Origin of the sequence: Pseudomonas sp. QE6 (assembly GCF_041379005.1) — a bacterium.
In the GTDB taxonomy this organism is placed as follows: domain Bacteria; phylum Pseudomonadota; class Gammaproteobacteria; order Pseudomonadales; family Pseudomonadaceae; genus Pseudomonas.
The window spans coordinates 2043599-2101018 of sequence record NZ_CP166873.1 but is presented as its reverse complement, the minus strand read 5'-3'; the positions used below and the strand labels follow the sequence as shown (position 1 = coordinate 2101018).

At 63.4% G+C, this 57420-nt stretch carries 52 protein-coding genes and 3 tRNA genes (2 of these 55 only partly in view); 23 read left to right on the top strand and 32 right to left on the bottom strand.

All coding sequences use genetic code 11. The annotated features are described in order from the left end of the window. The 3 genes from ACAW63_RS09675 to ACAW63_RS09665 all read right to left on the bottom strand — a co-directional run. A protein-coding gene (locus ACAW63_RS09675; protein ID WP_371233301.1) for a hypothetical protein crosses the window boundary here: on the bottom strand, positions 1-502 show its 5' portion. It extends 1235 nt beyond the left edge of the window; 502 of the gene's 1737 nt are visible here — the first part of the coding sequence; the start codon lies at positions 500-502; its stop codon lies off the left edge, out of view. Further along, positions 495-2351, bottom strand: coding sequence for a hypothetical protein (locus tag ACAW63_RS09670; RefSeq protein ID WP_371233299.1), 1857 nt, complete (start codon positions 2349-2351; stop codon positions 495-497). The genes ACAW63_RS09675 and ACAW63_RS09670 overlap by 8 nt, the downstream gene beginning before the upstream one ends. Before the next feature lie 63 nt (positions 2352-2414). After that, a complete protein-coding gene (locus ACAW63_RS09665) occupies positions 2415-2855 on the bottom strand; it encodes a pilin (RefSeq protein ID WP_371233297.1) in 441 nt (146 codons plus the stop codon). Between the two features lie 226 nt (positions 2856-3081). Here ACAW63_RS09665 and pilB point away from each other — a divergent pair, with 226 nt between their 5' ends. The 5 genes from pilB to yacG all read left to right on the top strand — a co-directional run bounded on the left by pilB (position 3082) and on the right by yacG (position 7758). Continuing rightward, positions 3082-4785 carry a type IV-A pilus assembly ATPase PilB gene (gene pilB / locus ACAW63_RS09660; protein WP_371233296.1) on the top strand — a complete coding sequence of 568 codons (1704 nt, stop codon included), beginning with the start codon at positions 3082-3084 and terminating at the stop codon, positions 4783-4785. Between the two features lie 3 nt (positions 4786-4788). Beyond that, entirely contained in the window at positions 4789-6006 is a 1218-nt protein-coding gene (locus tag ACAW63_RS09655; protein ID WP_371233295.1) for a type II secretion system F family protein, read from the top strand. A 5-nt stretch (positions 6007-6011) separates the two neighbouring features. Further along, a complete protein-coding gene (locus ACAW63_RS09650; RefSeq protein ID WP_371233294.1) occupies positions 6012-6884 on the top strand; it encodes an A24 family peptidase in 873 nt (290 codons plus the stop codon). A 65-nt stretch (positions 6885-6949) separates the two neighbouring features. Further along, complete coding sequence (coaE, locus tag ACAW63_RS09645; RefSeq protein WP_371233293.1) at positions 6950-7558, top strand: dephospho-CoA kinase; 609 nt, start codon at positions 6950-6952, stop codon at positions 7556-7558. Further along, positions 7555-7758 (top strand): DNA gyrase inhibitor YacG, encoded by a 204-nt coding sequence (gene yacG / locus ACAW63_RS09640; RefSeq protein WP_015475735.1) that lies wholly within the window; start codon positions 7555-7557, stop codon positions 7756-7758. Before coaE ends, yacG begins: the two co-directional genes overlap by 4 nt. A gap of 193 nt (positions 7759-7951) precedes the next feature. On the opposite strand, the gene ACAW63_RS09635 is transcribed toward yacG, so the two are convergent. The 4 genes from ACAW63_RS09635 to ACAW63_RS09620 all read right to left on the bottom strand — a co-directional run bounded on the left by ACAW63_RS09635 (position 7952) and on the right by ACAW63_RS09620 (position 9846). Beyond that, the gene (locus ACAW63_RS09635; protein WP_371233292.1) at positions 7952-8167 is read right to left on the bottom strand and encodes a hypothetical protein; all 216 of its coding nucleotides are present in this window, start codon (positions 8165-8167) and stop codon (positions 7952-7954) included. Positions 8168-8273: 106 nt separating this feature from the next. Further along, positions 8274-8963: an energy-coupling factor ABC transporter permease gene (locus tag ACAW63_RS09630; RefSeq protein WP_371233291.1), complete on the bottom strand. Its 690-nt coding sequence runs from the start codon at positions 8961-8963 to the stop codon at positions 8274-8276. Further along, on the bottom strand, positions 8960-9427 hold the full coding sequence (locus ACAW63_RS09625) for an FAD/FMN-containing dehydrogenase (protein ID WP_371233288.1): 468 nt from the start codon (positions 9425-9427) through the stop codon (positions 8960-8962). Before ACAW63_RS09625 ends, ACAW63_RS09630 begins: the two co-directional genes overlap by 4 nt. A gap of 2 nt (positions 9428-9429) precedes the next feature. Then, a complete protein-coding gene (locus ACAW63_RS09620) occupies positions 9430-9846 on the bottom strand; it encodes a GNAT family N-acetyltransferase (protein WP_371233287.1) in 417 nt (138 codons plus the stop codon). Between the two features lie 108 nt (positions 9847-9954). Here ACAW63_RS09620 and ACAW63_RS09615 point away from each other — a divergent pair, with 108 nt between their 5' ends. From ACAW63_RS09615 to ACAW63_RS09605, 3 genes are all read left to right on the top strand, one after another. Next, positions 9955-10584: a DUF1780 domain-containing protein gene (locus ACAW63_RS09615; RefSeq protein ID WP_343574954.1), complete on the top strand. Its 630-nt coding sequence runs from the start codon at positions 9955-9957 to the stop codon at positions 10582-10584. Between the two features lie 82 nt (positions 10585-10666). Then, positions 10667-10837 carry a DUF3094 family protein gene (locus ACAW63_RS09610; protein ID WP_371233285.1) on the top strand — a complete coding sequence of 57 codons (171 nt, stop codon included), beginning with the start codon at positions 10667-10669 and terminating at the stop codon, positions 10835-10837. A 53-nt stretch (positions 10838-10890) separates the two neighbouring features. After that, the gene (locus tag ACAW63_RS09605) at positions 10891-12189 is read left to right on the top strand and encodes an NAD(P)/FAD-dependent oxidoreductase (protein WP_371233284.1); all 1299 of its coding nucleotides are present in this window, start codon (positions 10891-10893) and stop codon (positions 12187-12189) included. Positions 12190-12396: 207 nt separating this feature from the next. Here the strand turns inward: ACAW63_RS09605 and cyoE are convergent, their stop codons facing one another. From cyoE to cyoA, 5 genes are read right to left on the bottom strand one after another with little or no spacing between them, the layout of a single operon-like run. After that, positions 12397-13284, bottom strand: coding sequence for a heme o synthase (cyoE, locus tag ACAW63_RS09600; protein WP_371233282.1), 888 nt, complete (start codon positions 13282-13284; stop codon positions 12397-12399). Positions 13285-13295: 11 nt separating this feature from the next. Then, a complete protein-coding gene (gene cyoD / locus ACAW63_RS09595; protein WP_343574961.1) occupies positions 13296-13658 on the bottom strand; it encodes a cytochrome o ubiquinol oxidase subunit IV in 363 nt (120 codons plus the stop codon). Further along, positions 13658-14287, bottom strand: a complete 630-nt coding sequence (cyoC, locus tag ACAW63_RS09590; RefSeq protein ID WP_371233280.1) for a cytochrome o ubiquinol oxidase subunit III — start codon at positions 14285-14287, stop codon at positions 13658-13660. The genes cyoD and cyoC overlap by 1 nt, the downstream gene beginning before the upstream one ends. A 3-nt stretch (positions 14288-14290) precedes the next feature. Further along, positions 14291-16270 carry a cytochrome o ubiquinol oxidase subunit I gene (gene cyoB, locus ACAW63_RS09585; RefSeq protein ID WP_371233278.1) on the bottom strand — a complete coding sequence of 660 codons (1980 nt, stop codon included), beginning with the start codon at positions 16268-16270 and terminating at the stop codon, positions 14291-14293. Between the two features lie 6 nt (positions 16271-16276). Beyond that, a complete protein-coding gene (cyoA, locus tag ACAW63_RS09580) occupies positions 16277-17248 on the bottom strand; it encodes a ubiquinol oxidase subunit II (protein ID WP_371233276.1) in 972 nt (323 codons plus the stop codon). A 360-nt stretch (positions 17249-17608) separates the two neighbouring features. Between cyoA and ACAW63_RS09575 the strand changes: the two genes are divergently transcribed. Next, complete coding sequence (locus ACAW63_RS09575) at positions 17609-17902, top strand: hypothetical protein (RefSeq protein WP_371233275.1); 294 nt, start codon at positions 17609-17611, stop codon at positions 17900-17902. Positions 17903-18177: 275 nt separating this feature from the next. Here ACAW63_RS09575 and ACAW63_RS09570 read toward each other — a convergent pair whose 3' ends face one another. From ACAW63_RS09570 to ACAW63_RS09535, 8 genes are all read right to left on the bottom strand, one after another. Continuing rightward, positions 18178-19458, bottom strand: a complete 1281-nt coding sequence (locus ACAW63_RS09570) for a TolC family protein (RefSeq protein WP_371233274.1) — start codon at positions 19456-19458, stop codon at positions 18178-18180. Positions 19459-19817: 359 nt separating this feature from the next. Next, positions 19818-21095 (bottom strand): HlyD family type I secretion periplasmic adaptor subunit, encoded by a 1278-nt coding sequence (locus ACAW63_RS09565; RefSeq protein WP_371233272.1) that lies wholly within the window; start codon positions 21093-21095, stop codon positions 19818-19820. A gap of 37 nt (positions 21096-21132) precedes the next feature. Further along, positions 21133-23319: a type I secretion system permease/ATPase gene (locus ACAW63_RS09560; protein WP_371233271.1), complete on the bottom strand. Its 2187-nt coding sequence runs from the start codon at positions 23317-23319 to the stop codon at positions 21133-21135. 225 nt (positions 23320-23544) lie between these two features. After that, positions 23545-24447 carry an OmpA family protein gene (locus ACAW63_RS09555; protein ID WP_371233270.1) on the bottom strand — a complete coding sequence of 301 codons (903 nt, stop codon included), beginning with the start codon at positions 24445-24447 and terminating at the stop codon, positions 23545-23547. 90 nt (positions 24448-24537) lie between these two features. Then, entirely contained in the window at positions 24538-26424 is a 1887-nt protein-coding gene (locus ACAW63_RS09550; RefSeq protein ID WP_371233268.1) for an Ig-like domain-containing protein, read from the bottom strand. Between the two features lie 344 nt (positions 26425-26768). Then, a tRNA-Lys gene (locus ACAW63_RS09545) sits at positions 26769-26844 on the bottom strand. 5 nt (positions 26845-26849) lie between these two features. Next, positions 26850-26926, bottom strand: a tRNA-Pro gene (locus tag ACAW63_RS09540). Positions 26927-26935: 9 nt separating this feature from the next. Beyond that, positions 26936-27011: transfer RNA gene (locus ACAW63_RS09535), tRNA-Asn, on the bottom strand. A 214-nt stretch (positions 27012-27225) separates the two neighbouring features. Here ACAW63_RS09535 and ACAW63_RS09530 point away from each other — a divergent pair. Both ACAW63_RS09530 and ACAW63_RS09525 read left to right on the top strand, forming a co-directional pair. Further along, the gene (locus ACAW63_RS09530) at positions 27226-29538 is read left to right on the top strand and encodes a DUF1631 domain-containing protein (protein WP_371233267.1); all 2313 of its coding nucleotides are present in this window, start codon (positions 27226-27228) and stop codon (positions 29536-29538) included. Then, positions 29531-29884, top strand: coding sequence for a PilZ domain-containing protein (locus ACAW63_RS09525; protein WP_371233265.1), 354 nt, complete (start codon positions 29531-29533; stop codon positions 29882-29884). The genes ACAW63_RS09530 and ACAW63_RS09525 overlap by 8 nt, the downstream gene beginning before the upstream one ends. 94 nt (positions 29885-29978) lie before the next feature. Here the strand turns inward: ACAW63_RS09525 and clpB are convergent, their stop codons facing one another. The 3 genes from clpB to rluD form a co-directional block, all read right to left on the bottom strand. After that, on the bottom strand, positions 29979-32543 hold the full coding sequence (gene clpB / locus ACAW63_RS09520; RefSeq protein ID WP_371233263.1) for an ATP-dependent chaperone ClpB: 2565 nt from the start codon (positions 32541-32543) through the stop codon (positions 29979-29981). Positions 32544-32817: 274 nt separating this feature from the next. Next, a complete protein-coding gene (gene pgeF, locus ACAW63_RS09515) occupies positions 32818-33543 on the bottom strand; it encodes a peptidoglycan editing factor PgeF (protein WP_371233262.1) in 726 nt (241 codons plus the stop codon). Further along, positions 33540-34499: a 23S rRNA pseudouridine(1911/1915/1917) synthase RluD gene (gene rluD / locus ACAW63_RS09510; protein WP_371233261.1), complete on the bottom strand. Its 960-nt coding sequence runs from the start codon at positions 34497-34499 to the stop codon at positions 33540-33542. Before rluD ends, pgeF begins: the two co-directional genes overlap by 4 nt. A 149-nt stretch (positions 34500-34648) precedes the next feature. Between rluD and ACAW63_RS09505 the strand changes: the two genes are divergently transcribed. The 4 genes from ACAW63_RS09505 (at position 34649) to ACAW63_RS09490 (ending at position 38983) form a co-directional block, all read left to right on the top strand. Further along, complete coding sequence (locus tag ACAW63_RS09505) at positions 34649-35674, top strand: outer membrane protein assembly factor BamD (protein WP_371233260.1); 1026 nt, start codon at positions 34649-34651, stop codon at positions 35672-35674. Positions 35675-35811: 137 nt separating this feature from the next. Then, positions 35812-36048, top strand: a complete 237-nt coding sequence (locus tag ACAW63_RS09500) for a PP0621 family protein (protein WP_207888483.1) — start codon at positions 35812-35814, stop codon at positions 36046-36048. Further along, on the top strand, positions 36038-37627 hold the full coding sequence (locus ACAW63_RS09495; protein ID WP_371233259.1) for an ATP-binding protein: 1590 nt from the start codon (positions 36038-36040) through the stop codon (positions 37625-37627). The genes ACAW63_RS09500 and ACAW63_RS09495 overlap by 11 nt, the downstream gene beginning before the upstream one ends. A 15-nt stretch (positions 37628-37642) precedes the next feature. Continuing rightward, positions 37643-38983: a sigma-54-dependent transcriptional regulator gene (locus tag ACAW63_RS09490; protein WP_371233258.1), complete on the top strand. Its 1341-nt coding sequence runs from the start codon at positions 37643-37645 to the stop codon at positions 38981-38983. 12 nt (positions 38984-38995) lie between these two features. Here the strand turns inward: ACAW63_RS09490 and thiO are convergent, their stop codons facing one another. Beyond that, positions 38996-40105, bottom strand: a complete 1110-nt coding sequence (thiO, locus tag ACAW63_RS09485) for a glycine oxidase ThiO (protein WP_371233257.1) — start codon at positions 40103-40105, stop codon at positions 38996-38998. A 189-nt stretch (positions 40106-40294) separates the two neighbouring features. Between thiO and ACAW63_RS09480 the strand changes: the two genes are divergently transcribed. The 7 genes from ACAW63_RS09480 (at position 40295) to ACAW63_RS09450 (ending at position 47656) form a co-directional block, all read left to right on the top strand. Then, positions 40295-40807, top strand: coding sequence for a GspH/FimT family pseudopilin (locus ACAW63_RS09480; RefSeq protein WP_371233256.1), 513 nt, complete (start codon positions 40295-40297; stop codon positions 40805-40807). A gap of 150 nt (positions 40808-40957) precedes the next feature. Further along, entirely contained in the window at positions 40958-41446 is a 489-nt protein-coding gene (locus ACAW63_RS09475; RefSeq protein WP_371233255.1) for a GspH/FimT family pseudopilin, read from the top strand. Continuing rightward, positions 41443-41901, top strand: coding sequence for a type IV pilus modification protein PilV (gene pilV / locus ACAW63_RS09470; RefSeq protein WP_371233253.1), 459 nt, complete (start codon positions 41443-41445; stop codon positions 41899-41901). Before ACAW63_RS09475 ends, pilV begins: the two co-directional genes overlap by 4 nt. After that, on the top strand, positions 41898-42794 hold the full coding sequence (locus ACAW63_RS09465) for a PilW family protein (RefSeq protein WP_371233251.1): 897 nt from the start codon (positions 41898-41900) through the stop codon (positions 42792-42794). Before pilV ends, ACAW63_RS09465 begins: the two co-directional genes overlap by 4 nt. Continuing rightward, the gene (locus tag ACAW63_RS09460; protein ID WP_371233249.1) at positions 42791-43261 is read left to right on the top strand and encodes a PilX N-terminal domain-containing pilus assembly protein; all 471 of its coding nucleotides are present in this window, start codon (positions 42791-42793) and stop codon (positions 43259-43261) included. Before ACAW63_RS09465 ends, ACAW63_RS09460 begins: the two co-directional genes overlap by 4 nt. 22 nt (positions 43262-43283) lie before the next feature. Continuing rightward, positions 43284-47189, top strand: coding sequence for a pilus assembly protein (locus tag ACAW63_RS09455; protein WP_371233248.1), 3906 nt, complete (start codon positions 43284-43286; stop codon positions 47187-47189). A gap of 14 nt (positions 47190-47203) precedes the next feature. After that, positions 47204-47656 (top strand): type IV pilin protein, encoded by a 453-nt coding sequence (locus tag ACAW63_RS09450; RefSeq protein ID WP_371233246.1) that lies wholly within the window; start codon positions 47204-47206, stop codon positions 47654-47656. Between the two features lie 62 nt (positions 47657-47718). Here ACAW63_RS09450 and ispH read toward each other — a convergent pair whose 3' ends face one another. The 6 genes from ispH to murJ form a co-directional block, all read right to left on the bottom strand. Then, complete coding sequence (ispH, locus tag ACAW63_RS09445; RefSeq protein WP_275610242.1) at positions 47719-48663, bottom strand: 4-hydroxy-3-methylbut-2-enyl diphosphate reductase; 945 nt, start codon at positions 48661-48663, stop codon at positions 47719-47721. Between the two features lie 96 nt (positions 48664-48759). Continuing rightward, positions 48760-49212 carry an FKBP-type peptidyl-prolyl cis-trans isomerase gene (gene fkpB, locus ACAW63_RS09440; RefSeq protein ID WP_371233243.1) on the bottom strand — a complete coding sequence of 151 codons (453 nt, stop codon included), beginning with the start codon at positions 49210-49212 and terminating at the stop codon, positions 48760-48762. Beyond that, positions 49205-49711, bottom strand: a complete 507-nt coding sequence (lspA, locus tag ACAW63_RS09435; protein ID WP_371233241.1) for a signal peptidase II — start codon at positions 49709-49711, stop codon at positions 49205-49207. The genes fkpB and lspA overlap by 8 nt, the downstream gene beginning before the upstream one ends. A gap of 254 nt (positions 49712-49965) precedes the next feature. Beyond that, positions 49966-52800 (bottom strand): isoleucine--tRNA ligase, encoded by a 2835-nt coding sequence (gene ileS / locus ACAW63_RS09430; protein WP_371233239.1) that lies wholly within the window; start codon positions 52798-52800, stop codon positions 49966-49968. 21 nt (positions 52801-52821) lie between these two features. Continuing rightward, positions 52822-53760, bottom strand: a complete 939-nt coding sequence (ribF, locus tag ACAW63_RS09425; RefSeq protein ID WP_371233237.1) for a bifunctional riboflavin kinase/FAD synthetase — start codon at positions 53758-53760, stop codon at positions 52822-52824. A 106-nt stretch (positions 53761-53866) separates the two neighbouring features. Beyond that, entirely contained in the window at positions 53867-55405 is a 1539-nt protein-coding gene (gene murJ, locus ACAW63_RS09420) for a murein biosynthesis integral membrane protein MurJ (protein WP_371233235.1), read from the bottom strand. Between the two features lie 253 nt (positions 55406-55658). Here murJ and rpsT point away from each other — a divergent pair, with 253 nt between their 5' ends. Then, positions 55659-55928 carry a 30S ribosomal protein S20 gene (gene rpsT / locus ACAW63_RS09415; protein WP_009617555.1) on the top strand — a complete coding sequence of 90 codons (270 nt, stop codon included), beginning with the start codon at positions 55659-55661 and terminating at the stop codon, positions 55926-55928. 130 nt (positions 55929-56058) lie between these two features. Here the strand turns inward: rpsT and ACAW63_RS09410 are convergent, their stop codons facing one another. Together ACAW63_RS09410 and proB are read right to left on the bottom strand one after the other, a co-directional pair. Beyond that, a complete protein-coding gene (locus tag ACAW63_RS09410) occupies positions 56059-56514 on the bottom strand; it encodes a CreA family protein (protein WP_370600719.1) in 456 nt (151 codons plus the stop codon). 12 nt (positions 56515-56526) lie between these two features. Further along, positions 56527-57420 carry the 3' portion of a glutamate 5-kinase gene (gene proB, locus ACAW63_RS09405; protein WP_371233231.1) on the bottom strand. Its footprint extends 225 nt past the window's final position, so the window shows 894 of its 1119 coding nt (coding positions 226-1119); its start codon lies off the right edge, out of view — the gene reads right to left on this strand; it ends in the stop codon at positions 56527-56529.

Sequence of the window (57420 nt, the reverse complement as noted above, 5' to 3'; positions counted from 1 at the left end):
GGGCCAAGTAGAGCAGCGCGAATAATACGCTGAGCAGCAACTGCCGATGCGAATGAGCGCCCACTCGCGTATAGACCCAAAGAAAGACCACAAGCAAGGCATGTACCAGTGGATTCTCAAGGCCGGAACTGGAGTAATCGATAAATGCCCGCGAGCTCAGCAAAATCAGCAGCACGACCATCGTCAAGGCGGGCCGGCGAATACCTGCGACATACAACATGAATACGACGAAAAGCAACAGCAAATAGGACAAGCAGAGGCTTGCCCAGAATGGATCCTGCAAAAACCAGGTCAAAGGGACAAGCAGAAACAACCACAGCGGATGAGTAAAGACCTGCACCCGCTCTCCAGGATTCCAGACCAACCCGTAACCGGAGAGCAGGTTCTCGATGACCCTGAAGCTGATATAGGCATCTTCCGTCACCCACGCTGTACGCATAAAGGCAACGGTAAAAAGCCCCAACAAAAGGCCAATGACCAAGGCGCGATAATTTTTACTCATGAGCCAGACTGGCTGGAAACTCTACGACCCATCTTGCACAAGTATCGATCGGCTTATTCGGCTCAAAGCAGAGCTTGGCAAGGAATCGGTTTTTAATATTATCAGCACCCGGCCACTGAGCCGGCGTATAGAAACTCTTGGCCTTCTGATAATTAATATCGCCATTTACGATATCGTTCTTACCATAATAAGCCAAAGCCTTCAGCAATTGAGCGGGGGCATAGTCGGGCTGATAGAACTCTTCAATCTCCAGAGCGTCAATGGCCTCATCGAACCTCCGCATATTCACGTAGTTCTCCGCCAACGCGCCATAGAGGAAGCGCAGATACCAAGCCTCATTGAAGCTTCCCAGATCAACCCGTGCACTTCTGAAATCGACACCATGCTCCTTCAGCAACTCATGAGGTAGCATTTCGGTGCTTAATGCCTTCTTCAAGGCCGATACAGACTCCTGATAACGCCCCTTACGCTGCAGCCATTGCCCCTTGATGGCCAGAAGTCGAGGCGGAAGCTTATCGTCATAGAAAGCTTCGATCTTCTCCAGATACTTGCCAGCCTCATCAAGATTGTCGGCACGAAGATAAGAGGCCACGACGGTAAACTGCGTAATAGGAACTTCCGGATGCGCATTGTAAGACCACACCCACAACGTCACGTCATTGCGCCACAAGGGGATTGTGATGAGCAAGTTGAACACCGAGACAATCAACCAAGCGCCAACCAGCATCCCCATATAGGCAGTCACGCGCCCACGCCCCAACAAGCCAGACAGGGCATAAGCGACCCAGATGCAGAGAAACGCCAGCGGGAGAGCCATAAAGCGCTCATGTCCGATATTGCCACCAACAGTCAGTGGCAGCACATTTGAGACCGGTAATATCGCGAGACACCAGGCAAGTGCAAGCAATGCGGAGACGCTACGTCGAATCAGCGCCCATACGCAAAAAGCGCAGAAGGCGATCAGCCCGACTAACCCAATGACCTTCTGTGCCGCCCCTGTTCCAGAAGGGTCGAACGGATGCATCGTGCCCAGATCCATGAACGGTAGGAAACAGACCCGCAAGTAGAAAAGTACGGTATGCCCTACAAAGGCGACGCGCTCGAACAACGACAACGACGCCACGCGCTCGTCCGTCGTGGCCATACTGGATAGAAAATGGTGACGCAGCGCAAGGTACACAATCCCGGCACCAAGAACGCTGACCACCACCCAGAGATCCCGACGCGTACCCAACCAACCCGGAAGGGCACGAAGCGGCTGATGCCGGCTTTCAATCAAGGCAATTACGCCTAGAAGCAGCGGATACACCACCGCCATCTCTTTGGATGCAGCTGCACAGAAAAACGCGAAGCCGCACGCCGTTGCACGAATCAAAACCCGCGTAGTCGAGAGGTAACAGAACAAACCAAATAATACAAAGAAAGTGACCATCAGGTCGAAGCGGCCAGCCACCCACGCAGCCGACTCGATCATCGCTGGATGCAACCCATAAAGGAGCATTGCCAACGCAGGCAAATGTCGGCGCTCAGGGAACAACCGCCAAGCTATTGCTCCCACCAGCGCGATATTCAATAAAAAGAAAAGAAGGTTGACGCCATGCGATACAGCCGCGTTCAAGCCCAGATACTTGAACTCCAGGAAGAAGCTGAACAGTACAGCCGGCCGAAAGTATGACGTTCCAGGAAGGATGGGGCGGGTAATTGCCTCTACGAGGTCCGATCCGCTTCTGAGCGCAGGACTATCGATGAATAGTGCAAGGTCATCCCAGGCGTACTCGAAATTGACGACCTGCAGGTAAATAGCCGCCACGGCAATCAGGACCACGACAGCAGGCAGAATTCGCTTCAATCACATTCCCCGATGCAGAAAAGAAAAAAGGCCCTCACATAGAGGGCCTTTCCGGAACCAGAATCAGCCGCGGCAGTTAGCCGGGCGATACTTGTCGTCCAGGTCAGAGCCATCAGCGGTCTTGCAGCCCCAGGAGATCGAAGTGCTCGGAACGGTGCCGGCGCTCAGTGCAGAACCTGCGGAGTTCGGCTTCAGGACGATCTTGCCGTTGCCTGCTGCAGTGGTGTACACGACAGTGATAGCACCGGTGGCGCCATCTACACTGACAGAGCTGACGTTCGCAGTGGTGGCCGGAGCAGTCCAGCCCAGGCTCAGCGGGGAGGTACCGGTAGCGGCGTTTTCAGCAACAGTGGTCTTGGCGGCGGAAGCCAGGGACAGACCTTCGGTCACACGAGCACGAATGGTGTAGTCCTGGTAAGCCGGAATAGCGATGGCGGCCAGGATGCCGATGATCGCTACCACGATCATCAGTTCGATCAGCGTAAAGCCTTTTTGAGCTCTCATAATTCTCTCCAGGTTTTTAGGTACGGTCCTAGGACCTATTCAGAAGCAAGCAGATTCCATGCCAAATTTTTCACACCAAAAAACCGGCTTCCGTATGATAATTCAGATAATGAACAGCGAAATTAAGCAGGAAGTGACAAATTTCGACAGCACCTCTCGGCTGAATTTGGCACCTCTTCCCAACTGCGTTATATAGGTCATCGAACTCCTCATCCGGCTGCATCCCATGAACGATCAAGTCGTCCTGTCCGGCCTCGCCCGGCAGTTAGTGCTGTCTCAACTTCTCGATGAGAACAGCGCGCGGCAGGCTCAACTACAAGCGCAACGCAACAAGCTGTCGCTAGTGACCTATCTGGTTCAGAACAAGCTGGTGAAAAGCCGCCCTCTGACAGAACTGGCCGCCGAGCAATTCGGCATCGCCTTCTGTGATCTGGGCAGTCTGGACCGGGAGAGCTTCCCCAAGGACCTGGTCAGTGAGAAGCTCGTGCGCCAGCATCGCGTCCTCCCCTTGTGGAGGCGAGGCAACAAGCTCTTCGTCGGCCTTTCGGATCCGACCAATCACCAGGCGATCACTGACGTCCAGTTCAGTACAGGACTGACCACCGAAGCCATTCTGGTGGAGGATGACCGGCTCGGCGACGCCATCGAAAAGTTCTTCGAGAGCGCGACCGGCGGCCTGGACGACCTGGGCGATGTCGATCTGGAAGGCCTTGACATCGAAGACGGCAACCTCGAGCGCAAGGAGGAGGCCATCGGCGGTGACGCCGACGACGCCCCGGTGGTGCGTTTCGTGAACAAGATGCTGCTGGATGCCATCAAGGGCGGCTCGTCCGACCTGCACTTCGAGCCCTATGAAAAGATATACAGGGTTCGCTTCCGCACCGATGGCATGCTCCAGGAGGTGGCCAAGCCGCCAGTCCAACTGGTCAGCCGTATCTCGGCGCGCCTCAAGGTGATGGCCGGCCTGGATATCTCCGAGCGCCGCAAACCCCAGGACGGCCGCATCAAGATGCGCGTGTCCAAGAGCAAGTCCATCGACTTCCGCGTCAACACCCTGCCCACGCTGTGGGGTGAGAAAATCGTGATGCGTATCCTCGACTCGGCCAGCGCGCAGATGGGCATCGACGCCCTGGGCTACGAGGAGGAGCAGAAACAACTGTATCTCGCAGCACTGAAGCAGCCGCAAGGCATGATCCTGGTGACCGGCCCCACCGGCTCGGGCAAGACGGTATCCCTCTATACCGGTCTGAACATCCTCAATACGCCGGACATCAATATCTCCACCGCCGAAGACCCGGTAGAGATCAACCTGGAAGGCATCAATCAGGTCAACGTCAACCCGAAACAGGGCCTGGACTTCGCCCAGGCCCTGCGCGCCTTCCTGCGCCAGGACCCGGACGTGATCATGGTGGGCGAGATCCGCGACCTGGAGACGGCGGAAATCGCCATCAAGGCCGCGCAGACCGGACACATGGTGATGTCCACCCTGCACACCAACAGCGCCGCGGAAACTCTGACGCGCCTGCTGAACATGGGGGTTGCCTCTTTCAACCTCGCCACTTCGACTAACCTGATCATTGCCCAGCGCCTGGCACGCAAACTCTGTCCGACCTGCAAGAAGGAACACGACGTACCGCGCGAAACCTTGATCCACGAAGGCTTTCCGGAAGACCGGGTCGGCTCGTTCAAGCTCTACGCCCCGGTCGGCTGCGAAAACTGCAAGAACGGTTATAAGGGGCGTGTGGGTATTTATGAAGTGGTTAAAATCACGCCGGCGCTACAGCGGATTATCATGGAAGAAGGCAATTCCATTCAGATCGCAGAACAAGCCCGCAAAGAAGGCTTCAACGATCTGCGCACCTCGGGCCTGCTGAAAGCCATGCAGGGCATTACCAGCCTCGAGGAAATCAACCGCGTGACCAAGGATTAATCCATGGCGGAAAAAGCATTGAGGACCAGTGTCTTTACTTTCGAAGGCACTGATCGCAAGGGCGGGAAGATCAAGGGGGAGCTATCTGGAACTAGTATGGCGCTGGTCAAGGCCCAGTTGCGCAAACAAGGTATCAACCCCACCAAGGTCCGCAAGAAAGGCATCTCGCTGTTCGGCAAGGGCAAGGCCATCCGGCCTATGGACATCGCCCTGTTCACCCGACAGATGGCAACAATGATGGGCTCGGGTGTTCCGCTGCTGCAGTCCTTTGACATTATTGGCGAGGGTTTCGACAACCCGAACATGCGCAAGCTAGTCGATGAGATCAAGCAGGAGGTTGCCTCGGGTAACAGCCTCGCCAATTCGCTGCGCAAGAAGCCTATGTACTTCGATGACCTGTACTGCAATCTGGTGGATGCGGGCGAACAATCCGGCGCACTGGAGACCTTGCTGGACCGGGTCGCCACCTACAAGGAAAAAACCGAGTCGCTCAAGGCCAAGATCAAGAAAGCAATGACCTACCCTATCGCAGTCATTGTCGTTGCGATCATCGTCTCCGCGATTCTTCTGATTAAAGTCGTGCCCCAATTCCAGTCGGTCTTCTCCAGTTTCGGGGCAGAACTTCCCGCTTTCACGCTAATGGTTATTTCCCTATCGGAAACCCTGCAGCAATGGTGGTTCATCTTTCTGATAGCAATATTCGCCATATCCTTTGCCTTACGAGAGGCCCACAAGCGCTCGGAGAAGTTCAGAGACTTCATTGATCGCTCAATTCTAAAGCTCCCCATTGTCGGCGACATCCTCTACAAATCAGCCGTCGCCCGTTATGCCCGCACGCTCTCTACCACTTTCGCCGCAGGCGTTCCCCTGGTGGAGGCACTGGACTCGGTATCCGGCGCCACCGGCAACGTGGTATTCCGTAATGCGGTGACCAGGATCAAGCAGGACGTATCCTCCGGTACGCAATTGAACTTCTCCATGCGCACCACCGGCGTGTTCCCGAGCATGGCCATCCAGATGGCCGCCATCGGCGAGGAATCCGGCTCGCTGGACGCCATGCTCGACAAGGTCGCCAGCTATTACGAGGAAGAGGTCGACAATGCCGTCGATAACCTCACCACACTGATGGAGCCAATGATCATGGCCGTCCTGGGCGTCCTGGTTGGCGGCCTGATCATCGCCATGTACCTGCCGATCTTCCAACTGGGCAACGTCGTATAAGCCACATGCCAGTCCTCAACTTCCTGGCCAGCACCCCGCTGGCCTTTGTTTTATGCGCGCTCGTCCTCGGGCTTCTGATCGGCAGCTTCCTCAACGTGGTCATCCATCGCCTGCCGCGAATGATGCAGCGGGACTGGCAGCGCGAGGCGCGCGAAGCGCTGGAGCTGCCTGCAGACGAGCCGCAACCCACCTACAACCTGATTCTCCCGAACTCCCAGTGCCCGCACTGCGGCCACGAGATCAAGGCCTGGGAAAACATTCCCGTGGTGAGCTACCTGGCGCTGGGCGGCAAGTGCTCGTCCTGCAAGACGCCGATCAGCAAGCGCTACCCGCTGATCGAGCTGGCGTGCGGCGCGCTCTCGGCCTTCATCGCCTGGCACTACGGCTTCGGTTGGCAGGCCGGCGCCATGCTGCTGCTCGGCTGGGGCCTGCTGGCGATGAGCATGATTGATGTCGATCATCAGTTGCTGCCGGATGCGCTGGTGCTGCCGCTGCTCTGGCTGGGGCTGATCGTCAATTACTTCGGGCTGTTCACCAATCTGGGCGGCGCACTCTGGGGTGCGGTGTTCGGCTACCTGAGCCTGTGGTCGGTGTACTGGCTGTTCAAGCTGCTCACCGGCAAGGAGGGCATGGGCTACGGCGACTTCAAGCTGCTGGCGATGCTCGGCGCCTGGGGCGGTTGGCAGGTGCTGCCGCTGACTATCCTGCTGTCGTCCCTGGTGGGCGCGGTACTGGGCATCATTACCCTGCGCCTGCGCAAGGCCGAAACCAGTACACCGATCCCCTTCGGCCCCTATCTGGCCATTGCCGGCTGGATTGCGCTGCTCTGGGGTGATCAAATAACCGCGACCTATCTGCAGTTCGCCGGTTTCCACTAGCCTTCCCTCGCGCCGAGTCCGTTCGGCGCGTTCTGACGGTCGCTGGACCGGCAAGAAGGAGAGCCATGAAACCCTGGATTCTAGGCCTGACCGGCGGTATCGGCAGCGGCAAGAGCGCCGCCGCCGAGCACTTTGCCGCGCTGGGCGTACACATGGTGGACGCCGATCATGCCGCGCGCTGGGTGGTCGAACCCGGTCGCCCTGCCCTGGCCAAGATCGTCGACCGCTTCGGTGATGCGGTGCTGCTGCCGGACGGCCAGCTCAATCGCGCGGCCCTGCGCGAACGCATTTTCACGTCGGAGGAAGAGCGGCGCTGGCTGGAGCAGTTGCTGCACCCGCTGATCGGCCAGGAAATCGCCGCGAACCTGGCGCGCGCCGAATCACCCTATGCCATCCTGGTCTCGCCGCTCTTGGTGGAGTCCGGGCAGCACCGCATGACCCAGCGCGTGCTGGTGGTGGACACCCCGGAACACCTGCAACTGGAACGCACCATGCGTCGGGACAAGGTGTCCGAAGAACAGGTCCGCGCGATCCTCAAGGCTCAGGCCGTGCGCGAAGACCGACTCAAGCACGCGGACGACGTGCTGCTCAACGACGGCGATCTCGCGCACCTGCACCAGCAGGTCGAGCGCCTGCATCAGTTCTATCTCGGCCTGCGTGGAGGACAACCATGAGCCAACCTATGACCGTGGAATGCCCCACCTGCGGCGCCCCCGTGGAGTGGAGCGCAAAGAGCGAATTCCGCCCCTTCTGCTCGCACCGCTGCAAGCTGATCGACCTCGGCGCCTGGGCTGCCGAGGAGCACGCCATTCCGGGTGACAACCTGGAAGACGAGCTGTTCTCCGGCGACCTGGAAAAGCCGCGCGGACACTGAGCCCCCATGAAAAGGCCCGCATCAGCGGGCCTTTTCGTTTCCGCGCCCAGCACAATATGAATTGCCAGTTTTTGATCTGTAGGAGCGAGCTTGCTCGCGAACCGCCCGAGCGCCGAAGCCACCGGAAAAGCGTTCGCGAGCAAGCTCGCTCCTACAAGGAAAGCAAAAAGCCCGCATCTGCGGGCTTTTTCGTTCAGGGACGCATGAAGGCGTAGTCCCTTTCCTCGTCCAGATTGTCAGCAAGGAAATGCAGCTCGTGCCCCAGGTCCTCTTCGGTGCGCACCTGCGCGTTGGCCCGCACCACCGCGCTGAGCAGCGCACGCACCACCAGTTGCGGGTCCTGCCCCGCGGCCTCCGCCTCGATCAGCAGTTCCTGAAGACGCTGCTCTGCCCAGCTATGAATGCTCATCGGCTACCTCCTCGCGAATGGGGGCCAAGCTTCCCCGATCGTACGACGTTTCCGAACTGACCTGGATCAACCGACGGCGGCGATGCCCCTCGTCGATGGCCGAACATCATCGCGACTCATCGTCGTCCTTCCAGGGCGCCTGCAGGTAGCGCGTGCGATTGAAGGTCTCCAGCCAGTCCGGATAGAACACCACCAGACCGGTGACGATGGTGCCGTTGATGAAGGCTTCCGGGAACATGATCAGCCAGAGGTAGCCGATGAAGTCCTCGATCCACGGCGGCATGGGGAACAGGCCATCCATCCACAACAGCCCCAGGCCGAGCATCAGGCTGCACAGGGCCGCCAGTGCGGCGGGGAAGAACCCCGAGCAGAAGATGTAGACGAACAGGTTCCGCGGCTGCCGGCGCTCGACGAAGATGGCTGCAAGCTCGGTGATCAGCACCGGAATCGACACCAGCAGGATGCCGTTGATGCCGATGGCGGCCCAGTCCTGCCGATCGATCACGCACAGGCCGATCTGCGCCACCAACCCGACGACGATCGCCAGCGGCCAGTCCAGCAACAGGGTCACGGCGGTCATGCCGATGAAGTGGAAGGACACCCCCGAGGCGAAGTCCCGGCGTACCAGCCACAGCAGGAACAGCCCGAGCATGGTGCCGAACACCAGATGCTGGCGGCGGAAGTCGCTGATCAGCTCCAGCCAGGGCGCGCGCCAGGCGGCCCAGGCCAGAACGGGCAGATAGATGGCCCAGCCCAGCTCCAGGGTCTCTTCGGAGAGCAGCTGCGCAGCAATCACGGAGTGCCGCGCTCCACGGCCTGGCGCAGCGCCTCGGCATTATCGAAGCGACGGGTATCGACCACCCTGCCCTGCTCCAGTTGCAGCCAGGTCACTCCCTCCGGCTGGGCACCGAAGCGGTTGGCGATGCGCGCATCACGGTCGAGCAGCACGCGGTAGCTGTAATCGCGCATGGCGGGCACGGCGAACATCGCCGAGATCGGCCCGGGCATCCGGCTGATGTCGGCGACGAACACCACATGCCGGGCCTCGAGATAGCCGGCGGGACGGCCTTCGAGTGCGGACTTGACCAGCTTGCTGCCGGTCATGTCACGGGCGATCAGCACCACCCGCAGCTCGGCGTTGGCCGTATAGGGCTTGTCGAACTGGTCCAGCAAGGTCCAGCCGCTCGCCGTAGTCGCCTCCTGCGCCAGCACAACGCCCGACAGCAGCAGGAACAGCAGTCCGCTCAGCAATCGTTTCACGCTCAACCTCCCACGGAAAAAACCTGTAGATCCTCGCGCCGCCCCCACCCCGCCTGGGCCTCCCAGAACGCTAGGGCCTCGGGCGCATCCCTGAGCACGAAGACGTGGGACTTGCCGATCCCTTCGCGTGCCAGCCGGGCCAGCGCCTCGTCGAGCAGCGCCCGCGCCAGCCCGCGTCCACGAAAAGCTTCATCGACCGCCAGATGCTGGAGATAGCCCCGGCGTCCGTCATGACCGGCCAGCAGGCTGCCGATCACCTGGCCGTCCTCTTCCAGCACCAGGCTCAGGCCAGGGTTGCGTCGCAGGTAGAGGACAAAGGGCTCATAGTCATCGTCGCGGCGCAACTGGATACCCGGCGTGCGCTGCCACAGGGCGCGCAGGGCGGCGTGATCGTCGGGAACGGCGGAGCGAAGCAGCATCGCGACCTCGGTGTCATGGCTCGCGACAGTCTACACCGGGCGTCCATTCCACCGCCGCCCCATCGATTCAGCAACGCTCCTGCGATGCACAGCAACTATGCTGAAGGCATGAATGAGTCCGACTACCTGCGCCTGCTGACCCGCCAGGCGGAACAAGCCAATGACTTCCTCTCCAACGGCCGCAAGTGGGAGCGGGAGTGCTGGGCCTGCCAGCGCCTGCTGCAGGCCCTGAAGGTTCCCTATCGCCAGGAAGACTTCATCGCGCCGACACAGCAGCCGCCGGACGTGCTGTTTCGCGACGCCAGCTTCGAGGTGTTCTTCGTACTCGACCAGGGCCGGCGGCTCAACGAGGAATGGCGCGAAGAACTGCTTCGCCGGCGCATGGCGCAGAGCATCAACCAGTTGATCCGCCGCGAGCAGCGCCCGCGGCGGATTCCCTGCGCGGACCTGCAGGCCCGCCTGGCGCCGACCCTGCGTAAGAAAGCGCACAACTACAGCGAACGTGGCATCGATCTGCGCGACCTGGACCTGCTCGCCTTCGTCAGCCTCAAGCGTGAGACGGCGGACTTCAACACCCCTTTTCCGCCGCCCACGGAATACCTGCGCCAGGGCTGGCGTTCGCTGTCGATCGTCGGCCCCACCTTCGCCCGCGTGCTATTCGCCCATACCGACGCGCCGGACTTTCTGCGCGGCAGCCTCGGCCGCACCGTGCTCTTCGACATGGGCGTGGGCCTTTGAGGCACACCCGCTCGCCCCTTTGTGCATTGAGGGGCTGCCCGAGCCCTACTAGAATGCTCGGCATTACAAACGGAGGCCGCCCATGCCCAGTCGCTTGAGCCCCGAAGACCAGCAGAAGGTCGATCAGTACCTCAGCTCCCCCGTCCACCAGGTCCGGCGTGCGCCGTTCAAGCCCTGGCTGATGATGGGGGCCTTGCTTGCAGTGGTCATCGCCCTGGGCTTGCTGAGCCGCCTCCTGGCCTACCTTGCGTGAGCGCCGCGCCGCCACGGGCCGATACAGGATTCCCTAAGCTATGAGAATGCAACATGTCCCATCGTATCGTGATCGTCGGCGGCGGCGCCGGCGGGCTGGAGCTCGCGACCCGTCTCGGCCGCACCCTGGGTAAAAAGGGCAAGGCGCGCATTACGCTCGTCGACGCCAACCTCACCCACATCTGGAAACCCCTGCTGCACGAAGTCGCCGCCGGCTCGCTCAACTCCTCGGAGGATGAGCTGAACTATGTCGCCCAGGCGAAATGGAACCACTTCGAATTCCAGCTCGGCCGCCTCACCGGCCTGGACCGTGCCGGCAAGCGCATCCAGCTCGCCGCCACGCTCGACGAGCAGGGCGCGGAACTGGTGCCGGCGCGCAGCCTGGAGTACGACAGCCTGGTCCTGGCCATCGGCAGCACCACCAATGACTTCGGCACCCAGGGCGCCGCGGATCACTGCATCTTCCTGGATACCCGCGAGCAGGCCGAGCGCTTCCACAAGTTGCTGCTGACCCATTACCTGCGCGCCCACGCCGGGCAGGACAAGGACGACCAGATCAGCGTCGCCATCGTGGGCGCTGGCGCCACCGGGGTCGAGCTGTCCGCCGAACTGCACCACGCCGCGCAGGAACTGGCGGCCTACGGCCTGACCGGCATCCAGCCGCAGAACATGCGCATCACCCTGATCGAGGCCGGCCCGCGCGTGCTGCCGGCGCTGCCCGAGCGCATCAGCCGCCCGGTGCACCAGACGCTGGAGAAGCTCGGCGTGCGCGTGCTCACCGGCTCGGCGGTGCAGGAAGTGACGGCCGAAGGCCTTCGCACGGCGGTGGGCGAGTTCATTCCGGCGAGCCTGAAGGTCTGGGCGGCGGGCATCCGCGCGCCGAGCCTGCTCAAGGACATCGACGGCCTGGAGACCAATCGCATCAACCAGCTGGTGGTCCGTCCGACGCTGCAGACCACTCGCGACGACGACATCTTCGCCTTCGGTGACTGCGCCGCCTGCCCGATGGGCGATGGCAGCGAACGCACCGTGCCGCCGCGCGCCCAGGCGGCGCACCAGCAGGCTTCGCTGCTGGCCAAGGGGCTGGTCGCGAAGCTGGAAGGCAGGCCGCTGCCGGAGTACCGCTACACCGACTACGGCTCGCTGATCTCGCTGTCGCGTTTCAGCGCGGTGGGCAACCTGATGGGTAACCTGATGGGCAGCGTGAAGCTGGAAGGCTGGCTGGCGCGGATGTTCTACGTGTCGCTGTACCGCATGCACCAGATGGCGCTGTATGGGCCATTCCGCACAGCGCTGCTGATGATTGCGGATCGCATCGGGCGCAGCACGGAGCCGCGCTTGAAGCTGCATTGATCGGGTAGCAATGGCGGGTTAAGTCCGCTCCTGCGGGAATTGCCCCCTTGTAGGAGCGAGCTTGCTCGCGAACCGCCCTAGCCCTGGAGCTGCCGGCAAGGAGCATTCGCGAGCAAGCTCGCTCCTACACAAAGCCGCATCGCCGATGAATACCAGGCACAAAAAAGCCGCCCCGAAGGGCGGCTTTTTCGTTGCAGCCGAGCAGCCTTACAGCGCCGCCAGCATCGACTGGGCCGGGATGGCCTGGAAGTCGATGGACATCATCAGGCTCAGCACGCTGATCGCGATGATGGAGAAGGCGAACAGCTGGCGGGCCCAGCGGCGGTCGTCTTCGGCACTGAAGCCTTTCACCGCGATGAACAGCCACCAGGCGCTGACGGCCAGCGCCACCACCAGGTAGCCGTAGCCGGCGAAGCCGGTCACGGTCAGCAGCAGGGTCGCCAGGCCGAAGGCCAGCACGTAGTAGAGGATCTGCTTCTTGGTCGCTTCGATGCCCCGCTCCACCGGCAGCACGGGAATCCCGGCGGCGCGGTAGTCGTTGAGGCGGAAGATCGCGATGGCATAGCTGTGCGGCATCTGCCAGAGGCAGAAGATCAGCAGCAGTACCGCCGCGCCCATGTCGAAGTGACCGCTGGCGGCGCAGTATCCCACCACCGGCGGCATGGCTCCGGAGAGACTGCCCACCAGCGTGCCGTAGACCGAAGCGCGCTTGAGCCAGAGGCTGTAGAGCACGACGTAGACGAAGAAGCCGAACGCGGCGAGCAGGGTCGCCTGCACGTTGGTTTTCCACGCCAGCAGGCCGAAGCCCGCCACACCGAGCACCACGCCATGGGCCAGAGCGGCCGTGAGCGAGATCTGCCCGGTCACGGTGACACGGCTGCGGGTACGCTCCATGAAGCGATCGATGTCGCGGTCGATGCAGTTGTTGAATACACAACCGCTGGCAACGACCAGGGACAGGCCGATCACGGTGGCCAGCAGCAGCATCGGGTCAACGCTGCCGCGGGCGGCGAGGAAGTATCCCCCCGCCACCGCGATCAGGTTGCCGAAGATGATGCCCGGCTTGGCCACCAGCAGATAACGCTTGAATTTCACGGCATCGGCCCTCAGGGCATCGGCATCATCAGGGCGTCGGCGGTGTAGATGATCCACAGCGACAGACCGACCACCAGCAGGATGATGATGACGGTGAAGATGAACGCCATGACGTTCCAGCGGCCTTCCGAGGACATGTTCATGTGCAGGAAGCACACGAGGTGCACCACGACCTGAACCAGGCCCAGGATGACCATGGTGAGGATGGTGGCGTGACGGGAGAAGCCGCCATCCATGACCATGTAGAACGGAATCGCGGTCAGGATCACCGAGAGCACGAAGCCGATGGCGTAGGCCTTCAGGCTGCCGTGACCGGCGCCGTGGCTGTCGTGGCCGGCACCATGGTGGTCGTGGTGATGTGCAGCAGCGGTCATTACAGAGCCCCCATCAGGTAGACGACGGTGAAGACGCAGATCCAGACGATGTCCAGGAAGTGCCAGAACAGGCTCAGGCACATCATGCGGGTATTGTTCTGCGCGGTCAGGCCACGGGTGGCGATCTGCGCCATCAGCACCAGCATCCACAGCAGGCCGGCCGAAACGTGCAGACCGTGCATGCCGACCAGGGTGAAGAAGGACGACAGGAAGGCGCTGCGGCTCGGGCCGAAGCCTTCGACGATCAGGTGGTGGAACTCGTTGATCTCCATGCCGATGAACGCGGCGCCGCAGAGGAAGGTCACGCCCAGCCAGGCGATGGCCTTGCCCTTGGCGCCCTTGTGCGCGGCCAGCATGGCCAGGCCGTAGGTGCAGGAGGAGATCAACAGGATCGCGGTTTCGACGGCCACGTAGGGCAGTTCGAAGATGTCCTTGCCGCTGGGGCCGCCGGCCGTATGGCCGACGAGCACAGCGTAGGTGGCGAAGACGCTCGCGAACAGGATGCAGTCGGTCATCAGGTACAGCCAGAAGCCGAAGACCGTCATGCCGCCGCTGTCGTGGGCGTGGTCATGGTCGTGCGCCGCTTCGTGCGTATCGACCAGGTGTTTGTTCAGTACTGCCGTCGACATGGCTTATACCTGCGCAGTAGCGAGTTTCTGGAAATGAGCGTTTTCGATGCGCTCGATCTCATCCGGCTGGACGTAGTAGTCCAGGTCGGTGACGTAGCTGCGGACGATGACCGAAGCGATCATGCCGACGAAGCCGACACCCACCAGCCACCAGATGTGCCAGATGGCAGCGAAGCCGAAGATGAAGGCGAACAGCGCGATGGAGAAACCAGCGGCGGTGTTCTTCGGCATGTGGATCGGGGCATAGGCCGGCAGCTTGCGGTACGCGGTACCGGTCTGCTTCATGTCGTGGAACGCATCGACGTCGTTGACGTGCGGCAGCTCGGCGAAGTTGTAGTACGGCGGCGGCGAGGAAGTGGACCACTCCAGGGTACGGCCGCCCCACGGGTCGCCGGTCACGTCGGCCAGGGCCTTGCGGTTCTTGATCGAGACGAACAGCTGGATCAGCTGGCAGGCGATGCCGAAGAAGATCAGCACGGCGCCGAAGAACGCCACCACCAGGTATGGCTTCCACATCGGGTTGTCGTAGTGGTTCAGGCGACGGGTCATGCCCATGAAGCCGAGGATGTACAGCGGCATGAAGGCCATGTAGAAGCCGACCAGCCAGCACCAGAAGGAACGCTTGCCCCACTTCTCGTCCAGGGTGAAGCCGAAGGCTTTCGGGAACCAGAAGACGAAGCCGGCCAGGTAGCCGAACACCGCACCACCGATGATGGTGTTGTGGAAGTGGGCGATCAGGAACAGGCTGTTGTGCAGCAGGTAGTCGGCACCCGGGATGGCCAGCAGAACGCCGGTCATGCCACCGATGGTGAAGGTGACGATGAAGCCCAGGGTCCACAGGATCGGGGTGTTGAAGCGCAGGCGGCCACGGTAGATGGTGAACAGCCAGTTGAACAGTTTCACCCCGGTCGGGATGGAGATCAGCATGGTCGCAACGCCGAAGAAGCCGTTGACGTCGCCGCCCGAACCCATGGTGAAGAAGTGGTGCAGCCACACGGTGAAGCCGAGGAAGGTGATCGCGGCGCTCGCCCACACCATCGAGGTGTAGCCGAACATGCGCTTGCCGGCGAAGGTCGCGGTGACTTCGGAGAAGATACCGAAGGCCGGCAGGATCAGGATGTACACCTCAGGATGACCCCAGGCCCAGAAGAGGTTGATGTACATCATGGCGTTGCCGCCCAGCTCGTTGGTGAAGAAGTGCATGTCGAAGTAGCGGTCCAGCGACAGCAGACCCAGGGCCGCGGTCAGGATCGGGAACGACGCAACGATCAGGATGTTGGCGAAGGTGCAGGTCCAGGTGAAGATCGGCATCTGCATCAGCTTCATGCCGGGGGTACGCATCTTGAACACGGTCACCAGGAAGTTGATACCCGTGAGCAAGGTACCCATACCCGATATCTGTAGCGCCCAGATGTAGTAGTCCACCCCCACGCCCGGGCTGTAGGCCAGGCCGGACAGCGGCGGGTAGGCGACCCAGCCGGTACGGGCGAATTCGCCCAGGCCCAGCGAGACGTTCACCAGCATGGCGCTGACGACCAGCAGCCAGAAGCTCAGCGAGTTCAGGAAGGGGAACGCCACGTCGCGCGCGCCGATCTGCAGCGGCACGGCCAGGTTCATCAGGCCGGTCATGAAGGGCATGGCCATGAAGATGATCATGATCACGCCGTGAGCGGTGAAGATCTGGTCGTAGTGTTCCGGCGGCAGATAGCCGTGGTTGGCGCCTTCAGCCAGCGCGAGCTGGCCGCGCATCATGATGGCGTCGGCGAAGCCGCGCAGGAGCATGATCAGGGCGACGATGATGTACATCACGCCGATCTTCTTGTGGTCGATCGAGGTCAACCACTCGGTCCACAGGTAGGTCCACTTGCGGTAGTAGGTGATCGCGCCGAACACGCCGAGGCCCGCCAGGGCGACGACGGCCAGCGTGATCATGATGATCGGCTCGTGATACGGCACGGCCGACAGTGTCAGTTTCCCGAACATCTGTGGTTACTCCTGGCTCGGATTCATTTGCATGTCGTGCATGCCCTGCATGTCGTGACCGGCCATGGCGGTCTCGTCATGCGCACCTTCGGCGTGCTCGCCCTTGGCCTGTTCGGCTTTCGCCATCTCGTGGCCGGCGTGCTCGTACTTGGTGAGGATGTGCTGGAACAGTTCGGGGCTGACGGTGGAGAAGTAGGTCGCCGGAACGTTCTCGGTCGGCTTCACCAGCTCCGGGTACTGATCCATCTGCAGGGTGGCGGGCGAGGCCTTGACCTTCGCGACCCAGTCCTGGAAGCCCTGCTCGGAGGTGGCGATGGCCTTGAACTTCATGCCCGAGAAGCCGCCGCCGCTGTAGTTCGCGGAGATACCGTCGAACACGCCTTCTTCGTTGGCGATCAGGTGCAGCTTGGTCATCATCCCGGCCATGGAGTAGATCTGGCTACCCAGCTGCGGGATGAAGAAGGAGTTCATCACCGAATCCGAGGTGATCTGGAAGTTCACCGGGGTGTCTTTCGGGAAGGCGATTTCGTTGACGGTGGCGATACCCTGTTCCGGGTAGATGAACAGCCACTTCCAGTCCAGCGAGATGGCCTGGATGGTCACCGGCTTGACCTCGGAGTCCAGCGGACGGTACGGGTCCAGCTTGTGGGTGCTCTCCCAGGTGATCCAGCCGAGCACGGCGATGATCAGGCAGGGAACCAGCCACACCACCAGCTCGATCCTGGTCGAGTGGGACCAGTCCGGCATGTAGGTGGCCTTGGTGTTCGAAGCCCGGTATTTCCAGGCGAACGCGAAGGTCATCAGGATGACCGGCACCACCACGATCAGCATCAGCAGGGTTGCCGTGATGATCAGGGACTTCTCGTCGGCGCCAACCTGCCCTTTCGGGTCGAACAGCGCCATGTTGCAACCACCGAGCATCAGCATCGGCAGCCACGCAAGTCTCTTCAAAATTCCTGTGTACTGCTCTTTTTTCATCTTGCGGCCTTAGTGGATGAAAATCGCTTCACCGCCCATGAGCCTTCGCCACGCCTTGCACGACGACTCGTTACCCGCGACTTTTCCAAGCCGCCTGCCAGGGCTGTCATGGATTCACGAACGCGGCCGCAAGGATTCCAGGCAAAGGGAGGTCGCCCGGTCTTCGCGATGCGAAACCGATTTCGTCAGCTGATTCGTTCCGTGAGTATTCAGCGTGTGGTGTCTGGACTGGCGGCTCGTTAGAACGCGCGCGTCGCACACCGGATGCACGAGCGGATTGCCCGACTCGTCTTATGACAGGAGCCCACCGATGGCAGCCCCCTGTTGTTATGCCGCTGCACCAAAGGGTGAACACTGGCCATGATCTGCGTCAGTGCGACTCAGCGATTTGGGGGTAGGAAATGGACGGCGGGTATTACAAAGCATTTCAGAAATGCCTTTCAAGGCCCCGGCCTTTCATTTTTAACAAGATATTTTCTCAACGCGGGAAACAGTGGCGGCATGAATCGCTCAGAAAATGAGCAATTCACGCAAACTGGGAAAGGGTATTGCCTGCCTGCCAAAGGCCTGTCCGCGGGAGCCACGAAATTGTGTCAGATCCATGAAAAACGCGGCTTTCAAAGCCATTGCGAGGAAAGCGAACCCGGCCTGTGAAGCACTTGGCAAAGACCTTGCCATGATGGCGATCAAGAACCTTCGCGAAAGTCGTCGAAGCACTGCCTGCACCCTGCGACACATCGACGCACAGCGCCATTTGCAAGGGGCAAACTGCTTCAAGTTGTGACGACCCTACTGGACGATCCAGGCGCTCCTCGGCATGTCCGCCCCACAATGGGGATGAGTCGAGCCTCCATGACCACCGAAGCGGACATGCCGGGAGGAAAGGGGATGAACTGGGCGGGGACGGTCGTTACGCGGACAGTGCACGATCAACGGATAGTCGACTCGCTGCCCGGCGCCAGCCAGGCCATCAGGCCGCTGGTTTCCGCGCGGATGCGCAGGTCGGCGACCTTGGCGCTGTAGTAGGTATCGGACGCGGCGATCTGGTGCGTGTAGTACTCGTTCTCGGCGATCAGTACATCCAGCAGCGTGCGCTTGCCCAAGTGGTACCACTGGTCATAGAACATCTTGCGAACCCGGTCGGACTCCGTCAGCAGCGCCTTGTAGTCATCAGCGCGCGCCGCCGACAGGTCGCGCTGCTCGACCAGATTGCGGATGCGGTACTCCGACTCGCGACGGGTCACCTCCATCTTCTCCTCGGCCGCGCTCGCCCGGGCATAGGCCGCGCGCTGCGCCGCCGACGCCGAACCACCGGAAAACGCCTGCCACTCCACGGCAAGGCCAGTCGACCAGGGCTCGCTGTTGTCGATCATACTGTTGCCGGTGCTGCGCCCCACCACCCAGTTCAGCTTCGGCATGCGCGACGACTTCACCGACTCGGCATTGGCGAGCGCCGCCTCCTTCTCCCAACGTGCCTGACGCAGCACGGGCTGCTCGGGCAGCAGCTCCAGCGCCTGGTCCAACGGCATTGGCGACCAGTCCCACTGCACACCCGCCGGCACCGTCACCTCCTCGCCCACCAGCTTGGTCAGAGTCACCCTGGTTTCCTGCAGCTTGGACTGCACCATGTCGCGGGCGGTTTCCGCCTGCAGCAGGCGCGAGCGTGCCTGCACCACCTCGCTACCACGGCCGGGGTCCACGGCGGCGATCTTCGACAGCATGTCCACCAGCTCACGCATGCGCGCCACATAACGCTCGCTGATCTCCAGCGACTCCTGCTGGTGGGCCAGTTCCACAACCGCCGAGGCGGTATTGTAGGCAACCGTCACCTGCGTCTGGCCCTTCGCCTCTTCCTGGGCATTCGCGGTATTGCTGCGGCTGTCGATGGTGTGGCGGATCGCCCCGAAGTCATAGACCGGCGTCACCATCTGCACCGTCGTGCCGCCATCGTTGCCGTAGTCGCTCCTGCTGGACTGCAGCGTCTTCGAACTGGCGCTGATCTGTACCTGCGGCCAGCGCTCGCCCTTGGCCTGATCCACATCGCCCTTGGCCGCCAGCCAGTTGGCGTCGGCCTGCTTCATCTCCGGGCTGATGCGCAGCGCGGTATTCACCATCTCGCGGAGGTAGGCGAGCGAGGCCTCCGCCTGGCCCATGCCCGAGGCCGAGACTGCGCTCCCATTGCCGTACAGGGAGCCGGTGCCGATGCCCACTGGCAGGCTCAGATCCAGAGCGGGCTTCGCGGCAGTCGCACGTGCTTCTGGAGCCTTGACCGGCACTTTCTCGGCATCAACGATGGCTGCTGGCCTGGCGACGACAGTCCTTGCAAGCGGAGCCGACTCTGGGGCAGCCGGCATTGCGCCAGGCATCGCCCGAGAGGCATCGGACTCTGCCGCAGCTCGCTCCTTTGGTGTGGAGTAGAAGCTCAGCGAGCCGGTATAGCTATCCGACGATGCCGCATCGGCACCCGAGATGGCCGCCAGCGAGGCCACCGCCGCGGCGAGCGCCGGGCGGCCGAACCGGGATCGATTACGCGGGTTCTTCGAGGTCAGTTCAGGGCGTTTCATTCTCATCATCTCTCGCGGAAGGCCTCACGCGCCTTCAGCGCGGGCTTGAGCAGGTAATCCAGGATGGTTTTTTCTCCGGTCCGGATTTCCGCGGTCGCGGTCATGCCGGGGATGATCGGGAAGCGCTTGTCGCCCTTGCTCAGCTCGGCTTCGTCGGTGCGGATCAGCACCCGGTAGAACGAGGTATCCGGGCGGCCCTGACGGGCCATCTCGTCGTCCTTGATGGTGTCGGGACTGATGAGCTCGACCTTGCCGGTGAGGCCGCCGTAGATGGCGAAGTCGTAGGCGGAAATCTTCACCGTGGCGGGCAGGCCGGGGCGCAGGAAAGCCACGTCGGCCGGACGAATCTTCGCCTCCACCAGCAGGCGATCCTCCAGCGGAACGATCTCCATGATGTCCTGGCCCTGCTGGATCACACCGCCGATGGTGGTGACGCGGACGTTCTTCACGATGCCCTTGAGCGGCGCCGTCAGCGTGGTGCGCTTCATCACGTCCTCACGCCCTGCCGCGCTCTCCACGGACTGGGCGAGCTCGCTCTCCACCCGCGTCAGCTCGGCGTTGGCCTCGGAGCGGTACTTGTTGCGGCGCTCGCTGATCTGCAGGTTGAACTCGTTGGCCTGGCGGCGCATGCGCAGGATCTCCACGTCCGAGATCAGGCCCTGCCTGGCCAGCCGCTCCGAGACAGTCAACTCGCCCTGGGCCAGCGACAGGCTCTTCCGCAAGCCCGCAATGCCATCGTCCAGCGCATGCTTACGGGCGTTGTAGGCCTGGGTCTCCGCCTCCACGATCGAAGACACGGCCACCACATCCGGCGGGAACACCAGGGGCTGGCCGTAGGCCTCCGAGCGCAGGCGCGCCAGCTGCCCCTTGAGCGCCAGCGCCTTGGACTGCGCTTCGCGGTAGCTTGCGCTGGCTCGGGTCGGGTCGATCTTCAGCAGGACCTGGCCTGCCTCCACCACATCGCCCTCACGGACGTTCATCTGCTCGAGAATGCCACCCTCCAGGCTCTGGATGACCTGCTCGCGGCTGGAGGGAATCACCTTGCCCTCGCCACGGGTGATCTCTTCCACCCGGGCGAAGTACGCCCAAAGAATGAGCCCACTGAACACCGATGCGATCAGCAGCAGCACCAGGGTACTCGCCGTGGTTTTCTGCTCGATCAGCGCGGCCTGCAGGTCCGAGATATAGGCAATATCGTTGTCGCGCAGCCGTGCGACTTCCTTCGCATACGGCGTGACACTCATCGTCGCCACCGCCATCTCGGGCTGTGCGACGGCCGGCATCGCTGCCGATCCGCTTCGGGAATCCGTCATGATCCGCTCACCAGGTCGTGGCCGGAGCCTTGCCCAGCGCGCTGCTGCTGTTGGCCTGCAGGGCGCGCAGCACTTCATCCTTCGGTCCGTCGGCAAGGATCTGCCCGGCGTCCATGACGATCAGGCGGCCGACCTGCCCCAACACCGAGAAACGGTGGGTCACCACCACCACGGTGCAGCCCTGGGTGGCCACCTCCAGGCGTTGCAGGAACAAGCGCTCGGTCTGCATGTCCATGCCACTGGTGGGCTCGTCCAGCAGCAGTACCTGTGGATGCAGCAACAGGGCCCGCGCCAGGGCAACCAACTGCCGCTGTCCGCCGGACAGCGCCTGCCCCATCTCGCCCACCGGGCGGTCGAAGCCCAGGGGATGTCCGGCCACCACGGAGTCCAGGCCGGTCAGGCGCACCACATGGAGGATTTCCTCGCTGCTCGCCGATGGATTGCCGATCAGCAGGTTGTCGCGCAGCGAACCGAAGAACAGCCGGGCATCCTGGCCAACGAAGCCCACCGTGGAATTCCAGTCCGCCGGGTCGATCTGCTCGGCATCGATGCCGTCGATCAGCAGTTGCCCCTCCACCGGCTGGTACAGGCGAGCCATGACCCGCAGCAGGGTCGACTTGCCGCTGCCGATGTTGCCGACGATGGCTACGCGCTCGCCGTGCCGGATGCTCAGGTCGATGTTGTTCAGCACCCTGGGCCGTGGCTGCATCGGCGGAGCCGGGTAGGAGAACTTCAGCTTGCGCAGCGACAGCGTCGCGTTCTTCGGCGCCTCCAGGTAGCGACGGTTGTTGTCGCGTACGGTGGGGATTTCCATCAGTTGGTTCAGGGAATTCAGCGCTGTCTTTGCCTGCTGGTAACGCACGGCCAGACCCACCGTGCCGGCCAATGGGGCGAGCGCCCGGCCGCTGAGCAGCACCATGCCGACCAGCACGCCCAGGGTCATGTCGCCGTCGCCGATGCGGTAGACGCCCCACAACACAAGGATCACCGTGGTCATCTGGGTGATCAGCGAGACCGCGTTGGCGGCCATGTTCGACAGGGCCTTGCTCTTGATCGACGAAGCGGCCAGTTGCGCACTGAAGTCTTCCCAGCGGCGCAGCATGCTGCCTTCGGCATGGGCCGCCTTGAGGGTCTCGACACCTTCGATCGCTTCGATCAGCAGACCGTGTTTCTGCGAGGCACCGCGCAGGTTCTCTTTCATGAGGCGCGACAGCGGCAGCTGGAGGTAGGCGCACACCCCGAGCAGGACGATCATCGAGCCCAACGGCACCAGCGCCAGCGGCCCGCCGATCACGAACAGCACGAAGACGAACAACAGGCAGAACGGCAGGTCCGCCAGGGTGGCGAGCGAAGCCGAGGTGATGAAATCACGCACCGACTCGAACTCACGGAACTGGTTGGCGAAGGAACCCGCTGACGGCGGCTTGTACTCCAGCCGCGCCTCCAGCAACTGGCGGAACAGCTTGGTTCCCAGGATCAGGTCGGCCTTCTTGCCGGCGGTATCGATCAGATGGGCGCGCACCTGGCGCGAGGTGAACTCGAACCCGATTGCCAGCACCACACCGGCGGCCAGGGACCACAGGGTGACATACGCCTGGTTGGGCACGACCCGGTCATAGACGTTCATGATGAAGAAGGTGCTGGCCAGCGCCAGGATGTTGATCAGCGCCGTCGCCAGCGCACTGCTGTAGTAGTAGCGGCGATAGCTCCAGAGGGTGGAGAACAGCCAGTGCCCCTTACCCTCCCCGCGCGGAATCTCAGTGCGCGCATCCGGTGCCGGCCTGGGCCGCACCAGCAGCGCGTAGCCCAGGTAGTGCTCCTGCAGAGCCTCGGCACTCAGGGTGATGGAGCCACCACCGGCCTCGGGAACGATCAGCTCGAACTGTTCGCCACGGCGGGCCACCAGGATGCGCGCCTCGCCATTGCGGAATAGCAGCATCAGCGGAAACAGATAGGACGACAGCTCGGCGGGGCGACGCTTTACCCAGCCGGCACCGATACCGGCCTGCTCGAGCATGCGCACCACCAGGCTCGGTTTCAGGCGTTGGTCGCGCGGCAGGCCGGCATGCAGAGACGCAAGGCTCGTCGGCCGCTTGAAGTGCACGCAGAACCAGCGCACGGCGGCCAGCAGGCTGTCACTTTCGGAGGCAACGCCCAGATCGACTGCTGCGTCGGGCGTCAGAGAGGGACTCATGGGGCACACCTTCACAGGTAAAGGGAAAGCTGTGCGCATGGTAGAAATGCGCCGTTTCCGGCGGCATCGGAAAACCCTGATTGGGCTGACGTACCTTTCCCTCACCTGCTTAGCCGTATTGCACGCCCCGCAGAGAAACAGAGGGATGAAAGCCCCCCATCAGGAACGCGCAGCGATACGCGCCCCTGATGGGAAGCACAGCAAGAGTAAGACGGAGCGGGCCTTTTACTTGCTCGCAGTCCCCTGGATGACCAGTTCCACGCGACGGTTCGGCGCGTTACAGGCGATGAGTTCCTTGCGCGAACCGCTATCGCACTGCACCACCGGCTCGTCGCTGCCACGGGAGGAAACCTCAACCAGATTGCTGGCGAGCCCCTGCTCCAGCAGCACGCGACGGATGGTTTCGGCGCGCTGACGCGACAGTCTCATGTTGGTCTGCGAGCTGCCGATCGGGTCGGCATGCCCCACCACCTCGATACCCTTGATGCTCTCGCGCTGTTGCTGAATCGCCTCTACCACCTCACGCAGGACGTCATGGCCTTCCGGGGTCAGGTCGTCGTAGCCGCCCTTGGCGAATTGGAACAACATGTCGCTGCGCAGGCTCAGTTTGCTCTGCGTCCCGGTCTTGCAGGGCACCACGGAACTGGCACGGCTGAGCACCTGGATCTGGCGGTGCAGGCCTTCGAGGCTCTGCTCGGCATCCTTGCCGGTGTGCACGATGGGGGTGCTCTGGTTCGGAGCGACAGGCGCTTCGAGGACATAGGTCTGCCCACCGTCGAGCCTGGCGTAACTCTGCGGGTTGCGCTTGCCGGTATATCCCGGCGCATCACCGATGTAGGACTCCAGCGAGTGCTCACCCGCCGGGGTGCAGAACAGGGTGTAGCCGCCGGGCATCAGGGCGCTATGCAATTGACCGTCGATGTAGACGTGAGCTGCGTCCTTGCCGCCATCCTTGCCACGGAACATCACGATCTGGGCCTGCTGGGGCACGACGGAGCCCACCTTCTGGTAAATCTCGCCGTATATCTTCGGGTTGGGCTCGAACGCCAGGCCCAAGGGGGAGTGGAAACCAGCGATCACTGCCAGGGCCGTCAGGGTCGCGGGCAGTTGGCGTTTGTGCTTTGGCACACCAATTCCAGTCATAGTCGATTTCATGTTCAAAACTCTCTGGCTGGCTCCGCCGACAGGGACGAAGCGCAGGGATTCGGGGCGGGGGCGTTAGACGATGCTGCTGGCGACGGCCTGCTTGATCAGGGCTTCGGCATCCAACTGGCTGTAGCCCTGGAAGATCGAACTGCCGAGCGCAGTGGTGCCGGTACTCTGCCAGGTACCCGAGCCGTGGTCGGGGTGGCCATTCAGGGCATCGCCTTCCACCGTTACCCCGGGCTGGCTACCCTTCTGGAACAGGTCGCTCTCACCTTGATTCAGCACGTCGTTGAGGGAGACGGTGAGTGCTTTGTCGCCGGCAAAGTCGGGCTTCTCGATCCTGGCCGGATCGTTGTCTGCGGATAGCCCCCGCAGATCCGGGCCCTGGTTGGCGCCAGCCAGCTCCAGCGTATCGGGGCCAGAACCAGCGAAGGTGTGAGTCGAGCCGTGGGCAGCGTATGCAGGGGGCTCGGAGGGCATCGAGAGGGCATCGCCACCCACCGCCGGCGTGACCGAGGCAGGATTGCTGGTGACGTACGAGGAGACCTGGTCACCAGTGACCTCGATACGGCCAGCGGTGTTGCCGGTCGACTCATAGGAGAACGACTGGATGACGTAGGCCCCGACCGGGGTGCTCATCGAGCCTGCATCCAGCAGGCTGGCGTTGCTGCCGTAGTCCTCTGCTACTGCAGTGGCGACCGGGGGGCCGTCCTGCCCGGTCCCGGCATCGAGCGGGTGGATGATGTCGCCCGGCGCGGCGTCGCTAACGGCGACCACCGGGGTGCTGTCGTTGACGTCGCTGGTCACATCACCGCCCTTCGGCGTGGTCGAGGCCGGGGTTTCGATAGTGATGGGAAGAAGGGTCGTGTCGCTCTGGTTGCCCGCCGGATCGGTGGCAATGATGGAGATTTCGTTGTTGCCCGCAGGCAGCGCCTGGGTCGGGGCCAATGACCAGTCGCCATTCTCGTCGGCCTTGGCATGGATCACCTCACCCGTGGAGAAGGTAACGGCCACCTCGACACCCGGCTCGGCCTTGCCGTCGAGGGTCGCTGTCTGGTTACTGGTGACGTCGTCACCCTTGGCATCACTGCCCGAGGCCGGAGCAAGCCAGGCCTCCGGAGCGGCAGGTGCGACGGTGTCGACGACGAGATCGATCACCTTGAGCGGGTCGCTGGGCTTCTCGCCGGGGACTTCCTGGATGACATCGATGCTGTGCGAGCCGTCGGCCAGTTGGGGGGTGTAGGACCAGGCACCATCCGACGCCACGGTGGTGGAACCGATTTCCTGGCCGTTGTCGATGATGTGAATGAGCGCGCCCGGCACACCATTGCCGGAGAGGGCCGGATGCGCATCGTCAGTGACATCGCCATTGGACAGCTGGCCCTGGATCGGGCCGACACCGTCGGTAGCGATGGAGTTGGTTGGCGCAGGACTGGTCGTGGTGTGGTGATGACCGTCATCGTTGTTGTGACGGATGACGGCGGCGACAGCGGCACCTGCGCCTGCCAGGCCGAGCAGCCAGGGCCACATGACGAAGCCCGCCGCCTCCTCGAAGGTGGGCGCCAGGTAAGAGCTGCCATCCGCCAGGGAGTCGCCGCCCAGACTGATGGGGGCGGACTCACCATCGGCCACCAGCAGGTGACCGTCGAAGCCTTCGCCGTCGGTACGCACATACGCATACAACTGACGGTCCTCGGCAACCCCGTAGAGTTGGCCGTCCATGCCGTCAGCGAAGAAGTTCTGGAGGGTCAGATCGGGCTTTTCGCTGCCCTCGAAGGTGATCTGCAGGTCATCGCCTACGCGCTTGACGGTGACGTTCTCGGGAGCGATATCGTTGTTTTCTACCTGGAGAAGGTACTTGGTGCCTTCATGCGCCTTGATCTTTCCACCGGCCTTGACTGCAACCTTCCTGGCTGCATTCTCAGAGACGGCAACAAGACCGATAGTTTCCACTGCCATTTAAACCCACCTCGGGAGGAACTCGTTTCGAGGTGAGAAGCTTAAGTTTCCGCCACACGCGAGGAGATCGGAACACTCCGACAAGGCGGCCTGATTTTCTGATCAGTGCTATCAGGTGCTTGCGAAATCACACCCTACAAGGTGGAAGCCCAGGCCAACGGCGAGCTCGTGATGATGTCGGACGGCGGCCTTGGACAGTCGAGTGTTCACACAGGCAATGGCGGAGTAGCGAAGGGGGACGCTGGAAGGCGCAAACAAAAAAGCCCACCTATGAAGGCGGGCTTTCTTGGTGAAGCGGCTTTTTATTCCGCTTCCAGCGTCCGACGATGCAGACGCCCTGAATATGGTGGGTCGTGTAGGATTCGAACCTACGACCAATTGGTTAAAAGCCAACTGCTCTACCGACTGAGCTAACGACCCATATTTGGTCGGGGTAGAGAGATTCGAACTCCCGACATCCTGCTCCCAAAGCAGGCGCGCTACCGGACTGCGCTATACCCCGCTTGGAAGTTGGCTCCGCGACCTGGACTCGAACCAGGGACCCAATGATTAACAGTCATTTGCTCTACCGACTGAGCTATCGCGGAACGACGAGCCTTCCAATCTCTTCTACTGATCTTCCGGCTTCACCGGAATCCCGTATCAGAGGCGCGCCATTTTACGTATATCGAAACGGCTGTCAACACTCTGATCCAAAAAGTTTTTCTCTTCTTTGCATGGGAGCAGGCGGATTGCTATATCTGCATGAATAACCGATGTGATCTCCACGGGTGTAACGGGCCGGTCACGGACAGGAAGAGCATGAGCACCAAGGACACCCCTCCGCCCTCATCGATCGCCAGTCGCGTCATCCAGCCGCGCTTCGGCGAGCTGATGCAAGCCTGTCGGCAAATGGCGATGAACCGCCTGGCCGAGTTGCTCGGTAATGTCTTTTCCCAGATCGACGACACGCTGTTCGAATGCGCAGAGAAGGCCGAGAACAATCAGGTGCAGGCGCTGTTCTTCGACGCCATGCGGCAGGTTCGCAGGGAGCGGCCAACTCTGGAGCGCTTCTATCACCAGCGTATCGCCCAGGGCCTGAACGACTTCCTCGAAGGCACGCTGCCCGCCGACGACCCTTATGACCAGCTGGATGCGGATCGGCTGACGCTGATAGAACACGACGAATATGAAGAGACCCTGCTCATCATCAATATGGTGAATCAGGTAAAGACGCAGTGCGTCCAGTCGCTGTTCACCCTCGGCCAGCGCCTGGCACTACTGAACAACGGCAGCAGGATCGGCGAGGACCGCAACCCCTTCGGCCCCCAGGCCATCGCCCGAGCCTATGGCGAAACCCTGGCACAGGCCGCCTTCCCCCTGCGCGTCAAAACCATCCTTTATGTGCTGTTCGATCAGCAGGTGATGCAGCACCTGGCGCCGCTCTACGATCAGTTGAACCAGCGCCTGATCGACGCCGGCATCCTGCCGAACCTCAGGTACCGGGTGCCCGATAAGCCCCCAACCCCGGCGCAGCGCCCTGCCCCGCCCGAGCCGAGCAGCGCTGCGCCGGCACCGCCCTTGCAGCCCCATCATTACGACGTCGCTGACCTGCCGGACCTCCCGCCAGCCGATCGCAACGCGCTGTTCGGCGGGTTGGCGGTCCTGCTGGCCGAATTCCGCCGGCGCGGCGACAAGGCCACGCTGTTCGGCAACAGCCACAGCATCGTCAGCTTCGGCCCCTCCGCCGAGGCTGCCACCACCACCTACAGCGCCGGCGAGCTGCTTGAGGCGCTGAACCGCCTGCAGCGCGAATCGGCCCAGGAAATGGCTCAGCGCCTGCGCCAACCACAGCCAGTGGACGCCCTGAAGGCCGATCTGCAGCGCGAGCTGGAGGCCGGCGCCGAGCAACCCGGCAATACCCGCCTGACCGACCAGGAAGCCGACGTCATCGATCTGGTGGGGATGGTTTTCGACTTCATCCTCGACGACGAAAACCTGCCCGACAGTTGCAAGACCACCCTCTCCCACCTGCACACGCCTTATCTGAAGGTCGCCCTGCAGGACAAGCAGCTGTTCACCCAGCATCACCATCCCGCGCGCAAGCTGCTCAATGCCATGGCCCAGGCCGGAGTGATCTATGGCGGAGAGGATGAGGAGCGCAGCCTGCTGGCGAAGATGCACTGGGTGGTGGAACGGGTGATCCAGGACTTCGTCGGCGATCTCGACCTGTTCGACGCGCTGCTCGGCGAGTTCAATGAGTTTGTCGCCAACCTGCGGCAGAAGGTGGAGCTGCGCGAACGCCGCGCCATGGAGGCGGCACGCGGCCGCGACCGCCTGCTGGCCGCCCGCGAGCAGGCGCTGGAGGCCATTGCCGCGATCACCGGAGGACGCGACCTGCCGCCGCTGGTACGCAACTTCCTGGAACAGAGCTGGTGTGACGCACTGACCTTCATTTCACTGCGTGCCGGCGAACACAGCGACGAGTGGAAGCGCGCCTGCGAAGTGGGCGAGCAACTGGCCTGGAGCGTCACCCCGCTGGATGAGGCAGGACGCGAGCACCTGCAGGCGCTGCGGTTGGGCCTGTTGGACGAGTTGCAGAAAGGGTTGGAACTGCTCGGCGGCTACCATGAGGATGGCATCCGCCGCCTGTTGCAGGATCTGGTCGCCTGCCAGCACGCGATCCAGGCGCAGCAGCCGCAGGTCGCGGCCCAGTTCAGGCAGGAGCTGCCGGAAAGCCCGCTGGGGGTCATGCTCGGCGCGGAAGGCCAGAGCCTCGACCGCAACACCGGCGAGCCCCTGTCCGAGCGTGCACGCGGGCTGCTCAAGGAATTGGCGCAGGTGGAGTTCGGTACCTGGTTCGAATTCCACGATGTCACACCGGCCCGCCGACTCAAGCTGTCCTGGTTCAGCCCGACTACCCGCAACTACATGTTCGTCGACCACACCGGTCAACGCGTGGCCGTCAAACCCTTGGTACAGCTGGCACTGGACATGGAGGCAGGCAAGGTTCGCCTGGCCCCAACGGACCATGTCACTCCCTTGATGGATCGCGCGCTGAACATGGCCTATCGGATCCTGCAACGTATCACCGGGCGCCCCCCGGGACAGAACCGAGGAACACTCGATGAGTGAACGTCGCCAGCACCACCGGCACCAGACCGGGCTGACCGTAGAGGTCTTCGACCGCCACTCCGGGCGCAGTCTCGGACGCCTCGCCGACCTGTCCAGCGAGGGCTTCATGCTCTGCGGCGTGGACGTGCCGAACGTCGACTCGGTCTGGGACTGCCGCCTGATCCCACGGCCGCCGCTGGATGGCATAGGGGAAATCCAGCTGGGCGCCGACTGCCTGTGGAGCCGCGGGGGCTCCAATGGCCAGCTGGGCTGGGCGGGCTTCCACATCATCGACCTCGCCGAGGATCAGGCCCTGGTATTGGAGCGCCTGCTCAGCATGCTGGCGGAGTCGCGCGAGGCCCCCTGAGCCGGCACTGAAAGGTTCGCGAGCAAACTGGCGCCTACAAGATCCAGACAAGAAAAAAGCCCCGCATTGCGGGGCTTTTTTCTTGGGCTGTGGATCAGGAGAAGACGATCTCGTCGTTCTCCACCTTGGCGTGGATCTTCGCGCCCGGCAGGAACTTGCCGGCCAGGATCAGTTGCGCCAGCGGGTTCTCGATCCAGCGCTGGATCGCACGCTTGAGCGGGCGGGCGCCGTAGACCGGGTCGAAACCGACGGCGATCAGCTTGTCCATCGCCTCGCTGCTCAGCTCCAGGCTCAGCTCGCGCTCGGCCAGGCGCTTGCGCAGGCGGCCCATCTGGATCTGGGCGATGCCAGCGATCTGCTCGCGAGCCAAGGGCTCGAAGACCACCACCTCGTCGATCCGGTTGATGAACTCCGGACGGAAGTGCGCATTCACCGCATCCATCACCGCCGCGCGCTGGGCCTCGCGGTCGCCGATCAGCTCCTGGATCTGCGCCGAACCGAGGTTGGAGGTCATCACGATCACGGTGTTGCGGAAGTCCACCGTACGACCATGGCTGTCGGTCAGGCGACCGTCTTCCAGGACCTGCAGGAGCACGTTGAAGACATCCGGGTGAGCCTTCTCCACCTCGTCCATCAGCACCACGGAGTACGGCTTGCGGCGCACGGCCTCGGTCAGGTAGCCGCCCTCTTCATAGCCGACGTACCCCGGAGGCGCTCCAATCAGACGGGCCACGGAGTGCTTCTCCATGAACTCGGACATGTCGATGCGCACCAGCGCCTCCTCGGTGTCGAAGAGGAATTCGGCCAGGGCCTTGCACAGCTCGGTCTTGCCCACCCCGGTCGGGCCGAGGAAGAGGAAGGAGCCACTCGGACGATTCGGGTCGGCGAGACCGGCACGGGAACGACGCACCGCGTTGGCCACGGCCACCACGGCCTCGTTCTGGCCAATGACGCGCTTGTGCAGCTCGTCTTCCATGCGCAGCAGCTTCTCGCGCTCGCCTTCGAGCATCTTGGACACCGGGATGCCGGTCCACTTGGACACGACCTCGGCGATTTCCTCGTCGGTCACCTTGTTGCGCAGCAGCTGGTTCTCGGTCTTGCCGTGCTGGTCGACCATCTGCAGGCTGCGTTCCAGGTCCGGAATGGTCTGGTACTGGATGCGCGCCATGGTCTCCAGGTCGCCCTTGCGCCGGGCCGCTTCCATTTCCTGCTTGGCCTGCTCGATCTTCTGCTGGATCTGCGCGGAACCCTGGACCTCGGCTTTCTCCGACTTCCAGATTTCCTCGAGGTCGGCGTACTCGCGCTCGAGCTTGGCGATGTCTTCTTCCAGCTTGGCGAGGCGCTTCTTGGTGGCCTCGTCGTCTTCCTTCTTCAGCGCCTCGCGCTCGATCTTCAGCTGGATCAGGCGGCGATCCAGGCGATCAAGCTCCTCCGGCTTGGAGTCGATCTCCATGCGGATGCGGCTGGCGGCCTCGTCGATCAGGTCGATGGCCTTGTCCGGCAGCTGGCGGTCGGTGATGTAGCGGTGGCTGAGCTTGGCCGCGGCGATGATCGCGCCGTCGGTGATGGTCACACCGTGGTGCACCTCGTAGCGCTCTTTCAGGCCACGCAGGATGGCGATGGTGTCCTCCTCGCTCGGCTCGTCCACCAGGACCTTCTGGAAGCGGCGCTCCAGGGCGGCGTCCTTCTCGATGTACTGGCGGTACTCGTCCAGGGTGGTGGCGCCCACGCAGTGCAGCTCGCCACGGGCCAGGGCCGGCTTGAGCATGTTGCCGGCGTCCATGGCGCCCTCGGCCTTGCCGGCGCCGACCATGGTGTGCAGTTCGTCGATGAACAGGATGATCCGGCCTTCCTGCTTGGACAGTTCGTTCAGAACGGCTTTCAGGCGCTCCTCGAACTCGCCACGGAACTTGGCGCCGGCAATCAGCGCGCCCATGTCCAGCGCCAGCAGACGCTTGTCCTTCAGGCCGTCGGGCACTTCGCCATTGACGATGCGCTGGGCCAGGCCTTCGACGATGGCGGTCTTGCCCACGCCGGGCTCGCCGATCAGCACGGGGTTGTTCTTGGTGCGGCGCTGCAGGACCTGGATGGTCCGGCGGATTTCGTCGTCACGGCCGATCACCGGGTCGAGCTTGCCGTCCTCGGCACGCTTGGTCATGTCGACGGTGTACTTGTCCAGCGCCTGGCGCGACTCCTCGGCGTTCGGGTCGTTGACCGCCTCGCCGCCGCGCAGGTTGGCCACGGCGTTTTCCAGGGCTTTCTTGGACACGCCCTGGCTGCCCAGCAGCTTGCCGAGCTTGGTGCTGTCGTCCATGGCGGCGAGCAGTACCAGTTCGCTGGAGATGAACTGGTCGCCCTTCTGCTGGGCCAGGCGGTCGGCCTGGTTGAGCAGGCGCGCCAGATCCTGCGACAGGTTCACATCGCCGGTGGGGCTCTGGATCTTCGGCAGCGAGTCCATCTCTTTATTGAGGGCGCTGCGCAGGGCAGGGATATCGAAGCCGACCTGCATCAGCAGGGGCTTGATCGAGCCGCCCTGCTGCTCCAGCAGGGCGGAAATCAGGTGTACCGGCTCGATGGCCGGGTGGTCATGTCCAACGGCCAGGGACTGGGCATCGGAGAGCGCAAGCTGCAGCTTGCTGGTCAAACGGTCTATTCGCATGAGGGTCGTCCTTCCTTTCTATAGCGGGCCGGAGCGATGAGTGCCCCTGGTCACGACAAAGCCCGCCGGGATGCCAGATAGATAAGGTCGATTTTGGTCGGTTCAAGCCATTTGGCCATGACATCCGTCAGATGATGCTGTCGAAATGGGCGTAGGAGCGTACTTGCCAGCCGTTTCGGGTGGTGGACCTGTAGGAGCGAGTTTGCTCGCGAACCGCTTGCTGCCGTGGTGTCCGTCGGGGTTCGCGAGCAAGCTCGCTCCTACGAAAAGCAGGTCAGGCCAACCAGATCAGGCTGGCCAGGCGGCCGGTGCGGGAGCTGCGGCGGTAGGAATAGAAGCGCTCGGTATCGGTGAAGGTGCACAGCCCGCCACCGTAGACCGCCGTCACGCCCTTGGCGGCGAGGCGGATGCGCGCCAGCTCATAGATGTCGGCCATGAACTTGCCGGCATTGGCGCTGGGTACGAACGCGCGCGCAGCCTCGGCACGATCCGCCAGGAAAGCTTCGCGCACCTCCGGACCAACTTCGAAGGCCTGCGGACCGATGGACGGGCCGAGCCAGACCAGCAGTTCACCCGGCGCAACGCCCAGGGCGTCGACCGTAGCTTCCAGCACGCCACCGGCCAGCCCGCGCCAGCCGGCATGGGCAGCGGCAACGCGGGTGCCGGCGCGGTCGCAGAACAGCGCAGGCAGGCAATCGGCGGTCATGATGGTGCAGGCCACACCGGGGGTCTCGCTCCAGCTGGCGTCCGCGGTGGCAACAACGGACGGATCGGCCTCGACCACATCGATGCCATGCACCTGGCTCAGCCACGCCGGCTGGCAGTCCAGCGCCGTGGTCAGGCGCCGACGGTTTTCGGCGACGGCGGCCGGTTCATCGCCGACATGGTCCCCCAGGTTGAAGCTGTCGAAAGGCTCCGCGCTGACGCCACCGGCCCGAGTGGTCACACAGGCGCGAACATTCGCCGGGGCCGGCCAGTCGGGCGTCAGCCAGGGGTTCATACGAAGGACTCGTTATCCTGCCGCAGCAGGCTCAGCAGCCAGGTGAAGTCGTCCGGCAGCGGCGACTCCCACTTCATTCGCACGTTGGTCGCCGGGTGGTCCAGCTCCAGGAAGCGCGCATGCAGGGCCTGGCGCGGGAAATCGCGCAGGGATTCGATCAGGGTCGGGCTCGCTCCCGGCGGAATGCGGAAACGCCCGCCGTAGGTGGGATCGCCCACCAGCGGGTGGCCGATGTGCGTCATATGGACGCGGATCTGGTGGGTACGGCCGGTTTCCAGCTTCACTCGCACGTGGGTATGGGCGCGGAAGCGGTCCAGCACGCGGTAATGGCTGACGGCGACCTTGCCGGCGTCCACCACGGCCATCTTCTGTCGCTGCACGCCATGGCGGCCGATCGGCGCATCGACGGTGCCGCCGGAGACGATCACGCCGGTGACGATGGCTTCGTAGATCCGACTGACGGTACGAGCCTGCAGCTGCGCGACCAGGTTGGTGTGGGCTTCGAGGGTCTTGGCCACCACCATCAGACCGGTGGTGTCCTTGTCCAGGCGATGCACGATGCCGGCGCGCGGCACGTTGGCCAGGTGCGGCACATGGTGCAGCAGCGCGTTGAGCAGGGTGCCGTCCTGATGGCCGGCGGCGGGGTGAACCACCAGTCCGGTCGGCTTGTCGATGACCAGGATGTGGTCGTCTTCATAGACGATGTCCAGCTCGATGTCCTGGGCCTTCCACTCGCCCTGGGCCTCCAGCTCCACCTGCAGTTCCAGGCGCGAGCCGGCGTGAACGGTGTCACGCGGACGCAGCACGGCGCCATCCACCGTCAGGCGGCCGTCCTTGATCCAGCTGGCCAGGCGCGAGCGGGAGTGATCGGAGAAGAGCTGGGCGGCGACCTGGTCGAGACGCTGACCACCGAGGTCGAACGGCACTTCTGCCGCGAGTTGGATGATATCGGACATGGCGGGACACGAAGGGCGCGCGGCCTTTTGGTTCGGCTGCGCGCTGTGGTTAAATACGGGGCCTTTGTCCCAGGGGTATCCCCCTGGGGCGCCAATCATAACAGACGGTTGCGGCCGCGACAGCCGACCGTCCAGGGACGCAAGCCGCCATGCAAGTGAAACACCTGCTGCTGATCGCCATCCTCGCCTTCGTCACCGCCTGCTCCTCCAAGGGCGAGAAGGTGGATGAGAACCTGAGCGAAAGCCAGCTGTACCAGCAGGCCCAGGACGATCTGAACAACAAGAGCTACACCAACGCCGTGGCCAAGCTGAAGGCGCTGGAGTCCCGCTACCCGTTCGGTCGCTATGCGGAACAGGCTCAGTTGGAGCTGATCTACGCCAACTACAAGAACATGGAGCCCGAGGCCGCGCGTTCCGCCGCCGAGCGCTTCATCCGCCTGCACCCGCAGCACCCCAACGTCGACTACGCCTATTACCTCAAGGGCCTGGCCTCCTTCGACCAGGACCGTGGCCTGCTGGCGCGCTTCCTGCCGCTGGACATGACCAAGCGCGATCCGGGCGCCGCCCGTGATTCCTTCAACGACTTCGCGCAACTGGTCAGCCGCTTCCCGAACAGCCGCTACGCCCCGGACGCCAAGGCGCGCATGATCTACCTGCGCAACCTGCTGGCCGCCTATGAAGTGCACGTCGGCCACTACTACCTCAAGCGCCAGGCTTATGTCGCCGCCGCCAACCGCGGCCGCTACGTGGTGGAAAACTTCCAGGAAACCCCGGCCGTCGGCGATGGCCTGGCGATCATGATCGAGGCTTACCAGCGCCTGGGCATGAACGACCTGGCCGATTCCAGCCTGCAGACCCTGAAGCTGAACTACCCGGACAACCCGAGCCTGAAGGACGGCCAGTTCGTCCCGCGCGAGGACGAGGCCGACAACCGCTCCTGGCTGGCCAAGGCGACCCTGGGCCTGATCGAGAGCAACGACGCCCCGCCGCACATGGAAACCCAGGCGAGCAAGGACGTGATCAAGCAGTACGAAGACGCCGAGCAGCAGATTCCGGCGGAGCTCAAGCCTGAGAACCAGTCGGACGTGCAGGAAGAAGAGCATGAGTCCGAAGGCAACAGCGGCAGCAGCGACCGTTCCTGGTTCAGCTACATGACCTTCGGCATCTTCGACTGAGTGGCGAGGATGCGCTGATCAAGGGAGGCCTCGGCCTCCCTTTTTCATGGGCGATCGTCCGCCGGCGCGGACCACGTCTCTGTGCGCGAACCCACGCCTTGGATACACTGCGGCTCTCTATGGAATAAGGGAACGCCATGACCCGCCTGCTGTTCTGGATCCTACTGTTCGCGCTCGGCTGGTGGCTGTGGCGCAAGGCCACCCGTCCCGCCCGCCCCAGCGCGCCGGAGCCCCGCGAGGAGCAAACGGTGCCCATGGTGCGCTGCGCCCAGTGCGGGGTCCACGTCCCTCGCAGCAATGCCCTGCAGGACGAGAGCAACTGGTACTGCAGCCGCGCTCATCTCGAGCAGGATCGTGCAGACCGTGGCCACTGAAGGCATTTCGCTCACCGGGCAGGGACGGCGCGTCCTGCGCCTGTATCACCTGTACCGCCTGACCATAGGGCTGGTCCTGGTACTGCTGATTTCCAGCAACCTGGACGGCGAGATCCTCAAGCTCGCCCACACCGAACTGTTCCACATCGGCTGCTGGACCTACCTGGTGGTCAACATCCTGATCGCCGTCCTCATGCCGGCCCCCCGGCAACTGATGCCGCTGTTCATCCTGGCGGCGCTGGACGTGCTGATGCTCAGCGGCCTGTTCTACGCCGCCGGCGGCGTCCCCAGCGGTATCGGCACGCTGATGGTGATCGCCGTCGCCATCGCCAACATCCTGCTGCGCGGCCGGATAGGCCTTCTGATTGCCGCATTGGCGTCCATCGGGCTGATCTACCTGACCTTCTACATCAGCCTTACCCAGGAGATCGCCTTCAACCACTATGTACAGGCCGGCGGGCTGGGCGCCCTGTGCTTCGCCTCGGCGCTGCTGATCCAGGCGCTGGCGCGCCGCCAACAGGTCATCGAGAACCTCGCGGAACAACGGGCCGCCACGGTAGCCAATCTCGAAGAACTCAACGCCCTGATCCTCCAGCGCATGCGTACCGGCATCCTGGTGCTGGACGATCAGCAGCGCGTGCTGCTGGCCAACCAGAGCGCCACCACCCTGCTCGGCGGACAGGAACTGGCCGGACAGCCACTGGCCGAGCACAGCGCAGCGCTGCTCAACAGCCTGCGGCTGTGGCAGCGGAACCCCGCCCTGCGGCCGCCCAGCCTGCAGCCACACGAGACCGCGCCCAGCGTGCAGCCCGCCTTCATCCCCCTGCACCGTGGCCATGAACAGCACACCCTGATGTTCCTCGAGGACATCTCGCAGATCGCCCAGCAGGCGCAGCAGCTCAAGCTGGCCTCGCTCGGCCGCCTCACCGCCGGCATCGCCCATGAGATCCGCAACCCCCTGGGCGCCATCAGCCACGCCGCGCAATTGCTGCTGGAGTCAGAAGAACTCGATCCACCGGACCGACGGCTGACGCAGATCATCCAGGACCAGTCGCGGCGCATGAACCTGGTGATCGAGAACGTGCTGCAGCTGTCGCGCCGACGCCAGGCGGAACCCCAATCGCTCGACCTGAAATACTGGCTGCAGCGTTTCGTCGACGAACAGCGTGAGGGGCTGCGCGAAGACCAGCAGCTGCATGTCGAAACCGGGCCCGGCGCTGTGCAGACGCGCATGGACCCGCATCAGCTGACGCAGGTGCTGACCAACCTGGTCCAGAATGGGTTACGGTACAGCGCCAAGAAAAACGGCACCGGCCAGGTGTGGCTGCGCCTGTTCCGCGACAGCGAAACCGACCTGCCGATCCTGGAAGTCCTCGACGATGGCCAGGGCATTGCGGCGGAGCAGCGGGTGAGGCTGTTCGAGCCGTTCTTCACCACCGAAAGCAAGGGCACAGGTCTTGGGCTGTACATCTCCCGGGAGCTCTGTGAAAGCAACCAGGCGCGCCTGGACTATAAGACGCGTGACGAGGGGGGCAGCTGCTTCCGCATCACCTTCGCCCATCCACGCAAACAAAGCTAAGAACACGCAATGAGCATGAGTCGTCAAAAAGCCCTGATCGTCGATGACGAACCCGATATCCGCGAGCTGCTGGAGATCACCCTCGGCCGCATGAAGCTGGATACCCGCAGCGCCCGTAACGTCAAGGAAGCGCGCGAATTCCTGGCCCGCGAGCCGTTCGACTTCTGCCTCACCGACATGCGCCTGCCCGACGGTACCGGGCTGGATCTGGTGCAGTACATCCAGCAGCGCCATCCGCAAACCCCGGTGGCGATGATCACCGCCTTCGGCAGCCTGGATACCGCCGTGCAGGCACTCAAGGCCGGCGCCTTCGACTTCCTCACCAAGCCGGTCGACCTGGGACGCCTGCGCGAGCTGGTCAGCACGGCGCTGCGCCTGCGCTTCCCCGATGCCGACGAGGCCCCGGTGGACAATCGCCTGCTGGGCGACTCGCCCCCCATGCGGCAGATGCGCAACCAGATCGCCAAGCTGGCGCGCAGCCAGGCGCCGGTCTACATCAGCGGCGAATCCGGCAGCGGCAAGGAACTGGTCGCCCGCCTGATCCATGAACAGGGCCCGCGCGCGAATATCGCCTTCGTCCCGGTGAACTGCGGCGCGATTCCGTCGGAGCTGATGGAAAGCGAGTTCTTCGGCCACAAGAAGGGCAGCTTCACTGGCGCCGTGGAGGACAAGCAGGGACTGTTCCAGGCTGCCAACGGCGGCACCCTGTTCCTCGACGAGGTCGCCGACCTGCCGCTGCCCATGCAGGTCAAGCTGCTGCGGGCGATCCAGGAAAAAGCCGTGCGCGCCGTCGGCGGCCAACAGGAGCAGGCCGTGGACGTACGCGTCCTCTGCGCCACCCACAAGGACCTCGCGGCGGAAGTTGCCGCCGGCCGCTTCCGCCAGGACCTCTACTACCGCCTGAACGTCATCGAGCTGCGCGTGCCGCCGCTGCGCGAGCGCCGCGAGGACATTCCACTACTCACCGAGCGCGTGCTCCAGCGCCTGGCTAGCGATGCAGGACTGCCTGTTGCGAGCGTCAGCCCGGACGCCGTGGAGAAGCTCAAGAGCTACCGCTTCCCCGGCAACGTGCGCGAGCTGGAGAACATGCTCGAGCGCGCCTACACCCTATGCGAGAACGATGTGATCCAGCCGCAGGACCTGCGCCTGGCCGAGACCAGCAGCGGCGGCGACAACAGCGGGCAGGCCAGTCTTGCGCAGATCGACAACCTCGAGGACTACCTGGAGGAAATCGAGCGCAAGCTGATCATGCAGGCCCTCGAAGAGACGCGCTGGAACCGCACCGCGGCGGCGCAGCGGCTCGGACTCACCTTCCGCTCGATGCGTTATCGGTTGAAGAAGCTGGGGATCGATTGATCCCCAATCGACTCAGGCGATGGGCGTTGCGACCAGACGCCCCTCCGGCGCGTAGGGCGCCGCCTCGATGATCGGCGAGTGCTGCTGCATCAGGTCCGCCAGCAACTGGCAGGAGGCCGGCGCCAGCACCAGACCGTTGCGATAATGCCCGGTGTTCAGCCACAGGCCGCGATGGTCCGGCACCTCGCCAATGAACGGAATGCCCTGCGGCGACCCCGGACGCAAGCCTGCCCAGTGCTTGATCGGTTCCTGCCCCGCCAGCGCGGGAATCAACTCTTCAGCCGAGGCTCGCAGGCTGGCCAGCGCTTCAGCGGACGGCGTCTTGTCGAAGCCCGCATGTTCCAGGGTACTGCCCACCAGGATATGACCATCGCGCCGGGGAATCGCATAGCGCCCTTTGGCCAGCACCATGCTGGACAGGAAGTCGGAGGCGCAGCGGTACAGGATCATCTGCCCTTTCACCGGCTCGACCGGCAGCTCCAGCCCCAGCTTCGCCAGTAGCTGGCCGCTCCAGGCGCCCGCCGCCAGCACCACCGAATCCGCGGTGAAATCGCCCTGCGCGGTGCGCACACCCTGCACCCACTCCCCGGCCTGGAGGAAGCCGGTCACCTCGACCTGCTCGCGCACGGAAACGTTCGGCATGCGCACCAGGGCTTCGCGCAGCGACCTGGCCAGACGCGGATTGCGCACATTGGCGACGCCGGACATGTACACCGCCCGGCTGAACCCCGGTCCCAGCACGGGTACGGCATCGTGCACGGCGGCGATGCTCACCTCCGACAGCGGACGCCCCTGGGCACGGGCCCAGGCCAGCGCCTCATCCTGGTCATCCAGGTCCAGCCAGTACAGACCGGTCACATGCACTTCCGGGTCCACGCCGGTGTCCACCAGCAGCCGCTGGCCAAGGCCTGGATAGAAGTCCTGCGACCAGTGCGCCAGACTGGCCACGGCCCGGCTGTAGCGCCAGGGATAGAGCGGCGAAACGATCCCGCCACCGGCCCAGGAAGCCTCGCGCCCGGTCTCGCCCCGCTCCAGCAGGACCACCTCGGCCCCGGCCTGCCCCAGGGTCCAGGCAGACAACAGCCCGACGACCCCGCCGCCCACCACGATCACATCCGGCATACAACGCCCCACATCACTTACGGAAAACCAAAGGGAAATCGCCAGTCGAGCACTATACCGGGCAACGGGAATGACAGGGTGACGGGCGGCAACTACAACCACTCCGGAAGCGCCCTACAACGACTTCAGACACCACAAAACAGGCAACCCCAATAATCCCTGACGAGAACCACGAACCAGGGACGGGACATGCTCAAACGCAAAGGTTTCAGCCTCATCGAACTGCTGGTGACCCTGGCAGTCCTGGCCATTGCCCTCTCCCTCGCGGCGCCAGGATTAGGCCGACTTCTGGAAGAGCATCGACTGCAGGTCGCCACGCAGGAGCTGCAGAGCGCATTGAATCAAGCACGCACGACGGCCGTGCTGAGCGGGCAACCGATCAGCATCGCGGCACTGGATGGAAACTGGGAGCAAGGCTGGACGCTGTTCGTCGACCGCAACAACAACGGCATTCGTGAACCCTCCGAGCAACTGCTGGCGACTCACGCGGCCATTTCGTCCATCACCGTCATCCCCGACAGCACCTCCCGCCGCTACGTCCACTACACACCCGGCGGCTACAGCGCCCAGCCCAACGGAGCGTTCCACTCCGGGCACTTCGTGCTCTGCGCCAATACACAGTCCGCAGCCCGTATCGTGATCAACAGGGCCGGAAGAATTCGTCGGGAATCCAGCGAGACGGACCCACTCTGCCCCCACTGACATGCGTCACACTCGCATCGCGACACCTGTCACATATGAGCAAATCGCATGACCGAACATCGCGCTATCGCGAACGGTCATCCGTCTAGATAGGACATTTCCTACGACAGACGGCAGCATTGCCGCGACTTAAAACGCGAGGAATGCTCCATGTCGCGCCCGATGCATTCGGCAGGATTCACGCTGATCGAGTTGATGGTGACCATCGTCGTCCTGGCCATCCTCATCAGCGTCGCCGTGCCGTCCTTCACCAGCAGCATTCGCGACAGCCAGGTCGCGACGACCAGCAGCGAGCTACAAACCGCACTGCAACTGGCCCGTTCGGAAGCCGTGATGCGGCACAACCGGGTAACCCTCTGCCGCCGGAACGCCGCGGGCGACGACTGCGAGAGCGGTACCGACTGGAGCGCCGGCTGGCTGATCCGGCAGAGCGGCGGCGACATCATCAAGGTTTGGCAGTCGCCCTCCGATGTCGCCATCACCGGCCCGAACGCCGGGGTCACGTTCCAAAGCAACGGCATGGTCGGTACCGCCACCAGCCTCTCTGTCATGCAATCGAGCTGCAGTGGCAACCAGAAGCGCACGGTGTCCGTGGCGCTGAGCGGGTTGAGCAAGATCGAGAAGGCGGACTGCGAGTGAACCCTCCACGTACACAGCAGGGCACGACCCTGATCGAAGTGCTGATAGCCGTGGTGATTCTCGCCGTGGGACTGCTGGGCATGGCAGGACTTCAGGCCACCAGCGTCCAGACCAATCAGGGCGCCTACTACCGTTCCCAGGCCAGCATCCTCGCCAATGACATGGCCGACCGCCTGCGCGCCAACCGCGACAGGGCGCTGGCTGGCGACTACAGCATGAGCGACTTCCCGACCTCGTCGTCCAGCAACGAGGTGACCGGTAGCCGGGCGGCGAAGGACCAGGCGGAATGGCTCAACCGGCTGGCGGAGTCATTGCCCGACGGCACCGGCAAGGTCGCCCTGAACGCCAACATTTTCACCATCTCCATCCGCTGGAACGACAACCGGGCCCGCATCAAGGCAACCAGCGACACCGACACCCCCTCGGAAACCTTCGAGTACCGGACCCGTCTATGAAATTCGCGCGTTACTCATCGCAGTCGGGCCTGTCCCTGGTCGAGCTGATGATCGCCATGCTGCTGGGGCTGCTGCTGATCGGTGGCGTACTGCAAGTCTTCCTCTCCAGCAAGCAGACCTTCAGCTCCAACACCGCCCTTTCCCGCGTGCAGGAAAACGGCCGCTTCGCCATGACGATCCTCACCTATGACCTGCGCAACGCCGGTTACAAGGGCGAATGTGTCAGCGTATTGAACAACCTCACCGGCCTAACGGATGCACGCTACACCCTGGACATGGCCCTGCAGGGCTGGGAGAGCGCCCAGAGCATCCCGAACTGGTTCTCCGGGACTCGCCGCAGCGGGACGGATGCCATACTGGTCAAGCACGCGGCGGCAGCCAGCGGAGCGATTCCCTCGGCAGCCTCCTCCACCGACAGCATCAGTACGACTGCGGCGACCGGAATCGCCCAGGGCACCCTTCTGGTCTTGTCCGATCCCATCGGATGCGACCTGTTCCGCAACAACTCATCAGCCAGCAACTCCGCCGTATCAGTGGACGGAGCGTCCTTCGGGCACACCTACCCGAACACCTCGGACATCCTCAAGTTCGAAAGCACCCTCTACTACATCAGTAACAACTCGGCAGGCAGCCCCTCGCTCTACCGCATTCGCTACAACAGCGGTGCAACTGCCGAGGAAGTTGCCGAGGGCATCCAGGACCTGCAGATCAAGTACGCCGTCGGCAACGCCAATGGTGCTGTTTCCGGGGACTACATGGATGCCTCGAGCATCTCCGACTGGTCAAAGGTGGTGTCGGCTCAGATCACGCTCATGGCCGTCAGCACGGATAGCGCCAACCCCATGACCCGCACATTCACCTCGACCATCGGCCTCAGGAACCGCCTGCCATGAAAGTCAACAGGGCGCCCCGGGCGCAACAGGGTGCCGTACTGCTCGTCGCACTGATCATGCTCCTGCTGCTCACCATCATCGGCATCAGCAGCATGCGCAGCACCACCCTGCAGGAACGCATGGCCGGCAATCTTCGCGACGAAAGCCACGCGCTACAGGCCGCAGAAGCTGCCATGCGGCAAGGCGAGGCCGTCGTCAAGGGCCAGTCGGTGAGCCATTGGCAGGACTATGTATCCAGCAGTTCCTGGGACGACGCCAACGACATCTCGGGACTGACCACTCCCAAGTATCGACTGACCACCCTGCCGGGCGTCACCGTCGTGAAAGCAGGGACGTCGCTGGAGGCCGGCGCGCCCATCACCGTCGCCGTCGTGAGAGTGGAAGCACAAGGGTTTGGCGCCGTGCAGGACTCCGAAGGCAACACCGCTTCCACCTACCAACTGAAGTCGATGTACATCAAGCGCTGACTGAACTGTCGAGAAATCCAACATGCTCAAGAAACTTGCAACCCCGAGGACCCTGGGCGTCTGGTGCTCGTCGTTCCTCAGCTTCAGCGTGCTCTTCATGCAGGCGGTCGAAGTTCAGGCCGCGGTCTCCCAGACGCCGATGCTGCTGGGCAGCTCCAACGTACCGGGCAGCCTGGCGCTGACGCCGTCGGTGGAATGGCCCACCATCCTGTCCATCGCGAACCTGGGCGCCTACAGCTCGAGCAGCAAGTACATCGGCTATTTCGATCCGGAAAAGTGCTATCGCTACGCCTACGACTCGAGCAGAAGCCTCTATGACTACAGCGCGAACAACGCGCTGAACAACGCCGATGCGCAGAGAATCGTCGACACTTATTTCTACCCGGTCGGAGCGGCCAACGCCCGCAAGTGCAATGTCGGCGCCTCCAAGAAGGAATGGAGCGGCAACTTCCTGAACTGGGCAGGCACCCCGACCATCGACCCGTTCCGCAGCGCCTTGACCGGCGGCAACCGGATTCAGGACACCGCCAGCCTCACCGTCCTGCAGAAGGCCCGGCACTCCGGCCAGAGCAGTGCCGGCAACCGGATGACCAGCGGGCAAGGGATGCTGCCCAAATCGGAAATCACCGGCGCGACCCCCGCCTCAAGCGCCTGGGGAGCGTTCTACGTCCGCCTGCAGGGGCTCAACTACGACATGATGTTCGCCAATGCCTCCGACGGGCTCGGCGGGGCCGACGGCGGCACCGAGAATACCGGGCGCTGGGTGGATTATGACGAAGGAACTGCCGCCCAATGGGGAACCGGCGGGCTGGTGACGTCCTATACCGTCAGCAAGAAGACCAAGAGCATTTTCCGCGTACGGGTGCAGGTCAAGGTGTGCGACAGCGCCATGCCGGAAAGCAACTGCAAGCGCTATGGCAGCAACTACAAACCCGAAGGGCTGCTGCAACAGTATTCCAACACCCTTCGCTACAGCGCCTTCAGCTACCTGAATGACTCCAACGAGCTGCGCGACGGGGGTGTCCTGCGCGCCAACCAGAAGTACATCGGCCCGACCCTGGGCGAAGGTGGCGACAGCAACACACAGAGGGAGTGGGATCCCACGACCGGTGTCTTCGCTGACAACCCCAACCCTGCCGATGCCACGGCCACCGGGGGCGGAGTCAGCCGCAGCGGCGTGATCAACTACATCAACAAGTTCGGCTCCATGACCGATGCGGCGCACAAGAGCCTCGACCCGGTCAGCGAGCTCTATTACACGGTGATCCGCTACTTCAAGAATCAGGGCAACGTGCCCGAGTACAGCGACATCAGCTCCAACATCTACACGATGGCCGATGGATTCCCCGTCGTCACCGCGTGGAGCGATCCGATCACCTATGCCTGCCAGAAGAACGTCATTCTCGGAATCGGCGACGTGAACACCCACGTCGACAAGAACCTGCCTGGAACTACCTCGGCCTACCGGGAACCGACCAAGCCGGAAGAGGTCCGGAACGACACCACCGTCGACGTGGTCAAGGCCACCGGCAAGGTCGGCAGCCTCGAAGGTGTCAGTCTCAACCAGAGCTCCGACAACTACACCGGACGCAACAACTCCGCCTATATCGCGGGCCTGGCCTATGACTCGCACACCAGGGACATACGCCCGCGAATGAGCGGCAAGCAGACCGTCTCCACCTACTGGGTGGATGTACGGGAAAACCAGAAACTCGAAGGTCGCGCCAAGAACCAGTACTGGCTCGCGGCCAAATACGGCGGCTTCAAGGTCCCCACCAATTTCGACCCCTACAGCTCGACCGCCAGCCTGACCGATGACCTCTGGTGGACCAACGGGGAAACCCTGTCGACCGGCGACAAGCGCCCGGACAACTTCTTCGTCGCCAGCGATGCGGAGAAGATGGTCAGCAGCCTGAAGACCGCGTTCGCCAAGATCGTCCAGGAAGTCCGCAGCTCGACCACTTCGCTGGCAACCAACTCCACGCAGCTGGATACCGGCAGCGCGATCTACCAGTCGCAGTACAACAGCGAACACTGGAGCGGTGACCTGCAGGCCAAGAGCGTCAACGGCAGTGGCGTGGTAGCGACGACTCCCAGCTGGAGCGCCGCCGCGCGGCTGGATGCTCTCACCGACCTTTCGACGCGCAGGATCTTCACCGTGAACTCCCTCGCGGGCCGAGCCGGGAACACCTATTTCACCAGCACCAGCGGTGTCGACTTCACCTGGGATTCCCTGGATGCCGATACCAAGGTGGCGCTCAGGCGCACTTCCGACGCCACGACCTCCGTCACCGAAGCGGAAGCACAGAACCGCCTGGCCTTCCTGCGCGGAGACAGGAGCCGGGAAGTCAGCACCAGCAATCCGTCCAATCCCTACCGTGAGCGCGGCAGCCGGCTCGGCGACATCGTCAACTCCGACCCGCAATACGTCGCCAAACAGGACTTCGGTTACAACCTGCTGACCGGCAGCCAATGGGGCAACGCCGGCCCGGCCTACCTCACCTATCGCGCCAGCAGCAACTACAAGAGCAAGAAGCCGCTGGTGGTTCTCGGGGCGAACGACGGCATGCTCCACGGCTTCGACGGCACCCTGAACAATGGGGGGGCCGAGCTCTTCGCCTATGTGCCACGCTCCATCGCCGACAATCTCTATCAGCTGACCCAGCCCGAATACAGCCACCGTTACTATGTCGACGGCTCCCCGGCCTTCTCCGACGCCTACATCGGCTCGAGCTGGAAGACCATCGTCGTCGGCACCACTGGCGCTGGCGGCAGGAGCGTTTTCGCCCTGGATGTCACCGACCCGAGCAACATGAGTAGCAGCAAGGTCCTGTGGGAGTTCTCGGCACCGGAAATGGGCAACCCCATGCAGCGTCCCGCGATCGTGGCGCTGGCCAATGGCAAGTTCGGGGTGATAGTCACCAGCGGATTCGTCAACAACACGGTCAGCAGCGGCAAGGTGTGGATTCTGGATGCCGGCGACGGTTCGGTGATCAAGCAGTTCACCATCACCACGACCGGCGGCCTGGCCGACCCGCTGGCCATCGATATCAACAATGATCGGATCGCCGACCGAATCTATGTCGGAGATACCGTGGGCAATCTCTGGCGGCTGGATATCACCGGCACCGACCCCGGCAACTGGGGCGCGCCCAGCTCGCTGAACGGCGGCGCGCTGTTCCAGGCTCGGGATGACTCCAGCCGGGCACAACCGATCACCGCGCCGCTGGCCGCCGCCTTGAATACCGATGGCAAGCCCATGGTGCTGTTCGGCACCGGCAGTTTCTACCAGACGACCGATGCCGACCTGCAGCAGAACCAACGTATCGAGTCCTTCTACGGCATCATCGATGCCGGCGAATCGGTTGCCCGTGACGATCTGCTGGAGCAGAAGATCCTCGGCCAGCAAACCGTCGGTGACAATCGACTGCGAGTCGTAAGCAATAACGCCATGACCACGGCGAAGAAAGGCTGGTACATGGACCTGCTGTGGAAGCAGGCCCAGGGCGGCAGCAATACCCTGACGGGCGAGCGCGTGGTCTCCCGCCCCGTACTGCGCGGCGGCGGTGTCACCTTCACCACACTGACGCCCTCCGACGACCCCTGCACCGGCGGCGGCGTCAGCTGGATCATGGCCCTGGACGCCCTGGGCAATGGCCGCCTGGCTTACAACTACTTCGATGCCAACGGTGACGGCGTGATCGACGATCACGACTTCTACGTCGACAGCGAGGGCAACAAGATCCCTTACTCGGGCATCAGCGACTCGACCGACGGCGTCATCAAGACCCCGAGCTTCTTCAGCAAGGACGATGGCGACGACCTGATCTGCTACGTCGGTTCCAAGGGCGGGGAGCCGCAGTGCGCCCCCGTACCGCCCGGGAATCGAACTTCGGGAAGGCTGTCCTGGCGCGAAGTGAATCGATAATGGAGAAAGAAGAGATGTTCCCAGTTGTACGCAAGGCCGCCAGTCGACAGCGCAGCCACGGTTTTACACTGATCGAGTTGATGGTGGTGGTGGCGATCGTCGCCATCATCTCCGCCGTGGCCTACCCGTCCTACCAGGAGTACGTGAGGAAGGCACGACGCGCGGACGCCCAGGCGTCGCTCATGGAGCTGTCCCAGTTCATGGAGCGCTACTACACCGCCAACGGCCGCTACACGACCAGCGCCGATGCCGCCGTCACCCTCCCCTTTACCGAGTCGCCCAAGGATGGGGCGAGCAAGTACTACACCCTGGCCTTCTCCGGAACCCCGACGGCAACCACCTATGTGCTGAGCGCGACCCCCAAGGGCGCGATGTCCGGTGACAGCTGCGGAACGCTGACATTGAACAACGCCGGCGTGAAAGGCCAAGGCAGTGGCGCCACCCTGAGCCAGTGCTGGCGCCGCTGACAAATAGCCGCCCATGAAAAAGCCCGATCACAGGATCGGGCCTTCTTGTTTCCGGACTCGGCTCACACAGCCTTCACCCGCAGTTCCTTGGGCATCGAGAAGGTGATGTTCTCCTCCCGGCCATCCAGCTCAACCTCGGGCTCCGCGCCCCACTCGCGAAGCTGCTGGATCACACCACGCACGAGGACTTCCGGGGCCGAGGCGCCGGCGGTGATGCCGATGCGCTGCACGCCATCGAACCACTCCTTCTTCAGGTCCTCGGCGCCGTCGATCAGGTAGCCCGGGGTGCCCATGCGCTCGGCCAGCTCGCGCAGGCGGTTGGAGTTGGAGCTGTTCGGGCTGCCCACCACCAGCACCAGGTCGCACTGGTCGGCCAGTTCCTTCACCGCGTCCTGGCGGTTCTGGGTGGCGTAGCAGATGTCGTTCTTGCGCGGGCCCTGGATGTGCGGGAATTTCGCCCGCAGCGCGTCGATCACCTTGGAGGTGTCGTCCATCGACAGGGTGGTCTGGGTCACGAAGTGCAGCGCCTCGGGGTTGCGAACCTCCAGTGCGGCCACATCCTCCTCGTCTTCCACCAGGTAGATGGCGCCGCCGTTGGAGTCATCGTACTGCCCCATGGTGCCTTCCACTTCCGGATGGCCTTCGTGGCCGATCAGGATGCATTCGTGGCCGTCGCGGCTGTAGCGCACGACTTCCATATGCACCTTGGTCACCAGCGGGCAGGTCGCATCGAAAACCTTCAGGCCGCGGTTCTCGGCCTCCTTGCGCACGGCCTGGGATACGCCGTGGGCGCTGAAGATGACGATGGTGTCGTCCGGCACCTGGTCGAGTTCCTCGACGAACACGGCACCGCGGTTGCGCAGGTTTTCCACCACGAACTTGTTGTGCACCACTTCATGGCGCACGTAGATCGGCGGGCCGAACACGTCGAGGGCGCGGTTGACGATCTCGATCGCCCGGTCGACGCCGGCGCAGAAGCCGCGGGGATTGGCGAGTTTGATTTGCATGGTGGCCTCGGGTGCTAAGCAAGCCGGCCCACGAGGGGCCGGCAGGAGTTCTTCGCCGGGTGCACGGCGGCCCGTTTACACGGACCGCCCGCGCATTCAGGCAGGCTTGACGTCAATGATATCGACTTCGAAGGCCAGCGTTTTGCCGGCCAGCGGATGGTTGAAGTCGATGGTGACCTGCTGGTCATCGAAGGCCTTGACGATGCCGGGCAGCTCGGTCTTGGCGGCGTCGTTGAAGATCACCAGCAGGCCCTCGGCCAGCTCCATGTCCTGGAACTGGTCGCGCGGCATCACCTGGACGTTGGCCGGGTTCGGCTGGCCGAAGCCCAGCTCCGGCTCGATGGTCAGGGTACGCTTGTCGCCGGCCTTGAGGCCGAACAGTGCCTGCTCGAAGCCCGGCAGCAGGTTGCCGTCGCCAACCTTGAAGGTGGCCGGCTGCTTGTCGAAAGTGCTGTCGACGATGTTGCCGTCTTCCAGCTTGAGGGCGAAATGCAGGGTGACCTGGGTATCCGCACCGATACGCTGAATGGTTGCAGAAGACTCAGCCATGGGCGGTTTCTCCGGACTTCTTCGATTTGAACATATCCAGCGCCAGCATGATGGCGCCGACGGTGATGGCGCTGTCGGCCAGGTTGAACGCCGGGAAGTACCAGCGGTTCTGCCAGTGCACCAGGATGAAGTCGACCACGTGACCGAGCACGATGCGGTCGTACAGGTTGCCCAGCGCGCCGCCCAGCACCAGGGCCAGGGCGATGGCCAGCCAGGTCTCGCCGCGCTTCAGGCGCTTGAGCCAGACCACCAGCACGGCGCTCACCACGATGGCGATCAGGGCGAACAGCCAGCGCTGCCAGCCCGAGCCATCGGCCAGGAAGCTGAAGGCTGCGCCGGTGTTGTAGGCCAGGGTCCAGCTGAACAGGTCGGGGATGACCACGATCTGCTGGTACATGGTCAGCTCGGCCTGGAAGAAGGCCTTGCTGACCTGGTCCAGCACAAACACCAGCACGGTGATCCACAGCCAGCCGAGGCGGCCGAAATTAGGACGCGCCATTGGCTATTTCTCCTTTTGCGTTGCCGCAAGAAATCGCGCCAGGAAAGGCGCTGGCCGCAGACAATGGCATTCCCTTATCAAGGCCAGCAACGCAGCATGGCGCGATTTCTTGCACAACCCGAAGGGCCGGGCCTGCATTTGCGCAGGCCTGCGTTACTCGTCGCTCATTTGGACGACCAAACCTCACTCCTCGCGCCTTGTCCTGCGCAAATGCAGACTCCGGCGCAAAGCGAGAAATAGCCAACGGCGCGTCCTTAGGCATAGTGACGAACCTCACCGGCGCCATCGATATTCTCGACGCAACGGCCGCACAGTTCCGAGTGCGCGGCGTGGCTGCCGACGTCGGCGCGGAAGTGCCAGCAACGGCCGCACTTGGCGTGAGCGGACTTGGCCACCTTCAGCTTCAGGCCCGGCAGTTCGCTTTCCACCGCGTCAGCCGGCGCATCGGCCAGCGGCGCGACGGTGGCGGCGGAGGTGATCAGCACGAAGCGCAGCTCGTTGCCCAGCTTCTCTAGGCGCTTGGCCAGGGAGTCCTCGGCGTAGAGGGTGATCTCGGCCTGCAGGTTGCCACCGATGGTCTTGGCGCTGCGCTGGTTCTCCAGCTCCTTATTCACGGCAGCCTTGGCAGCCATGACTTCGTCCCAGTAGGCACGGTCCAGTTCGGCGTCGGCCGGCAGCTCGGAGAGGCCGTCGTACCAGGTGGTCAGCATTACCGACTCGGCGCGCTCGCCCGGCAGGAAGCTCCAGATTTCCTCGGCGGTGAATGCCAGGATCGGGGCGATCCAGCGCACCAGGGCTTCGGCGATGTGGAACAGCGCGGTCTGGCAGGAACGGCGGGCGACGCTGTTTTCCTGGGTGGTGTACTGGCGGTCCTTGATGATGTCCAGGTAGAAGCCGCCCAGCTCCTGCACGCAGAAGTTGTGCACCTTGGAGTAGACGTTCCAGAAGCGATAGTCGCGGTAGGCCTCTTCCAGCTCGCGCTGCAGCAGCAGGGCGCGGTCGATGGCCCAGCGGTCCAGGGCCAGCAGCTGGTCGTTGGGCAGCAGGTCCTTGGCCGGGTCGAAGCCGGACAGGTTGGAAAGCAGGAAGCGCGCGGTGTTGCGGATGCGGCGATAGGCATCGGCGCTGCGCTGCAGGATGGTCTGGGAAACCGCCATCTCGCCCGAGTAGTCGGTGGCGGAAACCCACAGGCGCAGGATGTCGGCGCCCAGGGTGTCGGTGACCTGCTGCGGGGCGATCACGTTGCCCAGGGACTTGGACATCTTGCGGCCGGACTCGTCCACGGTGAAGCCGTGGGTCAGCAGCTGGCGGTACGGCGCGTGGCCGTCGATGGCGCAGCCGGTCAGCAGCGAGGAATGGAACCAGCCGCGGTGCTGGTCGGAGCCTTCCAGGTAGAGGTCGGCGGCCGGACCGCTGGCGTGGCCCAGCTCGGCGTGGGAGCCGCGCAGCACGTGCCAGTGGGTGGTGCCGGAGTCGAACCAGACGTCCAGGGTGTCGTTGATCTTGTCGTACTGCGCGGCTTCATCGCCCAGCAGTTCGGCGGCGTCGAGCTTGAACCAGGCCTCGATGCCTGAATGTTCGACGCGCTGGGCGACCGCTTCCATCAGCTCGACGGTGCGCGGGTGCAGCTCGCCGGTGGCCTTGTGCAGGAAGAACGGGATCGGCACGCCCCAGTTGCGCTGGCGCGAGATGCACCAGTCCGGACGGCCGGCGATCATGCCGTGCAGGCGCGCCTGGCCCCAGTTGGGCACGAAGTCGGTTTCGGTGATGGCCTGCAGCGCGCGCTCACGCAGGGTGGCGCCGGCTTCCGGCTGCTTGTCCATGCCGACGAACCACTGCGCGGTGGCGCGGTAGATCAGCGGGGTCTTGTGGCGCCAGCAGTGCATGTAGCTGTGGCTGATGCTGGTGTGCTTGAGCAGCGCGCCGACTTCATCGAGCTTGGCGACGATGGCCGGGTTGGCCTTCCAGATGAACTGACCGCCAAAGAACGGCAGGTCGGCCACGTACACGCCGTTGCTCTGCACGGGGCTCAGGATGTCGTCGTTGACCATGCCGTACTGCTTGCAGGTACGGAAGTCGTCCTCGCCGTAGGCCGGGGAAGAGTGAACCACGCCGGTGCCCGCGCCCAGTTCGACGTACTCGGCCAGGTAGACCGGCGAGAAACGCTCGTAGAACGGATGGCGGAAACGGATCAGGTCCAGCGCTTCACCTTGAGCGGTGGCGATGACCTGGCCTTCCAGGCCATAGCGTTGCAGGCAGGACTCGACCAGTTCCTCGGCCAGCACCAGCAGGCGCTCACCGGTATCGACCAGCGCGTAGGTGAATTCGGGGTGGACGTTCAGCGCCTGGTTGGCCGGGATGGTCCAGGGGGTGGTGGTCCAGATGACGATGGCGGTGGGCTTGGGCAGGCTGTCCAGGCCGAACGCGGCGGCCAGTTTGCCTTCGTCTTCCACCGGGAAGGCGACGTCGATGGCGTCGGACTTCTTGTCGGCGTACTCCACTTCCGCCTCGGCCAGGGCCGAGCCGCAGTCGAAGCACCAGTTCACCGGCTTCAGGCCCTTGAACACGAAGCCCTGCTTGACCATCTCGGCCAGGGCACGGATTTCGCCGGCCTCGTTGGCGAACGCCATGGTCTTGTAGGGGTTGTCCCACTCGCCCAGCACGCCCAGGCGGATGAAGTCGGCCTTCTGCCCTTCGATCTGCTCGGCTGCGTATTCGCGGCACAGCTCGCGGGTCTTGTCCGCCGGCAGGTTCTTGCCGTGGGTGGTCTCGACCTTGTGCTCGATCGGCAGGCCGTGGCAGTCCCAGCCCGGCACGTAGGGGGCGTCGTAGCCGGCCAGGGTCTTGGAACGGACGATGATGTCCTTGAGGATCTTGTTGACCGCGTGACCGATATGGATGCTGCCGTTGGCGTAGGGCGGGCCATCGTGCAGGATGAATTTCGGGCGACCTTCGCCAATCTTCCGCAGCTTCTGGTACAGGCCAATGTCGTTCCAGAGCTTGAGGGTCTGCGGCTCGCGCTGCGGCAGGCCGGCTTTCATCGGGAAGTCGGTTTCGGGAAGGTTCAGAGTGGCTTTGTAATCGGTCATCTCAGGGCCTGTTCAGGATCTTCAATCAAGCGGTTGGCCCAGCCAATAGGCCCGGGCGGCGGCGATGTCGGCGAGGATGGCCGCCTTGAGTGCCTCCAGCGAGGCAAAACGCTGCTCATCACGCAGCTTCTGGTGGAAAGTGATGTCCAGATGCTGGCCGTAAAGGTCGCCAGCGAAATCCAGCAGATGCACTTCCAGGTGGGGCCGGCCGTCGCCATTCACAGACGGTCGGGTGCCGATGTTGGCAACCCCGTTGCAGCGCTGGCCAGCCACCATCGTGCTGACCAGGTAAACACCACTGAGCGGCGCCTTGCGGCGCTTGAGCTGGATGTTCGCGGTGGGCGAACCCAGTGTACGGCCCAGCTTCTGCCCGTGCAGCACGCGGCCGCTCAGACGATATGGACGACCCAGCAGGCGCTCGGCCATGTGCAGGTCGCCGTCGGCGAGGTCCTTGCGGATGCGCGAGCTGCTCACGCGCATGCCGTCGACTTCCACGGTGGTCGCGGCTTCGACGGTAAAGCCCTGCTCCGCGCTGGCGTTGACCAGGAAGGCGAAGTCGCCGGAACGGTCGCAGCCGAAGCGGAAATCGTCGCCCACTTCCAGATGGCGGACCCGCAGGCCCTCCACCAGCACCTGGCGGACGAACTCGGCCGCCGACAACTCGCGCAGACGGCGGTTGAAAGCCAGGCAGAGGACGAAATCGACGCCGTACTGGCGCAGCAGTTCGAGCTTCTCGCGCAGGCGGGTCAGGCGCACGGGAGCCGCATCCGGGGCGAAGTACTCGCGCGGCTGCGGCTCGAAGATCACCACGCAGCTGGGCACACCCAGCTCCAGCGAACGCTCGCGCAGACGCCCCAGGATCGCCTGGTGACCAAGGTGGACGCCGTCGAAGTTACCGATGGTGGCGACACAGCCCCCGGACAGGGGCCGCAGATTGTGAAGGCCTCGAAGCAGCTGCATAGCGCGCGTATTGCTCAGAAAGTGGTCGATTATACCCACACCCGTCGCCGCGCGACAGGCAAAATGCCGTCGCTGCAAACGGATGCCATGCTTTGCCCGGCGAAGGTTACAGCACCGCGCGGCGGGAAAAGTCCCGCAGGCGGAAGCCCAGGAGCGCGAGCATACCGAAATAGGCAATCACCCCGGCCACCACCAGCGCCCCCAGGCGCACCAGGCGAATCGGCATCCCGCCCTCGTCCCAGGCCGGCATGACGTACATCATGCCGATCAGCACGGCACACATCACCAGTACAGATACCACCAATTTGGCGATGAACTTGCCCCAGCCCGGCTGCGGATCGAACAGCTGGTGCTTGCGCAGCTGCCAGAACAGCAGCCCGGCGTTCAGGCACGCCGCCAGGCTGATCGCCAGGGCAAGGCCCGCGTGCTTGAGCGGGCCGATGAAGACCAGGTTCATCAACTGGGTGGAAACCAGGGTGAACAGCGCAATCTTCACCGGCGTCTTGATGTTCTGCCGCGCATAGAAGCCCGGCGCCAGCACCTTCACCAGGATGATACCGAGCAGACCGACGGCGTAGGCGATCAGCGCACGCTGGGTCATCAGGGCGTCATGGGCGCTGAACTTGCCGTACTGGAACAGCGCGACGGTCAGCGGCTCGGCAATCACCGCCAGCGCCAGGGAGCACGGCAGCACCAGCAGGAAGCACAGGCGCAGGCCCCAGTCCATCAGCCGCGAATATTCATGGCGATCATCGCTGGCGTAGGTCTTGGCCAGCGACGGCAGCAGGATGGTGCCCAGCGCCACCCCCAGCACGCCGGACGGCAGCTCCATCAGGCGGTCCGCGTAGTACATCCAGGACACCGACCCGGCGACCAGGAAGGAGGCGAAGATGGTGTTGATGATCAGCGAAATCTGGCTGACCGAGACCCCGAGGATCGCCGGCCCCATCTGCTTCATCACGCGCCACACGCCGGAATCGCGCAGGTTGATGCGCGGCAGCACCAGCATGCCGATCTTCTTCAGGTGCGGCAGCTGGTAGAGCAGCTGCGCCAGGCCTCCGGCCAGCACCGCCCAGCCCAGCGCCATGATCGGCGGATTGAAGTATGGCGTCAGGAACAGCGAGAACAGGATCATGCTGACGTTCAGCAGGGTCGGCACGAAGGCCGGCACCGAGAAGCGGTTCCAGGTATTGAGGATCGCCCCCGCCAGGGACGCCAGCGAGATCAGCAGGATATAAGGAAAGGTCACTCGCAGCAGCGCGCTGGTAAGCTCGAACTTCTCCGGCGAGTCGACGAAGCCGGGAGCCGTCACCCAGATCACCCAGGGCGCGGCGAGAATGCCCAGCGCGGTGACCAGCGCCAGAATCAGCGTCAGCAGGCCGGACACATAGGCAATGAAGGTACGGGTCGCCTCCTCGCCCTGCTGGGTCTTGTACTCCGCCAGGATCGGCACGAAAGCCTGGGAGAACGCGCCCTCGGCGAAGATCCTGCGCAGCAGGTTGGGCAGCTTGAAGGCGACGAAGAAGGCGTCGGTGGCCATGCCGGCGCCGAACATGCGCGCAACTATGGTGTCGCGCACGAAGCCGAGCACCCGCGAGATCATGGTCATCGAGCTGACCGCGGCCAGCGACTTGAGTAGGTTCATAGCGTCCAGAACTGGTAGAATGGCCGCCCCTGCCGGGCGCGGCACTGGCTCCGAGCGATCGCTCATCCGCCAGGCGAAGCGCAGCAGTGTAGGGCCGCGGGGCGAATAAATCACCCCATCCGCCGGACAGCGTGCGCCGGTCGCGCCGCTCGTCGGGGACTGTCAATGTCCTTGACAACCTCCAGATGCAACGGCATCATTCGCGGCCTTAATTTATTCGCAACATCCCAAGTTTTTCTCGAGGAGCTCGACGGTGGCCAACACACCTTCCGCCAAAAAACGCGCCAAACAGGCTGAGAAGCGTCGCAGCCACAACGCCAGCCTGCGTTCCATGGTTCGTACCTACATCAAGAACGTAGTCAAAGCAGTCGACGCCAAGGACCTGCCGAAGGCCCAGGCCGCTCTGGTTGCTGCTGTACCGGTCATCGACCGTATGGCTGACAAAGGCATCATCCACAAGAACAAGGCCGCTCGCCACAAGAGCCGCCTGAACGCCCACGTGAAGGCCCTGGCCACCGCGTAAGCGTTCCGTTCTTGAAAAACCGGCCCCAGGGCCGGTTTTTTATTGCCTGCAATTCACCTCTCAAACGAGTTACCCACAGGCAAAGCTTTCCTGCAGGCAAAAAGAAAGGGCGGTCACCCGCCCTTCTCGCTTACTTCGTCGGCCACGGCATGATCGGAATCGCCGTCACCGCATTCTGCGGACTGCCTTCGATCACCCGGTCGCTGTAGACCAGATAAACCAGCGCATTGCGCTTCTTGTCGAAGAATCGCACCACCTGCATGCTCTTGAACACCAGCGAAGTGCGCTGCTTGAAGACCTCCTCGCCGTCCTTGAGCTCACCGACGAAGCGGATCGGGCCGACCTGACGACAGGAGATCGACGCCTCGGCGCGATCCTCCGCCAGCCCCAGCCCACCCTTAACGCCGCCGGTCTTGGCGCGGGACAGATAGCAACTGACACCCTCGACCTTGGGATCGTCAAACGCCTCCACCAGGATCTTGTCGTTGGGACCAACCCACTTGAAGACCGTGGACACCTCGCCGATCTCCTCGGCACCCGCCAGCATCGGCAGCAGCATCAGCGCCGCCATCAATCCCTTGCGCATGGATTCCCCCCCTCAGACGAGCACCAGGTTGTCGCGGTGGACCAGCTCCGGACCATCCACATAACCGAGCAGGCTCTCGATGGCGTCGGTCGGCTGGCCGATGATCTTCTGCGCCTCGAGAGCGCTGTAGTTGGCCAGGCCGCGAGCGATCTCGCGCCCCTGCTGATCCACACAGACCACCATCTCGCCGCGACGGAAGCTGCCCTGCACGGTTTTCACACCAACCGGCAGCAGGCTCTTGTGATCATGGGCGACGGCCTTGACCGCACCATCATCCAGCACCAGCGTGCCGCGCATCTGCAGATGCCCCGCCAGCCACTGCTTGCGCGCCGCCTTGCGGCTCTGCTCGGGCGTCAGCAGGGTGCCCAGGCGCTCGCCGACACGCAGGCGATCCAGCACGCGCTCGATGCGCCCACCGACGATCACCGTATGCGCACCGGAACGCGCCGCCAGACGCGCTGCACGCAGCTTGGTCTGCATACCGCCACGCCCCAGCGCACCGGCACTGCCACCCGCTACCGCATCGAGCTGCGCATCATCGGCGCGCGCCTCGAAGATCAGCTGGGCATCGGGATTGTTGCGCGGATCGGCGTCGAACATGCCGTCGCGATCGGTCAGGATCACCAGCAGGTCGGCCTCGACCAGGTTGGCGACCAGCGCCGCCAGGGTATCGTTGTCGCCGAAGCGGATCTCATCGGTGACCACGGTGTCGTTCTCGTTGATCACCGGGATCACGCCGAGGTCGACCAGCGTGCGCAAGGTGTTGCGCGCGTTCAGGTAACGCTTGCGGTCCGAGAGGTCGTCATGGGTCAGCAGCACCTGGGCGGTCTGCAGGTTATGCACGCCAAAGCTGGACTCCCAGGCCTGCACCAGCCCCATCTGCCCCACCGCGGCGGCAGCCTGCAG

Coding starts and splice junctions, on each gene's coding strand:
- ACAW63_RS09410 (WP_370600719.1), bottom strand. CDS start 56,514: ATGCGCAAGGGATTGATGGCGGCGCTGATGCTGCTGCCGATGCTGGCG.
- ACAW63_RS09665 (WP_371233297.1), bottom strand. CDS start 2,855: ATGAGAGCTCAAAAAGGCTTTACGCTGATCGAACTGATGATCGTGGTA.
- ispH (WP_275610242.1), bottom strand. CDS start 48,663: ATGCAAATCAAACTCGCCAATCCCCGCGGCTTCTGCGCCGGCGTCGAC.
- yacG (WP_015475735.1), top strand. CDS start 7,555: ATGAGCCAACCTATGACCGTGGAATGCCCCACCTGCGGCGCCCCCGTG.
- ACAW63_RS09455 (WP_371233248.1), top strand. CDS start 43,284: ATGCTCAAGAAACTTGCAACCCCGAGGACCCTGGGCGTCTGGTGCTCG.
- ribF (WP_371233237.1), bottom strand. CDS start 53,760: ATGCAGCTGCTTCGAGGCCTTCACAATCTGCGGCCCCTGTCCGGGGGC.
- pilB (WP_371233296.1), top strand. CDS start 3,082: ATGAACGATCAAGTCGTCCTGTCCGGCCTCGCCCGGCAGTTAGTGCTG.
- thiO (WP_371233257.1), bottom strand. CDS start 40,105: ATGCCGGATGTGATCGTGGTGGGCGGCGGGGTCGTCGGGCTGTTGTCT.
- ACAW63_RS09565 (WP_371233272.1), bottom strand. CDS start 21,095: ATGCCGGCCGTCGCACAGCCCGAGATGGCGGTGGCGACGATGAGTGTC.
- ACAW63_RS09650 (WP_371233294.1), top strand. CDS start 6,012: ATGCCAGTCCTCAACTTCCTGGCCAGCACCCCGCTGGCCTTTGTTTTA.
- ACAW63_RS09620 (WP_371233287.1), bottom strand. CDS start 9,846: ATGCTGCTTCGCTCCGCCGTTCCCGACGATCACGCCGCCCTGCGCGCC.
- ACAW63_RS09465 (WP_371233251.1), top strand. CDS start 41,898: ATGAAATTCGCGCGTTACTCATCGCAGTCGGGCCTGTCCCTGGTCGAG.
- ACAW63_RS09500 (WP_207888483.1), top strand. CDS start 35,812: ATGACCCGCCTGCTGTTCTGGATCCTACTGTTCGCGCTCGGCTGGTGG.
- ACAW63_RS09490 (WP_371233258.1), top strand. CDS start 37,643: ATGAGTCGTCAAAAAGCCCTGATCGTCGATGACGAACCCGATATCCGC.
- ACAW63_RS09450 (WP_371233246.1), top strand. CDS start 47,204: ATGTTCCCAGTTGTACGCAAGGCCGCCAGTCGACAGCGCAGCCACGGT.
- ACAW63_RS09615 (WP_343574954.1), top strand. CDS start 9,955: ATGAATGAGTCCGACTACCTGCGCCTGCTGACCCGCCAGGCGGAACAA.
- cyoA (WP_371233276.1), bottom strand. CDS start 17,248: ATGAAAAAAGAGCAGTACACAGGAATTTTGAAGAGACTTGCGTGGCTG.
- murJ (WP_371233235.1), bottom strand. CDS start 55,405: ATGAACCTACTCAAGTCGCTGGCCGCGGTCAGCTCGATGACCATGATC.
- cyoC (WP_371233280.1), bottom strand. CDS start 14,287: ATGTCGACGGCAGTACTGAACAAACACCTGGTCGATACGCACGAAGCG.
- ACAW63_RS09475 (WP_371233255.1), top strand. CDS start 40,958: ATGTCGCGCCCGATGCATTCGGCAGGATTCACGCTGATCGAGTTGATG.
- ACAW63_RS09610 (WP_371233285.1), top strand. CDS start 10,667: ATGCCCAGTCGCTTGAGCCCCGAAGACCAGCAGAAGGTCGATCAGTAC.
- ACAW63_RS09575 (WP_371233275.1), top strand. CDS start 17,609: ATGATCTGCGTCAGTGCGACTCAGCGATTTGGGGGTAGGAAATGGACG.
- ACAW63_RS09505 (WP_371233260.1), top strand. CDS start 34,649: ATGCAAGTGAAACACCTGCTGCTGATCGCCATCCTCGCCTTCGTCACC.
- ACAW63_RS09480 (WP_371233256.1), top strand. CDS start 40,295: ATGCTCAAACGCAAAGGTTTCAGCCTCATCGAACTGCTGGTGACCCTG.
- ACAW63_RS09655 (WP_371233295.1), top strand. CDS start 4,789: ATGGCGGAAAAAGCATTGAGGACCAGTGTCTTTACTTTCGAAGGCACT.
- ACAW63_RS09635 (WP_371233292.1), bottom strand. CDS start 8,167: ATGAGCATTCATAGCTGGGCAGAGCAGCGTCTTCAGGAACTGCTGATC.
- ACAW63_RS09530 (WP_371233267.1), top strand. CDS start 27,226: ATGAGCACCAAGGACACCCCTCCGCCCTCATCGATCGCCAGTCGCGTC.
- pgeF (WP_371233262.1), bottom strand. CDS start 33,543: ATGAACCCCTGGCTGACGCCCGACTGGCCGGCCCCGGCGAATGTTCGC.
- lspA (WP_371233241.1), bottom strand. CDS start 49,711: ATGGCGCGTCCTAATTTCGGCCGCCTCGGCTGGCTGTGGATCACCGTG.
- fkpB (WP_371233243.1), bottom strand. CDS start 49,212: ATGGCTGAGTCTTCTGCAACCATTCAGCGTATCGGTGCGGATACCCAG.
- ileS (WP_371233239.1), bottom strand. CDS start 52,800: ATGACCGATTACAAAGCCACTCTGAACCTTCCCGAAACCGACTTCCCG.
- clpB (WP_371233263.1), bottom strand. CDS start 32,543: ATGCGAATAGACCGTTTGACCAGCAAGCTGCAGCTTGCGCTCTCCGAT.
- cyoD (WP_343574961.1), bottom strand. CDS start 13,658: ATGACCGCTGCTGCACATCACCACGACCACCATGGTGCCGGCCACGAC.
- coaE (WP_371233293.1), top strand. CDS start 6,950: ATGAAACCCTGGATTCTAGGCCTGACCGGCGGTATCGGCAGCGGCAAG.
- ACAW63_RS09560 (WP_371233271.1), bottom strand. CDS start 23,319: ATGAGTCCCTCTCTGACGCCCGACGCAGCAGTCGATCTGGGCGTTGCC.
- rluD (WP_371233261.1), bottom strand. CDS start 34,499: ATGTCCGATATCATCCAACTCGCGGCAGAAGTGCCGTTCGACCTCGGT.
- ACAW63_RS09460 (WP_371233249.1), top strand. CDS start 42,791: ATGAAAGTCAACAGGGCGCCCCGGGCGCAACAGGGTGCCGTACTGCTC.
- ACAW63_RS09605 (WP_371233284.1), top strand. CDS start 10,891: ATGTCCCATCGTATCGTGATCGTCGGCGGCGGCGCCGGCGGGCTGGAG.
- ACAW63_RS09550 (WP_371233268.1), bottom strand. CDS start 26,424: ATGGCAGTGGAAACTATCGGTCTTGTTGCCGTCTCTGAGAATGCAGCC.
- cyoB (WP_371233278.1), bottom strand. CDS start 16,270: ATGTTCGGGAAACTGACACTGTCGGCCGTGCCGTATCACGAGCCGATC.
- ACAW63_RS09525 (WP_371233265.1), top strand. CDS start 29,531: ATGAGTGAACGTCGCCAGCACCACCGGCACCAGACCGGGCTGACCGTA.